General features: G+C 64.2%; 46 protein-coding genes and 3 pseudogenes (2 of these 49 only partly in view). 19 read left to right on the top strand and 30 right to left on the bottom strand.

What is annotated here, in order from left to right:
- Together hisC and ERC79_RS13120 are read left to right on the top strand one after the other, a co-directional pair.
- Positions 1-874, top strand: partial view of a histidinol-phosphate transaminase gene (gene hisC / locus ERC79_RS13125; protein ID WP_131578779.1) — the 3' portion only. It extends 212 nt beyond the left edge of the window; only the last 874 of its 1,086 coding nucleotides appear in the window; the start codon falls outside the window, past its left edge; it ends in the stop codon at positions 872-874.
- A gap of 58 nt (positions 875-932) precedes the next feature.
- Positions 933-2,657 (top strand): bifunctional UDP-sugar hydrolase/5'-nucleotidase, encoded by a 1,725-nt coding sequence (locus tag ERC79_RS13120; protein WP_207390316.1) that lies wholly within the window; start codon positions 933-935, stop codon positions 2,655-2,657.
- 34 nt (positions 2,658-2,691) lie between these two features.
- On the opposite strand, the gene ERC79_RS13115 is transcribed toward ERC79_RS13120, so the two are convergent.
- From ERC79_RS13115 to ERC79_RS13100, 4 genes are read right to left on the bottom strand one after another with little or no spacing between them, the layout of a single operon-like run.
- On the bottom strand, positions 2,692-3,465 hold the full coding sequence (locus ERC79_RS13115; protein ID WP_131578777.1) for a glycerophosphodiester phosphodiesterase family protein: 774 nt from the start codon (positions 3,463-3,465) through the stop codon (positions 2,692-2,694).
- Positions 3,465-4,835 carry an ABC transporter substrate-binding protein gene (locus ERC79_RS13110; protein WP_131578775.1) on the bottom strand — a complete coding sequence of 457 codons (1,371 nt, stop codon included), beginning with the start codon at positions 4,833-4,835 and terminating at the stop codon, positions 3,465-3,467. The genes ERC79_RS13115 and ERC79_RS13110 overlap by 1 nt, the downstream gene beginning before the upstream one ends.
- A gap of 40 nt (positions 4,836-4,875) precedes the next feature.
- Complete coding sequence (locus ERC79_RS13105; protein WP_131578773.1) at positions 4,876-5,751, bottom strand: carbohydrate ABC transporter permease; 876 nt, start codon at positions 5,749-5,751, stop codon at positions 4,876-4,878.
- On the bottom strand, positions 5,751-6,725 hold the full coding sequence (locus ERC79_RS13100) for a sugar ABC transporter permease (protein WP_131578771.1): 975 nt from the start codon (positions 6,723-6,725) through the stop codon (positions 5,751-5,753). Before ERC79_RS13100 ends, ERC79_RS13105 begins: the two co-directional genes overlap by 1 nt.
- A gap of 315 nt (positions 6,726-7,040) precedes the next feature.
- Here ERC79_RS13100 and ERC79_RS13095 point away from each other — a divergent pair, with 315 nt between their 5' ends.
- Together ERC79_RS13095 and ERC79_RS13090 are read left to right on the top strand one after the other, a co-directional pair.
- The gene (locus ERC79_RS13095; RefSeq protein ID WP_131578769.1) at positions 7,041-7,871 is read left to right on the top strand and encodes a DeoR/GlpR family DNA-binding transcription regulator; all 831 of its coding nucleotides are present in this window, start codon (positions 7,041-7,043) and stop codon (positions 7,869-7,871) included.
- Positions 7,871-8,551 carry an HAD family phosphatase gene (locus ERC79_RS13090; protein WP_131578767.1) on the top strand — a complete coding sequence of 227 codons (681 nt, stop codon included), beginning with the start codon at positions 7,871-7,873 and terminating at the stop codon, positions 8,549-8,551. The genes ERC79_RS13095 and ERC79_RS13090 overlap by 1 nt, the downstream gene beginning before the upstream one ends.
- Positions 8,552-8,596: 45 nt before the next feature.
- Here ERC79_RS13090 and ugpC read toward each other — a convergent pair whose 3' ends face one another.
- The 5 genes from ugpC to ERC79_RS13065 form a co-directional block, all read right to left on the bottom strand.
- A complete protein-coding gene (gene ugpC / locus ERC79_RS13085) occupies positions 8,597-9,679 on the bottom strand; it encodes a sn-glycerol-3-phosphate ABC transporter ATP-binding protein UgpC (RefSeq protein WP_131578765.1) in 1,083 nt (360 codons plus the stop codon).
- A gap of 221 nt (positions 9,680-9,900) precedes the next feature.
- Positions 9,901-10,845: an alpha/beta hydrolase family protein gene (locus ERC79_RS13080; protein WP_242676884.1), complete on the bottom strand. Its 945-nt coding sequence runs from the start codon at positions 10,843-10,845 to the stop codon at positions 9,901-9,903.
- A 208-nt stretch (positions 10,846-11,053) separates the two neighbouring features.
- Complete coding sequence (locus ERC79_RS13075; RefSeq protein ID WP_242676555.1) at positions 11,054-12,292, bottom strand: permease; 1,239 nt, start codon at positions 12,290-12,292, stop codon at positions 11,054-11,056.
- A gap of 467 nt (positions 12,293-12,759) precedes the next feature.
- Positions 12,760-14,730 carry a hydantoinase B/oxoprolinase family protein gene (locus ERC79_RS13070; RefSeq protein WP_131578763.1) on the bottom strand — a complete coding sequence of 657 codons (1,971 nt, stop codon included), beginning with the start codon at positions 14,728-14,730 and terminating at the stop codon, positions 12,760-12,762.
- Positions 14,727-16,799: a hydantoinase/oxoprolinase family protein gene (locus ERC79_RS13065; protein WP_131578761.1), complete on the bottom strand. Its 2,073-nt coding sequence runs from the start codon at positions 16,797-16,799 to the stop codon at positions 14,727-14,729. The genes ERC79_RS13070 and ERC79_RS13065 overlap by 4 nt, the downstream gene beginning before the upstream one ends.
- A 103-nt stretch (positions 16,800-16,902) precedes the next feature.
- Between ERC79_RS13065 and ERC79_RS13060 the strand changes: the two genes are divergently transcribed.
- A complete protein-coding gene (locus ERC79_RS13060) occupies positions 16,903-18,459 on the top strand; it encodes a PucR family transcriptional regulator (protein WP_242676554.1) in 1,557 nt (518 codons plus the stop codon).
- A gap of 105 nt (positions 18,460-18,564) precedes the next feature.
- Here the strand turns inward: ERC79_RS13060 and ERC79_RS13055 are convergent, their stop codons facing one another.
- Positions 18,565-19,179: a hypothetical protein gene (locus tag ERC79_RS13055; RefSeq protein WP_131578759.1), complete on the bottom strand. Its 615-nt coding sequence runs from the start codon at positions 19,177-19,179 to the stop codon at positions 18,565-18,567.
- Positions 19,180-19,504: 325 nt separating this feature from the next.
- Here ERC79_RS13055 and ERC79_RS13050 point away from each other — a divergent pair, with 325 nt between their 5' ends.
- A complete protein-coding gene (locus ERC79_RS13050; protein ID WP_131578757.1) occupies positions 19,505-21,058 on the top strand; it encodes a PucR family transcriptional regulator in 1,554 nt (517 codons plus the stop codon).
- A gap of 27 nt (positions 21,059-21,085) precedes the next feature.
- Here the strand turns inward: ERC79_RS13050 and ERC79_RS13045 are convergent, their stop codons facing one another.
- The 6 genes from ERC79_RS13045 to gabT form a co-directional block, all read right to left on the bottom strand.
- On the bottom strand, positions 21,086-22,567 hold the full coding sequence (locus ERC79_RS13045; protein ID WP_131581089.1) for an amino acid permease: 1,482 nt from the start codon (positions 22,565-22,567) through the stop codon (positions 21,086-21,088).
- Positions 22,568-22,911: 344 nt separating this feature from the next.
- Positions 22,912-23,112: a gamma-glutamyl-gamma-aminobutyrate hydrolase family protein gene (locus ERC79_RS13040; RefSeq protein ID WP_207390315.1), complete on the bottom strand. Its 201-nt coding sequence runs from the start codon at positions 23,110-23,112 to the stop codon at positions 22,912-22,914.
- Positions 23,113-23,420: 308 nt separating this feature from the next.
- A complete protein-coding gene (locus ERC79_RS13035) occupies positions 23,421-24,539 on the bottom strand; it encodes a CoA transferase (RefSeq protein WP_131578753.1) in 1,119 nt (372 codons plus the stop codon).
- Positions 24,536-26,002, bottom strand: a complete 1,467-nt coding sequence (locus tag ERC79_RS13030) for an aldehyde dehydrogenase family protein (RefSeq protein WP_131578751.1) — start codon at positions 26,000-26,002, stop codon at positions 24,536-24,538. Before ERC79_RS13030 ends, ERC79_RS13035 begins: the two co-directional genes overlap by 4 nt.
- A 54-nt stretch (positions 26,003-26,056) precedes the next feature.
- Positions 26,057-27,250 carry an acyl-CoA dehydrogenase family protein gene (locus ERC79_RS13025; RefSeq protein ID WP_131578749.1) on the bottom strand — a complete coding sequence of 398 codons (1,194 nt, stop codon included), beginning with the start codon at positions 27,248-27,250 and terminating at the stop codon, positions 26,057-26,059.
- Between the two features lie 33 nt (positions 27,251-27,283).
- Positions 27,284-28,642, bottom strand: a complete 1,359-nt coding sequence (gene gabT / locus ERC79_RS13020) for a 4-aminobutyrate--2-oxoglutarate transaminase (protein ID WP_131578747.1) — start codon at positions 28,640-28,642, stop codon at positions 27,284-27,286.
- Between the two features lie 163 nt (positions 28,643-28,805).
- On the opposite strand from gabT, the gene ERC79_RS13015 reads away from it, so the two are divergent.
- Complete coding sequence (locus ERC79_RS13015) at positions 28,806-31,997, top strand: NAD-glutamate dehydrogenase domain-containing protein (protein ID WP_242676553.1); 3,192 nt, start codon at positions 28,806-28,808, stop codon at positions 31,995-31,997.
- A complete protein-coding gene (locus ERC79_RS13010; RefSeq protein WP_131578745.1) occupies positions 31,994-33,094 on the top strand; it encodes an isocitrate/isopropylmalate family dehydrogenase in 1,101 nt (366 codons plus the stop codon). The genes ERC79_RS13015 and ERC79_RS13010 overlap by 4 nt, the downstream gene beginning before the upstream one ends.
- Before the next feature lie 674 nt (positions 33,095-33,768).
- On the opposite strand, the gene ERC79_RS13005 is transcribed toward ERC79_RS13010, so the two are convergent.
- The 11 genes from ERC79_RS13005 to ERC79_RS12955 form a co-directional block, all read right to left on the bottom strand.
- Entirely contained in the window at positions 33,769-34,029 is a 261-nt protein-coding gene (locus ERC79_RS13005) for a Txe/YoeB family addiction module toxin (protein ID WP_131578743.1), read from the bottom strand.
- On the bottom strand, positions 34,026-34,277 hold the full coding sequence (locus tag ERC79_RS13000; protein ID WP_131578741.1) for a type II toxin-antitoxin system prevent-host-death family antitoxin: 252 nt from the start codon (positions 34,275-34,277) through the stop codon (positions 34,026-34,028). The genes ERC79_RS13005 and ERC79_RS13000 overlap by 4 nt, the downstream gene beginning before the upstream one ends.
- A 373-nt stretch (positions 34,278-34,650) precedes the next feature.
- Positions 34,651-34,806: a hypothetical protein gene (locus ERC79_RS23485; RefSeq protein WP_242676552.1), complete on the bottom strand. Its 156-nt coding sequence runs from the start codon at positions 34,804-34,806 to the stop codon at positions 34,651-34,653.
- Between the two features lie 49 nt (positions 34,807-34,855).
- Positions 34,856-35,251, bottom strand: a complete 396-nt coding sequence (locus tag ERC79_RS23480) for a transposase (protein ID WP_242676551.1) — start codon at positions 35,249-35,251, stop codon at positions 34,856-34,858.
- A 327-nt stretch (positions 35,252-35,578) separates the two neighbouring features.
- Entirely contained in the window at positions 35,579-35,935 is a 357-nt protein-coding gene (locus ERC79_RS23275; protein ID WP_207390314.1) for a hypothetical protein, read from the bottom strand.
- Positions 35,936-35,979: 44 nt separating this feature from the next.
- The gene (locus ERC79_RS12980; protein ID WP_131578739.1) at positions 35,980-36,225 is read right to left on the bottom strand and encodes a hypothetical protein; all 246 of its coding nucleotides are present in this window, start codon (positions 36,223-36,225) and stop codon (positions 35,980-35,982) included.
- A 435-nt stretch (positions 36,226-36,660) separates the two neighbouring features.
- The gene (locus ERC79_RS23475; RefSeq protein WP_242676550.1) at positions 36,661-37,515 is read right to left on the bottom strand and encodes a YbjN domain-containing protein; all 855 of its coding nucleotides are present in this window, start codon (positions 37,513-37,515) and stop codon (positions 36,661-36,663) included.
- A 271-nt stretch (positions 37,516-37,786) separates the two neighbouring features.
- Positions 37,787-38,953, bottom strand: a complete 1,167-nt coding sequence (locus tag ERC79_RS12970; protein ID WP_242676549.1) for a phosphoserine transaminase — start codon at positions 38,951-38,953, stop codon at positions 37,787-37,789.
- Positions 38,954-39,014: 61 nt separating this feature from the next.
- The gene (locus tag ERC79_RS12965; protein ID WP_131578736.1) at positions 39,015-39,446 is read right to left on the bottom strand and encodes a GNAT family N-acetyltransferase; all 432 of its coding nucleotides are present in this window, start codon (positions 39,444-39,446) and stop codon (positions 39,015-39,017) included.
- A complete protein-coding gene (locus ERC79_RS12960) occupies positions 39,443-40,315 on the bottom strand; it encodes a PfkB family carbohydrate kinase (RefSeq protein WP_165497112.1) in 873 nt (290 codons plus the stop codon). Before ERC79_RS12960 ends, ERC79_RS12965 begins: the two co-directional genes overlap by 4 nt.
- Positions 40,312-41,103 carry a YggS family pyridoxal phosphate-dependent enzyme gene (locus ERC79_RS12955; RefSeq protein ID WP_131578733.1) on the bottom strand — a complete coding sequence of 264 codons (792 nt, stop codon included), beginning with the start codon at positions 41,101-41,103 and terminating at the stop codon, positions 40,312-40,314. The genes ERC79_RS12960 and ERC79_RS12955 overlap by 4 nt, the downstream gene beginning before the upstream one ends.
- 61 nt (positions 41,104-41,164) lie before the next feature.
- Between ERC79_RS12955 and ERC79_RS12950 the strand changes: the two genes are divergently transcribed.
- From ERC79_RS12950 to ERC79_RS12915, 9 genes and pseudogenes are all read left to right on the top strand, one after another.
- Positions 41,165-42,487 carry an aminotransferase class I/II-fold pyridoxal phosphate-dependent enzyme gene (locus ERC79_RS12950; protein WP_131578732.1) on the top strand — a complete coding sequence of 441 codons (1,323 nt, stop codon included), beginning with the start codon at positions 41,165-41,167 and terminating at the stop codon, positions 42,485-42,487.
- A 35-nt stretch (positions 42,488-42,522) separates the two neighbouring features.
- Positions 42,523-43,749 carry a pyridoxal phosphate-dependent aminotransferase gene (locus tag ERC79_RS12945; RefSeq protein WP_242676548.1) on the top strand — a complete coding sequence of 409 codons (1,227 nt, stop codon included), beginning with the start codon at positions 42,523-42,525 and terminating at the stop codon, positions 43,747-43,749.
- A 39-nt stretch (positions 43,750-43,788) separates the two neighbouring features.
- Positions 43,789-45,129 (top strand): annotated as a pseudogene (locus tag ERC79_RS12940) (aminotransferase class III-fold pyridoxal phosphate-dependent enzyme).
- A gap of 194 nt (positions 45,130-45,323) precedes the next feature.
- Positions 45,324-45,944, top strand: a pseudogene (locus ERC79_RS12935) (non-canonical purine NTP pyrophosphatase).
- Positions 45,945-46,083: 139 nt separating this feature from the next.
- A complete protein-coding gene (locus tag ERC79_RS23470) occupies positions 46,084-46,566 on the top strand; it encodes a pyridoxal-phosphate dependent enzyme (RefSeq protein WP_242676547.1) in 483 nt (160 codons plus the stop codon).
- Positions 46,567-46,586: 20 nt separating this feature from the next.
- A complete protein-coding gene (locus ERC79_RS23465; protein ID WP_242676546.1) occupies positions 46,587-47,066 on the top strand; it encodes a hypothetical protein in 480 nt (159 codons plus the stop codon).
- A gap of 202 nt (positions 47,067-47,268) precedes the next feature.
- Positions 47,269-48,570, top strand: coding sequence for a TrpB-like pyridoxal phosphate-dependent enzyme (locus tag ERC79_RS12925; protein ID WP_242676545.1), 1,302 nt, complete (start codon positions 47,269-47,271; stop codon positions 48,568-48,570).
- Positions 48,571-48,602: 32 nt separating this feature from the next.
- Positions 48,603-49,874: a serine hydroxymethyltransferase gene (glyA, locus tag ERC79_RS12920; RefSeq protein WP_131578729.1), complete on the top strand. Its 1,272-nt coding sequence runs from the start codon at positions 48,603-48,605 to the stop codon at positions 49,872-49,874.
- Positions 49,875-50,313: 439 nt separating this feature from the next.
- The gene (locus ERC79_RS12915) at positions 50,314-50,946 is read left to right on the top strand and encodes an XRE family transcriptional regulator (protein ID WP_131578727.1); all 633 of its coding nucleotides are present in this window, start codon (positions 50,314-50,316) and stop codon (positions 50,944-50,946) included.
- Positions 50,947-51,274: 328 nt separating this feature from the next.
- Here the strand turns inward: ERC79_RS12915 and ERC79_RS12910 are convergent, their stop codons facing one another.
- Positions 51,275-52,384: a histidinol-phosphate transaminase gene (locus ERC79_RS12910; RefSeq protein WP_131578726.1), complete on the bottom strand. Its 1,110-nt coding sequence runs from the start codon at positions 52,382-52,384 to the stop codon at positions 51,275-51,277.
- Between the two features lie 833 nt (positions 52,385-53,217).
- Between ERC79_RS12910 and ERC79_RS12905 the strand changes: the two genes are divergently transcribed.
- Positions 53,218-53,970, top strand: coding sequence for a GntR family transcriptional regulator (locus ERC79_RS12905; protein ID WP_131578724.1), 753 nt, complete (start codon positions 53,218-53,220; stop codon positions 53,968-53,970).
- A gap of 313 nt (positions 53,971-54,283) precedes the next feature.
- Here ERC79_RS12905 and ERC79_RS12900 read toward each other — a convergent pair whose 3' ends face one another.
- Positions 54,284-55,726, bottom strand: coding sequence for a PLP-dependent aminotransferase family protein (locus ERC79_RS12900; protein WP_131578723.1), 1,443 nt, complete (start codon positions 55,724-55,726; stop codon positions 54,284-54,286).
- Positions 55,727-56,078: 352 nt separating this feature from the next.
- Here ERC79_RS12900 and ERC79_RS12895 point away from each other — a divergent pair.
- Positions 56,079-57,252 (top strand): annotated as a pseudogene (locus tag ERC79_RS12895) (IS3 family transposase).
- A gap of 292 nt (positions 57,253-57,544) precedes the next feature.
- On the opposite strand, the gene ERC79_RS12890 reads toward ERC79_RS12895, so the two are convergent.
- A protein-coding gene (locus ERC79_RS12890) for an adenylate kinase (protein ID WP_131578721.1) crosses the window boundary here: on the bottom strand, positions 57,545-57,671 show its 3' end. Its footprint extends 473 nt past the window's final position; 127 of the gene's 600 nt are visible here — the last part of the coding sequence; its start codon lies beyond the right edge, outside the window — the gene reads right to left on this strand; it ends in the stop codon at positions 57,545-57,547.

Raw genomic sequence — 57,671 nt, 5'->3', positions numbered from 1 at the left:
AGTGCCGGCGGCACACATCGCGACCGGCTGCGGATCGGTGAGCCTGTGCCAGGAGCTGGTGCAGATCACCTGCCAGGTCGGCGACGAGGTGCTGTACGCGTGGCGCTCGTTCGAGGCCTATCCGGTGGTCACGAAGGTCGCCGGCGCGACGCCGGTCCCGGTACCCCTCAACGCCGGACAGGGCCACGACCTGGACGCGATGCTGGCCGCGATCACCGACCGCACCCGACTGATCTTCATCTGCAACCCGAACAACCCCACCGGTACCGCGCTGGGCCGCGAGGAGCTCGAACGGTTCCTCGACGCCGTGCCCGCGCACATCGTCGTCGCGCTGGACGAGGCCTACTTCGAGTACAACCGTTCCGGCGTCGACGGCATCGACCTGGCCCGGGGCCGCCGCAACGTCGTCGTCCTGCGGACGTTCTCGAAGGCGTACGGCCTGGCCGGCATCCGCGTCGGCTACGCGGTGGCGGATCCGACCATCATCACCGCGTTGGCCAAGGTCCACATCCCGTTCAGCGTCAATTCGGTGGCGCAGTCCGCCGCGATCGCATGCCTCGGCGCGCGGGACGAACTACTGCACCGCACCCACGCCGTCGTGGCCGAGCGCGGCCGGATGCGCGATGCGCTCCTCGCCGCGGGCTACGACGTCCCCGTGTCGGAGGCCAACTTCGTGTGGCTACCGCTGCTGGACCGCTCCGTCGCGTACGGCGAGGCCAGCGCCGCAGCGGGCGTCCTGATCCGCACCTACGGCGTAGACGGCGTCCGCATCACGATCGGGGATCCCCACGAGAACGACGCATTCCTAGCGTTTGCGACGTCGGAGGCTGCGGTGGAACTTGCCGGCATCCGCGCCGGCTCCCCCACGACGTAACCCAACCGTTATCGGTCGGCGCGGACATTGCGGCCGAATCGTTGGCAGACTCTGGGCGATGTGCCCACCACGAAGCGAATTGCGCGGACGCCGGTGGCGTAGCCGGGCGATGGTCCTCGTTGCCGTGCTGTCGGCCTCGCTGACCGTCGGTGTACCCGCCTCCGTGGCGCGGCCGAGTGACGCCGACGTCCTCGTGGTGCGCCTGCTCGCCATCAACGATCTGCACGGCAGCCTGCAGCCGCCGAAGGGCGCCCGCGCGCAGGTGTCGCGGGCCGACGGCCCGGCGACCGACGCCGGTGGCGCCGCCTACCTGGCCGCGTACGTCGACCAGCTGCGCGGGCAGGCCCCCAACTCCCTGCTGTATGCCGTCGGCGACAGCTGGGGCGCGTCGCCGATCGAGTCGGCGTTGTTTCACGACGAACCAACGGTGAAGCTGCTCGACGCGATGGGCGTCGATGCCGCCTCGGTGGGCACACACGAGCTGGACGAGGGGTTCGCCGAATTCCGCCGGATGCAGACCGGCGGCTGCCACGCGGTGGACGGCTGCGAGTTCCAACCGGAATTCGCCGGGGCACAGTTCCCGCTGCTCGCCGCGAATATGACCTTCCGCGACGGCACCCCCGCGGCATTGCCGTTCGCAGTGGACTACGTCGACGGTGTCCCGGTCGGCGTGATCGGGGTGATGCCCGCCGACGCAGCGTCGAAGGTGTCCACCGACGGCGTCGAGGGGCTCGAGTTCGGCGACGAGCTCGCAGCGATCGATCGGGCCGCGGCGACGCTCGACTTCCTCGGCGTGCGCGCAATCGTTGTCCTACTGCACCGCGGCGACGAGCCAGCAGCCGGCGGGCCCAACTCGTGCGATGTCGAGCAGGGTCCCGCCCGGACCATCGCGACTCGGGCGACGCCCCAGGTCGACGTCATCTTCACCGCCGACAGCCACAACCAGTACAACTGCACCGTCAGCGACCCGGCTGGCAGCCCACGGCCGATGATGCAGGCAGCCTCGCACGGTCGCATGGTGTCGGTGGTGGACGTGACGCTCGACCGCGCCACCGGCGAGGTGGATCGCGAGCGCACCCAGGCCTTCAATCAGATTGTCACTCACGACATTCCACCCGATCCGCAGGCTGCGCAGCTCACCGAGCGTGCTACCGAGCAGTCCGCCGAAGTGGCGCGGCGTCCGGTCGGCCGCATCACCGCCGACATCACTCGTGATGCAACCCGAGGAGGGGAGAGCACGCTAGGCGACATGATCGCCGACGCCCAGCTCGAGGCGGCCCGCGGGCGTGGGGCGCAGATCGCACTCACCAACCCGGGCGGAGTACGAGCCGATCTCACGTACACCGCCGACGGCACCGTCACCTTTGGTGACGCCTATCAGGTGCAACCGTTCGCCAACACCGTCGAGGTTCGCACCCTCACCGGATCACAGTTGAAGGATGTTCTCGAACAACAGTTTCAGACCCTCGCCGATGGTTCCACTACGGAGCTGATCCTGGCACCGTCGTCCACCCTCACCTACCGGATCGACCGCGCGGCTCCGCCGGCGTCCCGCGTTACCGACCTACGCATCGACGGCACCCCGGTCGCCCCCGACGGCAGGTACCGGGTTGCGGTCAACAAGTTCCTCGCCGACGGCGGCGATGGCTTCACCGCCCTGCGCGGCGGCACCGAACCCGCCTCCGCCGGAACCGATCTCGACGCCCTCACCAGGTATCTCGAGGCCCGCCCCGTCGTCACACCACCCACGCCGAATCGCATCTCGACCGCGCCTCCGAGCTGACGCGGACCGCGCCGCACTGCGGATACCCCGTGAGTTATCCCTCTGGGCTCGTCAGCACGCCCCGAGCGCCTTGTACCTCCCGCAGCCACGCGCATCCCGCGCGCGGATCGTCGACGGTCCCGCTGATCAGACCCCACTCGAGACCGCGTCGCACATCGTCGACACTGCGGACCGGCCATGCACCCACCTCGCACCCGGCGTCCTGTAGTCCGCGGACGACGTCGAGGGTGAGACCGTCCCACCCGCAGTAGAACGCGGTCGATCCGGTTTCGGCGAGCACCGCCTCGATCCCGGCAGGATGCCGCTCGGCATCGGGATAGCCGAGCGTGATCAGGCCGCGCGGTACGTCCGGGGCCAGCTGCCGCAGCCGGCGCAGCGCGTCGGGCAGGAAGCTTGTGAACCGGATCCGTCGTGCGTCCTCGGGGCGCAGCGCCACGATCCGCACCACCTCGGGAACCGCCTCGACCGCCTTGATCTCCACCTGCAGCGACACTGTGGTCGCATCGAGAACAGCCTCGAACGTCGGGACCTTCTCCCCCGCACCGATATCCACCGCCGAGATCCGCTCGTACGGCAGCTCGGCAACCGGCCCGAGGCCGCGCCCGTTCTCATCGGCGGCGGTGCGGTCCAGCGTGGCGTCATGCAGGACGACCGCGACACCGTCCGCAGAGAGCCGGATGTCGAATTCGAGTTCGTGGACGCCGATCTCTTCCGCCAGCCGGAAGGATGCGAGCGTGTTCTCGGGAGACTCGGCCATCGCGCCGCGATGGCCGACGACGGAATAGTTGGTGGGCAGTAGTGCGCTCATCAGGCCACCAAATCCTCGTACTGGGCACGGATGGCCTCGGTGTCCTTCCGGATCACCTTCGCGGCGGCGGACAGCACGGTGGCCGGGTCCGCGTTCTCGGTGTAAAGCTTCTGCATGGCGCCGCGGACCTCGATGATCGTCGACGACACGTAGCGCCGCACCGCGTCTGGCTGCCGCGCAATGTCGAGTTGCTCAACCGCGAGACCGTAACTGGGGTTCTCGGCGATCCGCTTGGTGACCGCGGCAGACGCCGTCGCCCCCGGAGTCGCGGGCAGGTAGCCGGTGTCGACCGCCCAGTCTCCCGCCTGCCGATCCTGCGCCAGGAACTCGATCAGCTTGGCGGCGGCAGCCTTCCGCTCCGGATCGGCGTTCTTGAGGATCGACAATCCGGCGCCCCCGGTCGGGACTCCGGTGTCCTTCGCGGTGGGCAGGAAACCGGCCCCCACCTCGAAATCGGCGCCCTTGGTGAGACCGGTCAGCACACCGGTCGAGTTGGTCATGGTGGCAACCAGCCCGTTGGTGAAATCGGTGACGTAATCCTGCGCCAGATAGCCGGTCTTGTCCACGTTGATCACCGCACGATCGAACTCCGCGGCCGCGATCGCCGCCGGTGCATCGAGCGTGACGTCCAGACCGTTCGACATCGCACCGCCGTAGTTCCACAGCAGACCCTGGAAGTACCAATCGTCCGCGCCGGTGTAGCCGCGCATCACGACCTTGTTGCCGCGGTAGCTGCGGCCGGTGACCTTGCGCCCCCAATCCCGGAACTCGTCCCACGTCTGCGGGGTACGGTCCGGCAAGCCGGCGTCCGCGAATATCTGCTTGTTGTAGTAGAACAGCGGTGTCGACCGCCCGAACGGCACCCAGTACGACGCTCCCCGCACGACGCCCTCCTCGAACAGACGCCGATGGTAGGTCTCGCCGTTCCAGCCGTCGGTGAAGTAGCCATCGAGCGGTTCGATCATGCTGGAGAGGAAGAACTTGTTCCACGAGACATCGGAGAACACCGCGATCTCCGGAATCTGACGGGCCTGAAGACCGGCCGAGAGCTTTTCCGTGACACCGTCATAGCCCTTGAACTGCTGGACCTCGGCGTAGATGTCGGACTGCGACTCGTTGAAGCGGGTGACCAGGCCGGTGAACGCCTCGTGGTTGGTGCCCGACCACGGACTCCAGACCACGACGTTCGTGCGGCCCTTGAACGGAGCCGGGGGTGCGACGTCGGGCTGGGAGAAGCCGCCGGAAGCTCCGCTGGGCGACCCGCAGGCCGCCAGGACAGGGACGGTGGCGGCGGCCATCCCGGCGAGAGCCAGAAACCGACGGCGGTTGAGGGCGGGCGCCGGGGCACCGGCGCGAGAGAACACAGACATGAGGGGGCTCCTCGATACGTGGAAGTGATTGCGGAATGGTCTATTTCTTGACAGCGGCGCCGGCAAGCCCGGCGATGATGTAGCGCTGAGCTAAGAGGAACAGCAGGAGCATCGGCAGTACCACCAGGACCGTGCCAGCCATGATCGGACCCCACTGATCGACGCCCTCGGTCTCCTTGAGAAACATCAATCCGATAGGGAGGGTCCGCATCTGGACCGAATTGGTGACGAGCAACGGCCAAATGAAGTCGTTCCACTCGTCGATCACCGCGATGAGGGCGACAGTGACGACGGCGGGTTTGGCCATCGGCAGCACGAAGTGCGTGAGCCGGCGCAGATGCCCGCAACCGTCGAGTTCCGCCGCCTCGAGCACTTCCTTCGGTAGCGCCAGGAAGTGCTGGCGCAGCAGGAAAGTGCCGAATGCGCTGGCCAACCCGGGCAGGAAGATGCCCGCGTACGTGTTGATCAGCCCGAGGTTGCCGATGGTGATGTAGTTGATGAGCAGTGTGACGTGCCCGGGAACCATGAGGGCACCGAGCACTGCCAAGAAGATCAGCTTCTTGAACGGGAAACGCAGGAAGGCGAACGCGTAGGCGCTGAACACCGCAAGCGTCACCTTGAACGTGGCACCGAACGCGGTGACGATCACGGAGTTGACGAAGAACTGCCCGAAGGGGACGGCGTCCCAGGCGCGACGGAAGTGATCGAGCACCAGCTCCGACGGAATCCACTGCAGCGGCCACCGGTAGATCTCTTCCTCCGGCTTGAATGCCGAACTGAACATCCAGTAGAAGGGAATCAGGAACAGCAGGCCGATCAGCAGAATCGCCAGCAGTACCGGAAGTTTCGCTATTCGGTAACGAACCCTCGTCGGGAGCGAAGCCCGGTCACGATCGGGCGGGCTCGAGGTGGACATCAGTAGTGCACCTTCTTCTCTACGTACCGCAGCTGGACGACCGTGACGACCAGCAGCAACACGAACATGATCATGGCGCCGGCGGCGGCCGTGCCGGCCTTGAACTGCATGAAGCCTTGCGAGTAGATGAACCAGCTCAGTGTCGTCGTCGCGTCCGCGGGACCACCACCGGTCATCATCGCGATCAGGTCGAAGGACTGGAACGCGCCGATGATCTGGGTGACCGCGAGAAAGAACGTGGTGGGTGACAGCAATGGGAAAGTGATGTGGCGAAACGTCTTCCATCTGCTGGCACCGTCCAGTCGAGCCGCCTCCAGGACGTCACCGGGTAAGGACTGCAATGCCGCGAGGTAGACGATCGCGACGAAACCTACGCCCTTCCACACCGCGACGATGATGAGTGCGGGCAGCGCCCAGCGACTCGACGTGGTCCAGTGCGGCGAGTCCATCCCGAAGAGCGAGAAGACCACGCGCGAGAGTCCGTAGTTGGGGTCGAACAGGAACAGCCACACCGCCGCGACCGCCGCACCCGAAAGGATGTGCGGAGAGAATGCCAACGCTGAAACAGCCTTCCGTCCAGGCACTTTAGCGGCGAACAGCAGCGCCAGCGCAAGACCGCCGACGAGGCTGACGCCGACCACGGACACCACCCACACTGCGGTGATCCGCAGCACCCGCAAGAAGGACGGATCGGTGAACAGCGTTGCATAGTTGTCGAATCCGACAAAGGTCGGACTCGGCGCGATCATGTCCCACCGGGTAAGGCTCAGATAGGCATTGCCGATCACCGGCCAGTAGGCAAAGACCGCGATCAGCGCGAGGTTGGGGAGCGCGAACAGCGCGAACAGCAGGTACTCACGGCGGCGCCGCGCACCACGCCGCTTGGCCGGGGCCACCGGACGTTGCTGCAGCGGAGGCACGGCCGCCGGCTCGGCGACCACCGGCGAGCCGGGGTGCTGGACTGTCAGGGACACGGCCACAGACCTTTCCTGGATATCACCCGGTTGTTATCACCGAGCTGGGCCACGGCTGATGTTTGCACCCGATCGGAACCCGGTCAAAAGGTGCTCTGTGTCACTTCCGCGCCTCCTGACGGGACACCAACCCTCACGAATACCCTCTTTGTTCAGCGCTTTTGACGCAGGGATCGATTTCCTGCGACGACTTACGACAGCCCGAGTTCCGCATCCGTCGGGCAAAGGTTCCCATCGAGTTCAGAATCCGTTAATCACACTCGCGTTGATATAAGCGGGAAAGAGAACGAGACCCGAACGGAAGCGAGGGGCGGCATGACCCAGCGGTCGATCAGCGACTCCAGGCAGGAGCGACTGGAGTCGATTCTCGAATGCCTACTGGCGCAACCGGATGCTTCCGCGCAGACGCTCGCCGCCCGGTTCGGGGTATCGCTCATGACCGTGCACCGGGATCTGGACGAATTGCAGAGGAGGGGCATCGTCCGCAAGTTTCGCGGCGGAGTGAGCGTCCAGCGCACCAGCACCTACGAAATCACTGCGACATTGCGCCGCCTGGTCGCGATGCCGCAGAAGCGGGCCATCGCCGCCGCCGCGGCACGCCTCGTGGAGCCGGGCCAGTCCCTCTTGCTCGACGATTCCACGACGGCGGCAACGATGCTCGAACACCTGCTCGAGATCGAGGATCTGCATCTGGCAACGAACTATCTGCCCACGCTCACCCGAGTCGCCGCCGACGGCCGCGTCTGCCTGACTGCGGTCGGCGGCACCTACGACACGGGACACGAGTCGTTCCTCGGGGTCGCGGCCGTCTCCGCCATCCGGGGGCTGCGCGTGGATACCGTGTTCTTTTCCTCGTCGAGCGCGGACACCGACGGCATCTACCACCAGGAGGAATCGATCGTCGCGGTGAAGGCGGAGATGCTCCGGTCCGCGCGACGCCGGGTCCTCCTGATGGACGCGAGCAAGCTGGGGGGAACGTCGCTGCATCTGGTACGGGATTGGTCGTCCATCGACGATGTTGTGACCGATTCTGCAGCACCACAAGAACTTGTCGATACCCTGCGCTCCCGCGGGGTATCGGTCACCGTGGTCGCGCCCGACCACGGTGACGACCACGATCCCATCGCAACGAACGAGGAGAAGTAGTGATCGAGCTCGACACCGCAGTACAGGCGGTGCTGTGGGATATGGACGGCACGCTCGTGGACACCGAACCCTATTGGTTCCGGGCTGAGACCGAACTTCTTGCCGAACACGGTGTTCCGTGGACCCCTGATCAGGCGGTCGCCCTGGTAGGCAACGCGCTGCCGGACTCCGCTGCCGTGATCCGGGCGGCAGGCGTCGATCTGAGTATCCGTGAGATCATCGACACGCTGATCGGCTCGGTGATCAACCAAGTCCGCACCGAGATGCCGTGGCGGCCGGGTGCGCGCGAACTGCTCGCCGACGTCCGGTCGGTGGGGATTCCTTGCGCGATGGTGACCATGAGCGAGCAGCCGCTGGCCGAGGAGATCGCGCGTCTACTTCCCGCCGGCACATTCGAGTTCCTGGTAACCGGTGACATGGTCACGATGGGGAAGCCGCACCCGGAGCCGTACCTGTTGGCCGTAGAGAAGCTGCGGGGCACGTGGGGCGACGTGACCCACGACCGGGTGATCGCGATCGAAGACTCCCTGCCGGGCCTGGCGTCGGCGAAGGCGTCGGGGGTGGTGACGATCGGTGTGCCCAACATCGTTCCGCTGCCATTGGATCCGGGTCACACGGTGTGGCCCACACTGGCCGGCCGGACTGCGGCGCACCTGCACGAGCTCGTCTCTGCCCGCTAGGCCCGGGAGGTGGGGCCGTCCCGGTCGGGACGGCCCCACCCCTGCTCACGCGCTCAGGCGCATCCCGCTGTCGTGGTCGAAGAGGTGCAGCGCATCGGCTTCGGGGCGGACGCGGACCGTCGAGCCGATCGGCACCGACCGAGGACCTTCCATCCGCACAGTGAGGTCGTGGCGGGTGTCGCCGACCCGGACGTGTCCGTAGACGAAGGCGTCGGCGCCGAGTTCCTCCACGACGTCCACGCGCATCTCCACACCGGTGCCGTCGGTGCACAGACGCAGCGACTCGGGTCGCACGCCGACGGTCACGGACTCCGCCGCCGTACCGCCGAGAACGCTGCGGGCGATCGGTAAGGTCAGGCCGCCGAGGTCCGCGCCGCCGTCGGTCAGCGGCAGATCGAGCAGACTCATCGCGGGTGAGCCGATGAAGCCGGCGACGAACCTGTTCGCCGGCCGCAGGTAGAGGTTGCGGGGTGAGTCCACCTGCTGCAGAACACCACCGTCGAGCACGGCCACCCGGTCGCCCATCGTCATCGCCTCGACCTGATCGTGGGTGACGTACAGCGTCGTCACCCCGAGTCGCCTGGTGAGCTGTGCGATCTGGTTGCGGGTCTGGACCCGAAGTTTCGCATCCAGGTTCGACAACGGTTCGTCCATGAGAAACACCTGTGGACTCCGTACGATGGCTCGGCCCATTGCGACACGCTGACGCTGACCGCCGGAGAGCGCCTTGGGCTTTCGCTCGAGATACGGCTCGAGGTCGAGCATCCTCGCGGCCTCGACAACCCGGCGGTTGCGCTCGTCCTTCGACACACCGGCGATCTTCAGAGCGAAGGCCATGTTGTCGGCAACGGTCATGTGCGGGTACAGGGCGTAGTTCTGGAAGACCATCGCGATGTCCCGGTCCTTCGCGTCCACGTCGGTGACGTCGCGATCGCCGATGAACAGTCGACCGTCGTCGATGTCCTCCAGTCCGGCGAGCATACGCAGCGACGTGGTCTTGCCGCAGCCGGAAGGCCCTACCAGAACGAGGAATTCGCCGTCGGCGAGGTCGAGATCGAGCGCATCGACAGCGGGGCGGTCGGCGCCGGGATAGCGGCGGGTGATGCCGTCAAAGGTGACGGTGGCCATGAGACTTCCTTTCACGGGCAGGAACGTGCCCGACGATCCGTGGTGAAGGGCTGACGCCCGCGCCTATTGGATCGCCGCCAGGTGAACGACATGCAGTCAACGCCCGACGTGAAAGCGAATTCTCACGCGATGGAAACGAGCAACCCGGATCCCCGCCTCCCTGACGCAGCGGGATTCAATCCAGATGCATCCCTGTCAGGCGATCGCGGGACTGGCTCCGGCTAGATTCCCAAGGCGAGAGCCAGCGTCGGCCACGCTGCACGCAGGTCGTCCTGCCAGTACGGCCACGAGTGGGTCCCGAATGGCCGCAACTGCACCGTTGCGGGGATGCCCAGTTCACGCAGCCGGGCGTCGAACAGTTCGGTGCACCACCGAGACGCCGCCTCGAGCGGTCCGCCCACCACCACCTTCTCCACGGTATCCGGGGCGCCGAGTTCGTACGGACCGGCCAGCCCGTTGCCCGCCGAGATGAAGATCGCCTTGCCGCGCAACTGTTCTGCCTGCAGCAGTGGGTCGTGCTCGGCCCATGTGGGATCGCCCCATGGTCCCCACATGTTGTCGGCGTCGCCGCCCCTGGAGACTACGGTGCCCCGCACCACGGCCTGTGATTCGAAGCGGCCGGTGTCCATGCAGCCGCTGAGCGCGGCGACGCCGCGGTAGAGGTCGGGGTTGCGGGTGATCAACGTCATCGCACCCTGCGCGCCCATCGACAGACCGGCGATCGCATTGACACCGTTGCCGTGGAACCGGCCGTCGACGATCGGCGGCAGTTCCTGGGTCAGGAACGTCTCCCAACGATTCTCACCGAGCACGGGATCGTTTCTCTCCCAATCAGTGTAGAAGCCGGCAGTGCCACCGACCGGCAGCACCACATTGACGTCCTTGTCGGCGAAGAACTCGACCGTATCGGTCTTCTGCGTCCAGGTGCTCTCCCGGTAGTCCGATTCGGAGCCGGCACTGACGCCGTCGAGCAGATAGAGCGAGGGCCGGGGCGCGGAACCCTTCGGGTGCAGGATCTGCACCTGCACCACCCTGTTCATCGACGGCGAGAATACGAACACCGCAGTGCGCTGGTCGGTCAACTCCACCACGCGGTCGACACGGGCCCGAGCCTCGGCAACTCCCGTCGCGGCATTCGCCACCAAGGCCGGACTGAACAACGACAGCGCTACCACCAGGCCCGCCGCCGTCCTGAATAATCGACCCACCACGTCTCCGCCTCCCCCGGTTCGTTGCCCTCCACCGTACGGATATGGGCGCGTCGCCGCTGGCGGAGCGGAGAACTACCCCGACATCACCCTCGGGGAACTGTGACAAGCGACCCGGGCGAGGCCGGACCCGAGCCGCTTGAACTCACTCGTCCACAGGTACTGATCAGATCTCGGCCGCGCAGGTCGTCTTGGTCTGGTTGAGAAGTCGCGAGGTACGCGAGAACCAGTACAAGCTCGCCGCCAGCAACACCGTGATCAGTGGTGCAAGCTGGGCAACCACCGGGTAGGTGCTTTGTACCGTTGCCGCGATCCCGACAGCGGAGGCCAGCAACCAGGCCAGCGCCCCGCCTCCCCTCGTCGAGACTGCCGCTTGCTCCTGGTCACTCTTGTCGAGTGCGATATGAACCAGTGCGATGGCCACCCATGCGGTGACCAGAACTCCTTGCCACGCGAGAGCCGTGAGCAGATACCCCAGGACGTCGGTGAGCATGAAGAGATAGGCGAGGACTCCAGCTACCAATACCCACACTGCTCGCGGAGTGGTTCTTCCGAATGCGCGGTCGGCAAGCACCTGCAGGTTGCTCGACGCAAGGTAGTAGTTGGCCGTGTTGATCCGTGTTTGCGATACGAGGATCAGCAGGACACCAGCGATCCCGAGAGAGTTGATGACGGCCTTGACGACGCCGGTTTCGGTGCCCGCGATTCCCCAACTGCTCAGCAGGTAGATGCCGATCAGGCCGTTCACGCCGAAGGTGAACAGGTAGAACACCCAGCCGAAAGTGACCGTGCCGTGGAACTTTGCGTCGGAGGGCTTACCGAGGCGGGCGTAGTCGAAGGTGTACATCATCATGACCCACACCCCCATGTAGATCAGGTACGAGGTCATCCAGCCGGGGAGGGGCCCGGTCGTCGCTACGGAATCGAGCCAGCCACTGGGGTATCCCTGTTTGATCGTCGCCCCGACGACGACCGCGACCAGACCTATGACATAGAAGGGCAAGAGGATTCCGTTGATCTTGTCCAACCAAGTCGCAACCCCACCGATGACGAGCGGAATCATGTAGACCACGCTGACCAGGTACCAGGTACGCAGGTCGCCGCCGAAGTACTCCTGGAGCGCCACGGCGACGATGGAACCTTCGAAGACGCCGAAGTAGAGGGCGGTCGCCGCGAAAACCAGAGGAGCCAGGATGGATCCGACGGCTCCGAACATCTTGCGGGAGAGCGATTCTACTGACAGGCCGGTTCGTGTTGCATGGCGTGAGAGAATTCGGTTGATGATCCCGTAGGTGACGACCGACAGGCCCATACCGATGACCGTGTCCGGTACGCCTACGGCATCAGCGGAGGCCGACGCGACATAGAGCCAGAACATGGCGCTGAACATGGCCCACCACGCCATTGTCAGCGACCATCGGGGTACGCGCCGAGATTCGGGAAGGGCTGATTCGACAGCAGTGGGGCTTTCAGCGGGAACTGGGGCAGCGATATCGTGCTTGGACATAATGGTTCTCTCTGTTCGTGAACGAGTACCAGCGAGGTAGAGCCATGTCCGCCGGTCTATGGGCAGAGAAGAGATGACGACCGGCGCACTCGGTGGGGGTGAGCGTGCGCTCTCCCCCACCGGAATCCGCATCGACGGCAATCGATGCCAAAGCGCTGATCAGCGAGGTCGGTTGCCAAGTGCGGCAACGACTGGGAGCAATCCGCCCGGCCCATACGATCGGCATGCATGACCGATCTGGGAATCACTGAACCGGTACGAGATCGAAGATGTCAGAGGTCACCCCGAGGTCGTTCACGCGATGCGGGTTCCGTCGGGGTGTGATGTCGCCTTGGCGAGGTTGCGAACCTCGCCAAGGCGACGGATCAGTTCCAGTGCTGCACTGCTCGGTTCTGGAGGAGTTCACGGAACTGTGTTGTGGTGGTCGGCAGCAGTTCTCCGGTCCCCCAGTCGACGATGACGCCGTAGCGGCGGATGAGATCGAGCATGTCGAGTTCGCCGTTGCGGTAGCGTTCGGCGATTTCGGCAGGGTCGGTGGTGAGCCAGCCACGGCGCGACTTCCGAATGCTCGTACGGAGTTGCCTGGTCTTGCTGTCGTCGACGACGTAGTGATCGATCTCCGGATCGATGGCGTCGATGACGACCCCGTAGTCGAGTGCTGCGCGCTCGATGGAGACGTACCCGTCGATGACGTCCTCGACCACGTCCGCAGGATCACGCTCGAGTGGGTCACCGTAACCGCCGCCTCCGGCGGAGGGCCTTTCGAACGAATCTCCTGACTGGACAGTGACATTGGAGAATACCGAGCCGAGGAATTGTTCGTCAGGCGTGCCGCGGTTGAGCCAGACGCCGTGTGGAATGGACGGCAGTCCGCCCTCGATTCCCCACGTCAACGATCGGGCGCGATCGCAGCAATAGGACATCACCGTGTTGTCGCAGTCGGTAAGCACACCGCCCTTGGACAACCCGCATCCTCCGCGGTGGGTTCCGGGACCACCGGAGTCGGTGATGATCGAGTGTTCACTGGTCAGGACTGGAGTGAGTCGTTCTTGACCCTCACAGGGCTGCACGGCCAAACCGACACCGAACACCGGGGCCGTGGCGGTCGAGCCGTCTTTGCTGCTGCGTCCACCCCATCCGCCGGCCATCCAGTCGTACCACATGAAGAACGGGTTCTGCGGGTCTCGGGCGTCCCGGCCGCCGATGAGGAGATACTCGAGGTTGAACGAGCACGCGATGGCCCGTTCAGGCACGATTTTCGACCACAGCTCGAAGATCGCGTTCATGATCTTCTCGTACGGCCCGGAGCAGAATCCGGTGACAGCATGCGGCCATCCAGCGTTGACCACGGTGCCCTCGGGCCCCAGTTCCGTGGTGATCGCGTTGTAGAGACCGGAGTTGAGCGGGACGTCCGGGAAGAACGTCTTCGTTCCTGCGACGATTCCGGAGAAGGCAGTGCCGTATCCGCAGTTGAGGAAGCTGGCCACCGCGGGTGCGCTTCCGCTGAGATCGTAGCTGAGCTGGTCGCCCTCGATGCTCATCGTCACCCGAATCGGCACCAGGCCTTCGGGTTTCGCCGGATCGGAGTCCAGGAAGTCCTCGGTGGTCCAAGTGCCGTCGGGCAGCGCCGCGACGCGCTGACGCACAATACGCTCGACGTAGTCCTGCACCTGCTGCATAGCTGCGGTGACGGTGTCCCGGCCGTACTTGTCCACCAGACGATGGAGCTCGCGTTCGCAGACTCCGGTGGCTTCTGCCTGAGCGTGCAGATCACCCATACTGATCTCGGGCGATCGAGTGTTCGCCACCAGGAGCTTGGCGACGTCGGCCAGGAACCGGCCCTCGTGCCACAACCGTACCGGGGTGATCCGCAGTCCCTCGGCAAAGTGCTCGGTGGCGGTTACATCGAACGATCCCGGCACACTGCCACCAACGTCGGCCCAGTGTCCCTTGTTCTGAGCGAAGGCGATCAGGGTGTCGTCGGCGAAAATCGGCCGGATGAAGCTGACATCGTTGAGGTGAGTTCCGCCGCGGTAGGGGTCGTTGATGGCGAAGACATCGCCCGGGTTGATGTCGTCACCGAATTCCTCGATGACTGCCTTGCACTGGAAGTGGAGCGTTCCGACGTGGACAGCGATGTCCTGACTGCCCTGCATGACGGTATTTCCTCGAGCATCACACAAGGCGGAGGAGAAGTCGCGCGAGTAGATGACGAACGAATAGCACGTCCGCAGGATCTGCTCGGACATCAGGTCGACGGAGGTGACGAAGGCGTTCTTGAGTACCTCGAAGGTAACGGGGTCGAGGGTGCGGTCGAGCGTCGATGAGGTACTCACTTGGACTCCTGCGAGATGTTGATACGGATGTTGGCCCACTCATCGATCACCGCGGTCGTACTCGGCGGCACCACGGTGGTCGAATCGAGCTGCGAAATGATGGCGGGGCCCTCGATCAGGGCGCCGAATCGCAGGTCGTCCCGGTCATACACCGGGGTCGCGACGCGCTCTCCGATCTCGTCGAAGAAGACCGAGCGGTGCGTACTCGGCACCGGCGCCTCCGTGGACGGCACCGTGTTCTGAGGGAACTGCGGCTTCGGTGTGGTACCGATCGCGCGCAACCCGATCTGGTAGATCTCGACGGGAGTGTCGTCGCGACGGAACGAGTAGTCCCGCTCGTGCTCCTCATGGAAGCGCTCCACAGCCTCCGCCAGGAAGTCATCGCCGCTGCCACCGGCCGTCACGGTCAAGGACCGCCACTGTCCGGCGTAACGCATGCTGATGCTGCGGTCGAGCACCATCCGATCGGCGGGAACTCCCTCGTGTTCGAGCCTTTGCAGCCCCTCACGCTCGAGCCTGACGAATTCACGCTCCAACTCCGCCGTATCGATATCGGTGACCAATCCCTGGAACATCGCGGAGAGGTCGTGTCGGATGTCGACGAGCAGGCAACCTTGCGCGGAAGTGATTCCCGGATGCGGGGGCACGACGACCGTGGGAATGTTCAGTTCCTTGGCCAATGCAGCGCCGTGCAGCGCACCGGCGCCACCGCAGACGACGAGAACGAAGTCTCGAGGGTCATAGCCGCGGCGGATCGACAGCAGCCGTACCGCATCGGCCATGTTTGCGTTGGCGACCTGAATGATGTTGCTGGCCGCGGTGTCGGTGTCGACATCGAGTCGATCCGCAATCACCCGGCCGATCGCCTTCTCGGCCGCTTCGCTGTCGAGGCTCAGCCCGCCACCGACCAAGGACGACCCCAAGCGTCCCAGCACGAGGTTGGCGTCGGTGTTGGTCGGCTCTGTTCCACCCCATCCGTAGCAGGCGGGTCCGGGAGCAGCTCCGGCCGAGGTGGGACCGTTACGCAGCGAACCTGCCTCGTCGATCCAGGCCAATGATCCGCCGCCGGCCCCGATGGTCAGCACTTCGATGCTCGGGAACGAGATCGGGAATCCGTATTCGACCTGCCACTGCTTGGTCGTGCGAATCTCGCCGTCATAGACGAGGGAGATGTCGGTGCTGGTTCCGCCCATGTCCAGGCCGATGGCGTTGGGATATCCACATCGGTTGGCGATGTCGGCGACGGCAATCGCGCCGGCGGCAATACCGGAGGCAGCCAATCGGACCGGGTATCGCTCAACCATGGCCGGCGTCATCGATCCGCCACCGGAGTGTAGAAGCAGCAGGTCACCGTCGTATCCGTCGACACGGAGCTGCGCCTCGAGCCGATTGACATAACCGCTGACGAGGGGGGCGAGCACCGCGTTGGCCACTGTTGTCGAAGCACGGTCGTATTCGAAGATCTCCGGGAGGATCTCGCTCGATGTCGACACGCTCACACCGGGCAGTTCTTCCTCGAGGATTTCCCGCATGCGCTGCTCGTGAGCGCGGTTGACATAGGAGTTCATGAAGCACACCGCAACGGTCTGGATCTGCTTCCGCCGCAGGAGCCGTGCGACCTCGCGGGCGCCCGCCTCGTCGAGCGGCGTGATGACTTCTCCCGCGTAGTCGATTCGTTCGGCAACCTCATACCGATCGCGGCGACGAATGTACGGGGTGCCGACGTCGGAATACGCGTCCCACAGCTCGTCCTTGGTGCCGTCTCGGATCTCGAGGACGTCGCGGAACCCGCGGGTCGTCACGAGCGCCGCAGCGGGAAAATTCCTGGTGATGAGCGCATTCGTGGCCACTGTCGTGCCGTGGGAGAAGAGCGCGACGTCAGCGAGGTCGACGCCAGCACTGCGAACACCCTCGACGACGGCCTCCATGGGGTCGTGCGGGGTCGAAGGCACCTTCGCCACACGCGTGGTCGAGGCACGGGAGTCGAAGATGCAGACGTCGGTGAAGGTTCCACCGACGTCGACAGCGACTCGAAGGTTTCGGTCGGAACTGGATGTGATCAAGGCCATACTCCTCGTTCGGGTGCGGCAAGTATCGGCCCAGTTCGACGGGCAATCAATTGGAGAAAACGAATCCGTATGCCGACTTGTTTGGAGTTGTTAACATCCAGGTGTGACTGGTTCCACATTGGAAGCTGATTATTTCCGCCTGGTCGACCTTCTGCTCGAGCAGGATCTCGGCTTGACTCTCGAGAGCGACTGCGACCCGAACGTGCAGCTGGTCAGCGCACATCCGATCGAGATCGAGACACCGGCGCGGTGGCTCGAACCGCACACCCTCATGCTCACCACGGGCACTCGCTTCGCCGGGCAGGAGAAGGCCGCCCTGGCGCAGCGGGAGCTGGTCCGCGAGCTGGTCGCAGCAGGTGTCTCCGCTCTGGGCTACGGCGTCGGCGTCATCACCGAGACGGTGCCGCGAGCCCTCGTCGACGAAGCGAATCGCCATCATTTCGCCGTGATCTCCATACCGGCGCACGTGCGGTTCATGGATGTGGTGGCTCTGGTCGCGGCCGCCACGAGAACGACCGATTCCACGGTTCTCAGACGCACACTGCAAATGCAGAACCACCTGCTCGAGGCGATGGCGTCCCCCGCGCCCGAAGCCGACCTCGTCGGACGATTGGCCGAACTGCTGCGCAGCAGTGTCGTGCTCTACAGCGAAGTCGGAGACGTGGTCGCCTCCGCCGGCGAAGCACCCCTGCATTTGATCCGCGCTCAGCTGCGCGGGCGAAGCGGGCAGCTTCGATTCCGCATCGGCCGATGGATGGTCAGCGCCCACTCCATCTCGCCCGGCGGACACAATTACTGGTTGGCGACGGCCTCCAGACGACACGAACTTCCGGACCCTCTTGCGGCTCCAGCGGTGGAAGTGGCGCTGCGGCTGCTCAACACCATCGAGCGGGCGCGCCATCGGGCCACGACCGAGAACCGGGCCGTTCGAGCTGCCCTGGTTCGGGCTCTGGTTTCCGGCGAGGTCCCCGATCCCGAATCGGTCATCGACAGATTGGAAATGCTGCGGTTCGGTCGGCGAGCGAAGCTCCGCGTGGTTTCCCTCACCGCGCCGAGAACCTACGACGGCGGTCGATGGACCTTCCGCTCGGATCGATTGCTGGACGCGATCGAACAGGACGTCGTCGACCTTGCTCACGATTCGCGACTGCCCCTGCTGCTTGCACAGGGCGATCAGGAACTACTCGGCATCGTTCCGGCCGACAGCAACTCCGTCGATTCGTGGATCCAGAATCTGCGCGAGGGGGTGGTCTGCGGTTTCAGCGAGCCGTTCGACGATATCCACGCCGGACCGGAGCGACTACGTGATGCGCAGTGTGCACGACGGGCAGCAATACGCGCCAAGTCCACCGCCATGCGATTCGAGGATGTCGGGATCAGCGATTGGCTCCTGGCAGGTCGCGATCAGTCGACTACCGCCCGTAAGGCAGCCGACCACCTGACGCCCCTCATCGCTGACCATCCCGAACTCCTGGAGTTCCTGCGCGAGTACTTCGCGAACGACCTCGATGTCACCGCAACCGCCAAGAAGTGCGCCTTGCACCCGAACACGGTGCGCTATCGGATCAAACGAATCGAAGAGGCCTTGCACGCGTCACTGCGGTCACCTGCGGTGATCGCGGAGATTCATCTGAGCCTGGAGAACCTGGCAGTGTCATAGCATTTGCAGCGAACCGCGCGGGATTCGGATCTCAAAGGGTTACCGGAATCGACTCTCTGGTCGGTTCGTGTCGTCAAGGTGTGCCGATTGGTCACGGGTCTGGATCTACGTATCATGATCTCGGCGGTTACGGCAGTTATGGAGCGCGAACTGCACCGCCACGCCACCGAGGATCCCGGCCGCGATCCCCAACACCATCAGCGCCGGTGTCTGCGGCACCGAAGCAAATCGGGGCGGGTCGCCAGCTACGAGCGGCCCCGTTGCGGACTCGATCTCCGCGGGATCGACCACGTGACTCGATTCGGTGATCGCAGCCACCTCGATCACAGGTGGCGACGACCGGGTCATCTGAGCAGTCGTGGCACCGACGAGGAGCCCCGTACCGATGATCGCGATCCATAGGCCCGCCAATAAGGCACGCCGCGACATCCGGCCGAGCCTCCGGGCGGCGACGAGCAGAACGGCAGCCAGCAGGCCGATGCCGAGGCCGATCAGTGGATAGACGAGTACGGCGGGCCACCAGGGCGGGCCGCTGCGGTACTCGAGATAGTCGAAGACGACCATGTACCCGGGCTTGTCCGAGCCGTGCGGTGGTGGCGGTGACACCAGATTCAGGCTTCTCTGTGCGATGTATCGCCAGCCGAGGAGCATCGCCAAACCGGCGAGGAAACCAGAGAACACCACGGTGCTCGTGAGGTGCGCTGGCGTCGGGCGGAGCATGCGACGTTCCTCCCCCGACGACACTGGATGATGCCGTCGATGAATCGGAAAGGTCAGGCCAATTGATCGTGCGCGTATCGACCAGAGGCCGAGACGAGAACTGGGACTTGATCGTTGACGATCCAACGGCAAGAGTACTTCCTCGACGTCAGGTCGCGCATCCCGGTGCAGACCGACAAGGAGATCACTGGCGCGGGCGAGGGTCCCGATGTCATCCGAATGCGGTCTCCGGCGACTGCGCGAAATACACTGACCTGTGTACGGATAGTGCCACCGGTGCCGTGGCGGCACCATCTCTCGCGGCCGTTCCGACAGGAGGGCGAAATTGGCGATTACTGTTCGCCGGCTGACTCAGATCGGCGACCTCGGCTTGTCACTGGTGGCGGGGCTCGAAGGCGCTGATCGGGTCATCGATTGGGCCCATGCCATCGAGCTTGTGGATCCAACCCCGTGGCTGTCCGGGGGAGAACTGGTGATGACCACCGGACTGAAGATCGGTACCAGTGCGGGCGAACAGTACAACTACGTGTCCTCCCTTGTGCAGGCAGGCGCCGCAGCCCTCGCATTCGACACCGGCACAACCTTCGAAAGAGTCCCTGACGGCATTCGCACCGCCGGCGACGCACTCGGGCTGTCGATCCTCTCGGTACCTGCGTCCACTCCGTTCATCGCCATCACCCGCGCCGTGATCGACGAACTGACCACCGACCAGATCCGGGCAGTCCAAAGAGTCGTCGACCAGCAAGAGACCTTTGCCCGGGCAACGTTGCGTGGTGGCATCCCAGCAGTGATCTCGGCACTCGGGCGCGCCCTGTCGTCGTCGGTGGCCGTGATCGATACCGACCAGCGCACCCTCGCGGCATACGGTGCAGACTCCCCTCGCGCCGTCACCCTCGCCCGCTCGGTGGCAGAAGCCGCAGGATCCGGGTCCAGCCGACGTCGCCAAACCAGCAAGGTCATCGCTGGTGATCACGGATACTGCACGATTCAAAGCGTTTCCGCCGCACAGGACTTACATGGATATCTTGCGGTCACCTCACGTGGACCATTGGCGCCGCCAGATCGATTGCTCGTGGCCCATGCGGTGTCACTGATCTCCATCGAGCTGAGCAAGCCCGCCAAGGTGGTGGACGCCGAACATCGACTGCGTGCGGCCGTCACCCAGGCGCTACTCGCGTTCGGAGAGCATGTCGACGTCAGTCTGCTGCGGTTCTTCGGCTTCGAGCCCGAAACACCGGTAGCGGCCGTCATTCTGACCGGTGTCGGCCCACTTCTCGCTGCCGAACGTCACACCACGAACGTGCTCGGTACCGACGCCACCCCGTATCTCATGACACCGACGGAGTCGGAGATTGTGGTCATCGTTCCGGCAGAGAGGTCGGCGGAGATCGCTACACGTCTGCATCAGCAGGTGGGAGCTCAACTTCAGCGATCCATCGGTGGTGGCCTCGGTCTTCCCGCGACGGTGTTTGCCGCCGCACGCAGTGTGAAGCAGGCCGCAGTGGCCGCACGCGCAGGCCGGCTGCAGGACAAGAAGTTCGTCGATTTCGCGGACCTGGGAACGTTCGCTCTCCTTCTCGGTTCCCAGAGCGCCGAAGAACTGCACGCCATGTCACATTCCATGCTCGGCGCGCTCGACGACTACGACAACGCACACGCCGGCAGCCTAGTTGCGACCGTTGCCGCCTTTCTCGAACACAACGGGCACACCGAGATCGCAGCGGCAGCACTCGGCATTCACCGCCACACGATGCGGAACCGATTGAACAAGGTGGTCGAGCTGACCGGCCGGGATCTCGACTCTGCCCACGTGCGCGCAGAATTGTGGATCGCTGTCACTGCCCGGGAGCTGCTCACAACGCTGGAAGATCGGCGTTGAACTACGCCACCCCCGAAAGGGCGGAGACTACGCGGTGGGCCCCGCTGACAGTGTCGTGGGCTCAGCCGGGAGTGCCGTGGGCTCAGTCGGCAGTGTCGTGGGCTCAGTCGGCAGTGTCTCGGAATTGACATGCGGCGCTTGGGTTCGCACCCGGGTGGACCGATGTTTCACCGCGTAGGCAAGGAGAATCAGGCCCAGGGCGATCAGACTCTGCACGAGTTCGGCACGGGTTCCGGCATTCAGTCCCATCCCTACCAATATCGCCAAGATGACTGCGGTGACCGCAATCGGCAACCAGGGAAAGAGCCACACCCTGAACTTCAGGATCTCCGGGCTCTCCTTCTCCCAACGCCGGCGAAGTCGCAACTCGGACAGACAGATCAGCACGTACACGAACAGGCAGATCGCCCCGGAGGAGTTGACGAGATACAGGAAGATCGTGTCCGGCCACACATAGGCGGCAGCAATGCAGCAGTAGCCGACGAACGTGCAGGACAATACCCCCTTGATCGGAACGCCTCTGCTGTTGACCCGGGTCATCCATCGCGGTGCGTCCCGGTGAGCGGACAACGCGAACAGCATGCGAGATGCGGTGTACAGGCCCGAGTTCAGGCATGACAGCACGGCAACCAACACAACCAGATTCAAGATGTCCGCAGCCGCAGGGATTCGGAGCAGATCCAGAGCGGCGATGAACGGCGATTCGCCGGGCACCAGCGAATCCCACGGCATCATCGTCACCAGCAAGAACGTGGACAGGACGAAGAAGGCCAGGATTCGGAACACCACGGTGCTCGTGGCCCGCCGGATGGCGTGGGCCGGTTCGGTCGACTCTGCCGCCGCGATCGTGACCAGTTCAGCACCCGTCATCGAAAAGATGACCGTGACAACGCCAATGATCACCGCACCGAATCCGTTTGGGAGAAAGCCACCGTGAGCAGTGAGGTTGTGGAAGTCGATGGTGCTACCGGGCCACACTCCGAACACGAACAGGGAGGCAATCACGATGAAGGCGATGATCACGGCCACCTTGATACCCGCGAACCAGTACTCGGCCTCACCGAAATTGCTGACCGAGAGGAGATTGACCACGGTCATGACCATCAGCAGGCCGGCGGACATCAGCCACAACGGAGCATCTGGAAACCACCGGGCCAGCAAAGTCGCGCCGACGACCGCCTCGATGCCCACAACGACAACCCAGAAATACCAGTACAGCCAGCCGGTGGTGAAGCCCGCCCAGCCACCGAGTGCCATCCGCGAGTACTCGGTGAACGACCCGGTACAGGGCTTCGCCACAGCCATCTCGCCAAGCATGCGCATCACCAGAAAAACAACGAACCCGCAGATCGCGCAGGTGAGAATCGCGCCGGGACCGGCCTGATCGATAACCCCGCTCAGTCCCACAAAGAACCCGGCACCGATCACTCCGCCCATGGACAGCATGGTCAGGTGGCGCTTCTTCAATCCTGCTCGGAGAGTGGTGTGGTCGGTCGAAAGCTCAGGCATGCCGCTCCTGTTCGTCGGGTACGGCTCGACGCTAAATTCCCCCTGTGACCCACGCCATAGACGAGATGTACCATGTAGTTCGCGCATGTGTACATGGCGGCCACCCGGTCCAGATTCCGAACTTTGGTTCGCGGTGTGGGATCCCTGACGACCCTCGTGCAATGAGTCTCATCGCTCCTGGGGTTTCATTCGCGCGCCCTCGAGAGTTGTGTACCTGTCCAGCGCATGCAGCGACTTGTCGTGGGCACCGAATCCCGATTACTTGTGTCCGCCAAAGGGAATGGCAATGTCGCTGTCGTCCGCGGGAGTGTGGGCCTCGATTCATCCAGTTGTACTGGACTGCCTCACTTCTCGGACGAGGTCTGAGATGAGTGCTTCAAGGCGGCGTGCACCGCTGCACGCCCGACGAATGCGCTGAACAAAGCCCTGCGATCCTCGACTGAATCGTCGGTGTCTTCAGGGTGCCACTGCACACCCACGACCCATTTGCTCTCGTGCTCGATCGCTTCGACGACGCCGTCGAGTCCGCGGGCGGAGACGCGCAAACTGATCCCACATCCTTGACTGCCTGGTGATGCACGCGAGGTTGATCATCTGCGACCCTCGGCAAATCCCCAACATCGGCGCCTCGAGCCCGAACCCTGTGTTGATAGCAGCAAGAGTGCTGCGTTCGTCGGTGCCACGATCCACGCCGTAGAGATTGTCGACGAACTCGGTGTGCCCGTCAGCTCACGCGTCTCGGTATCCATTCCGGGAAAGTTCAGCGGAACCACGACGGCGATCAGCGGACCAGCCACCGCATCGAAACCCGAAGGAAGAACCTCCTGCAATTCGATGGCTTCGACGCTCACTCTTAGTTCTCCTCGGCATCTCCGAGTTGCGGCGGGGCACTGCGATACTGAACTGGGGTAGCTGACATGGATATCGGATTCGCGACCTGCGGCGTGCTGCTGCCAGGAACATCGACCACGGCGTCGAGGCCCAACTGCTCGGCGAAGTCGAATGCTTCGGCAATGTCGTTGATCGGGCCGGCGGGCACGCCGGCAGCGGTCAGCGTCGTGAACCAATGGTCGGCGCCCTCCGCGGCAAGTCCAGCACTGACGACATCGCAGAGTGCAGCGCGGTTGACCACTCGCGAGGTGTTCGTGCGGAATCGCTCGTCCACGGCGAGCTCTGGAAGACCGAGGGCGTCGGAGAGTTGCGCAAACTGCTTGTCGTTACCGACCGCCAGGGCGATGGGGCGATCTGCGGTCGGGAAGACCTCGTACGGGGCGATGCTGGGGTGCCGATTACCCATGATTGCGGGAACAGCTTGGGCACCAAGGTATCCAGAGGCCTGATTGACCAGCGACGAGAGCAGCACCGACAGAAGATTGGTGTCGACCCGCTGGCCTTGGCCGGTGGAGTTGCGATGGTTGAGGGCTGCCAGTATGCCCGCAAGAGCATGCAGGCCGGTCAGCACGTCGACCAGTGCGACACCGATCTTCGTCGGCGAGCCGGGCTCGGGGCCGGTCATACTCATGAGGCCACCGACTGCCTGCACAAGCAGGTCATAGCCCGGCATGTCGGCACCTCCCCCGTGCCCGAATCCGGTGATCGAACAGTAGATCAGATCAGGTTTGATCGTCCGGAGGTCGTCGTAGCCCAATCCGAGGCGCTCCATCGTCCCCGCGCGAAAGTTCTCGACGACGATATCGGCGCGGCTGACCAGATCCCGGGCGCGCGCACGCCCGTCCTCGGTGCCCAAGTCGAGCACCAAGGAGGTCTTGTTGCGATTGACCGAGTTGAAGTAGGTGGCGTTGCCTTCGTTGTCGAAGGGCGGTCCCCAGGCCCGCGTGTCGTCCCCGACTCCCGGCCGTTCGATCTTGACGATCTCCGCACCGAGATCACCGAGCAGCATCGTCGCGTACGGTCCGGCGAGGACCCGGCTGAAATCGGCGACAACGATGCCCTCGAGAGCGCCGCGACTCATACCCGAGCCTCCCCGCCCCGCAGATACACCGTGGTGGTGTGAGTGAAGAACTCCCGGGTCGATCGGCCCTGCTCCTTTGGCCCGTACCCACTCTTCTTCGCACCGCCGAACGGCACATGCGGGTCCGCCCCAGCAGATTCCGAGTTGATGTGCAAGATTCCGACGTCGATGTCGTCGATGGCGTCGAGGGTTCGGGTCAGGTCCTGGGTGAAGATCGCGGCGGAAAGCCCGAACTCGCTGTCGTTCGAAAGGGCGAATGCCTCTGCCACAGTCTCAGCACGCCGGACCGCCAGGACTGGGCCGAACAGTTCCTCTCGCCAGATGTCCGGGACCTGCGACGGTAGCTCGACGATGGTCGGAGGAACGAAGAAGCCCGCGGCCAGGGCCCCATCGACGTACGGCTGCCCTCCTGCGATGTGCCGTGCACCCTGATCGAATGCGCGATCGATACCGGCCTGGATCGATGTGCGGGCGGCGGCGTTGACCACGGGGCCCATCTCGACGCCATCGTGCAAGGGGTTCCCCACGTTGAGTGCGCTGGCGCGCTTCCCCAGTTCGGCAAGAAAATCGTCGGCGATGTCGCCGGTGACGATCAGCCGGGAGGTGGCGGTGCACTTCTGCCCGGTGGAACGGAAGGCTCCCAACATCACCTGCTCGGCGGCAAGCTCGAGGTCGGCGTCGCCCAGGACGACGGCGGCGTTCTTCCCACCCATCTCGGCCTGAACCGGCACGCCCCGCGCGGCGCCGGCCGCCGCGATCTTGCGACCCACTCCGGTCGATCCGGTGAAGGTGACCGCGTCAACGCCGGGATGTTCGACGAGATGGTTGCCGACGGCGCCGCCACCAATCACCAGATTCAGTACACCGTCAGGCAAACCGGCGTCGGCGAGGGCCTGGGCCAGGCGCATCGCGAGCAGAGGGACGGTGCTGGCCGGCTTCCACACCACAGTGTTGCCGTAGGTCAAGGCCGGGGCGATCTTCCACGCCGGGATCGCAATGGGGAAATTGAACGGGGTGATGACACCCACCACGCCGAGGGGTTTGCGGGTGACGAGAATACGTTCGCCCCGTCGGGGTGAGGAGAAGACCTCACCCGAATCCCGGTCGCCCTCATTGCCGTAGTACCGCAGGATCTGTGCCGCGCGCAGCACCTCCCCGACACCTTCGGGCTTGGTCTTGCCTTCTTCCAGAGCGAGTTCGGCGCCCCAGTCCTGAGCCGCATTCTCCACCAGCCCCGCCGCACGAACGAGAATCGCACCTCGCTCGTGCGCAGGGGTACGCGCCCACTCCCGCTTCACCCGCTGGGCGGCGGCGACTGCTCTGTCGAGCTCCGCGGTTCCTGCCATTCGTCCCTCGGCAACAACAAGTTCCGGCTCTGCCGGACTACTGCTGACGACGGTGTCGGCAACGCCGTCGAGCCACTGCCCGTCGACGAAGTTGTGCAGCTGCACGGGTGCGGTCATGTCAGTTCACCTCTGGGTGCGGGGATTGATGGTGAGAGTGGGCGCGGAACCGGATCAGCGGAAGGCGGCCTGCCCGGTCAGCGCCTTGCCGATCGACAGCAGGTGCATCTCGCTCGTGCCCTCGTAGGTGAGTACCGACTCGAGATTGTTGGCATGTCGCAACGGCGGGTATTCGAGGGTGATGCCACTTCCGCCGAGGATCGTCCTGCATTCTCGGGCGATGGCGATAGCTTCCCGGACGTTGTTGAGCTTGCCGAGGCTGATCTGCTCGGGCGACACTCCCCCATCGTCCTTCATCCGCCCGAGGTGCAGTGCCAGCAGCATGCCCTTGCCGAGCTCGAGCGTCATGTTGGCGAACTTCTCCTGGGTGAGCTGAAAGCTCGACAGCGGCTTGTCGAACACCTCACGGGAGCCGGCATAGGCGATCGCCGATTCGAGGCTGTCCCGGGCCGCACCGAGGGCGCCGAACACGATGCCGAAGCGGGCCTCGTTCAGGCACGACAACGGTGCGCTGAGGCTGAGCGCCTCGGGTAGCTGCGCAGACTCGGGAAGACGCACATTGTCCAAAACCAGTTCGGAGGTGACGGAGGCCCGAAGTGACAGCTTCTTGTGGATGTTGTTGGCGGTGAAACCCTTGGTGTCCGTCGGCACGAGAAATCCGCGGACCCCGTCTTCAGTCTGGGCCCAGATCGTGGCGACGTCGGCCAGGCCTCCGTTGGTGATCCACATCTTGGTGCCGTTGAGCACCCAGTCGCTCCCTTCGCGACGCGCGCGGGTACGCATGCCAGCGGGGTTGGAGCCGAAGTCGGGCTCGGTCAAGCCGAAACACCCGATCGCATCACCGGCGGCGAGACGCGGCAACCACTCTTGCTTCTGTTCTTCCGAACCGTAGCGGTAGATCGAGAACATCGACAGCGAGCCTTGCACGGACACGAAGCTGCGGAATCCGCTGTCACCGGCTTCGAGTTCGAGGCAGGCGAGACCGTAACTCACAGCACTGGTTCCAGCACAACCGTATCCATCGAGGTGCATGCCGAGGACGCCGAGCTTCCCGAACTCCTTGGCCAATTCCTTAGGAAGTGTGGCGGATTCGAACCAGTCTTCGACGTTCGGCTTCAACCTGGTTTCAACGAACTTGCGGACGGTACCGGCGATGTCGCGTTCATCCTCGTCGAGAAGGACATCAGTACCGAACAGCTCGAGTGGACGCAGCGGGCCTGTCTTCCGGGGCGCAGTCAGCGTGGTCATGAGGGGTGGTGCTCCTTAGCGGATATGAGGTTCTTACAGGGCGGCGATCGCTTCTCGAACTACCGAGAAGCCTTCCACGAGTAGCTCGTCCGAGATCGTCAGAGGCGGCAGGAAGCGCAGGACGTTCCCAAAGGTGCCCGCGGTCAAGGTGAGCAGCCCGTGCGACAGGCAGTAGCGGTTGATCTCGGCGACCGCTTCCCGGTTCGGAGCCTTTGACCTCGGCTGGACGAGTTCGATCGCAACCATCGCACCTCGGCCACGGACGTCACCGATGATGTCGGTCTCGGCGGCAATATCGCGCAGCTCGCGGAACATGATGTCTCCGATAGCCTGAGCGCGTTCGAGGAGATTCTCGGCTTCAATGGTCTCGAAGACGCCCAGCGCGGCCTCGCAAGCGGCCGGATTGCCGCTGTACGTACCGCCGATCCCGCCGGCGTGTGCGATATCCATGATGTCGGCGCGGCCGGTGACTGCCGCCAACGGCATCCCGCCGGCCAGCCCCTTCGCGGTCGTGATGAGGTCGGGCACGATGCCCTCGTGCTCGGAGGCGAACCAGGCACCGGTTCGCGCGATGCCCGACTGGACCTCGTCTGCGATCAGGAGAATGCCGCGGTCACGGCAGAAGTCTGCAATCCGGCGCAGGAACCCGTCGGCGGGGACGATGAATCCACCCTCGCCCTGGATGGGTTCGACCACAACGCAAGCGACCGCGTCGGCACCGATCTGCGAATCCACCAACATTTCGAACTGCGCGAACGCTTCGTCAGCAGCGTGCTCGGCGCCACTGGGCCACCGGTAGGGGTAGGCCATGGGCGCACGATGAACCTCGGGCGCGAACGGGCCGAATGTGCTCTTGTACGGCTGATTCTTCGCCGTCATTGTCATGGTCATCAGCGTGCGGCCGTGGAAGGCGTGATCGAAGGTGATGACCGCCGGCCGGCCAGTGGCCGCCCGCGCATACTTCACCGCGTTCTCCACGGCTTCGCTGCCCGTGTTGAACAGCGCAGTCCGCTTCTCGTGATTACCAGGGGTCAGCCGGTTGAGCACCTCGGCCACCTCGATGTACGGCTCGTACGGCGTCGCGAGAAAACAGGTGTGCGTGAACTTCTCCAGCTGGCGAGAGGCCCGCTCGACGACCCGCGGCGCGGCATTGCCGACCGTGGTCACCGCGATACCGCTGCCGAAATCGATGAACGAGTTGCCGTCGACATCGACGAGGACTCCACCACCGGCCGCCGCAGCGTAGATGTTCGCTCCGCTGGTCAACCCAGCTGGAAGGGCGGAACTACGGCGGGTGGCCAATTCCTGCGAGCGAGGTCCGGGTACATCGGTGACGATTCGGCGGACCTGCTCGAGCTGCGGTCCGCCGACGATTGTGTGCACAGCAGTCATGTCGTGTCCTCCAGTCGGGTTACCCGAAACACTAGGAGCCACGTCATCACCAGAACATCGCCACATGGGCCACTTTGAATCACCCTATTGTCCGGCTTGGCCAACACGATCACTGGGCGTGAGCACGCACACTTGCAGCACTGGACCACGGAAGGAAGCTGCAATGGGCAACGGCGCCACAATGGCAGAACATCTCGCGTCACCACTGGCTGTGGACGTAAGCGAGGCAGTCGAACGATTGTTGCTCTCTGGCAGCGACCGCTCGGCCAACCCGCGCATGACCTTCCTCACCGGCACGTCCGAGAACGGTTCCGTGGAGGCCGTGATCCTCTGGCCAGAGGGAACACCCCTGCTCTCGGACGTTGCCAACATGTTCGAACACTTCGGGCTGCGCGTCGCCGATCGAGAGACCTTGCCGCTGCAATCCGGCATGCCAGCCGAGGCTGTGCTCCACAAATTCTTCTTTCGGACACCGCAGATGTGGCGAAGCGAGTCACTCAGCCGAGTCTCTGAGGCCTTCGAAGCCTGTGCGTTGCACGGCTTCGAGATCGACGACTACGCAAAGCTGATCGCCGCCGTCGGTCTGACCTGGCGGGAGGTCATTCTCATCCGCTCGGCAAGCCGATTCGTCCGGCAGGCGGGCCTCGGCCTGTCGGAGACCTATGTCATCGACACTCTGCTGAACCACCCACAGTTCACCGAGACCCTCGTCCGATACTTCGACGCACGGTTCGACCCCGATCTCCATGATCGAGAGCAAACCCTCGCGAACACCGGGGCGAGACTACGCACACATCTGGACGCGGCCACCACCCTGGATGAGGACCGAATCCTGCGATCCCTGGAATCATTCGTCACCGCGTGTGTTCGGACGAATTGGTATCAGCTCGACAATACGGGCACACCGAAGCCGTATGCCTCGTTCAAGCTCGACTCGAGCAAACTGGCGCTCACCGGACCCGTGGTTCCCTACCGGGAAATCTATGTCTGCGCCAACGAGGTCGAAGGCATCCACCTGCGCAGCGGCGCCGTCGCACGCGGTGGACTGCGGTTCTCCGAGCGGCCAGAGGACTACCGCACCGAAGTCCTGGGCCTGATGAAGACACAAACGGTCAAGAACTCACCGATCGTGCCGGTCGGAGCGAAGGGCGCGTTCGTCCGAAGGAAACCGAACATCACAGCGGCGGAGGCATACTCGATCTTCATCAGAGGTCTGCTCGACGTCACCGACAACATCGTCGACGGCGACGTCGTTGCCCCCGAACGAACCGTCACCTACGACGGCCCCGATACCTATCTCGTGGTCGCCGCCGACAAGGGAACAGCCTCGTTCTCGGATCTCGCGAACGGCATAGCTCTCGAGGCCGGGTACTGGCTAGGTGATGCCTTCGCCTCCGGAGGCTCGAGTGGGTACGACCACAAGGCCATGGGAATCACTGCCCGTGGCGCCTGGGTATCGGTGCGCCGCCACTTCGACGAACTTGGGGTGGACATCGACAGCGATACGTTCACCGTTGCGGGTATCGGCGACATGTCCGGCGATGTATTCGGAAACGGCATGCTGCTGTCGAAGGCGATCAAACTCGTCGCCGCCTTCGACCACAGGCACATCTTCATCGATCCTGACCCCGATCCCCTGCTCTCGTTCGCGGAGCGCGAGCGCCTGTTCGCGCTCCCCGGCAGCAGCTGGGACCATTACGATCGCAGCATCTTGTCGACCGGAGCCGGTGTCTGGCCACGCACCGCCAAGCAGATCTCACTGTCGCCCGAAGCTCAGGCACGGCTCGGGTTGCAGCGGGGATTGCTGACACCGAACGAGCTGATCAAGGCGATCCTGACACTGCGGGTCGACCTCCTGTGGAACGGAGGAATCGGAACCTACGTCAAAGCGTCATCCGAAACATCTGCAGACGCAGCCGACCCCGTCAACGATTCGGTCCGCGTGGATGCGGCCCAGTTGCGCTGCTCGATCATCGGTGAGGGCGGCAACCTCGGGCTGACGCAGCGTGCCCGCATCGAGTACGCCCTCGGCGGTGGCCGGATCAATGCCGACTTCATCGACAACGCCGCCGGCGTGGCCACCTCCGACCTGGAAGTCAACCTCAAGATCGCACTCGACGTCGCCGTTCGCACCGGAGGCATCACTGCCGACCAACGCAACACCCTGCTCGCCGAATCCCGCCCCGATGTCGCCGATGCGGTCCTCCGGAACAACGAGAGCCAGGCGCTGGCGATCAGTCTCGCCGAATCCCAAGCCCCACAACTACTGAACCGTCACGAACGGCTCATCGACAACCTCGAGCACAACAACGGAATCAACCGCGCAACGGAAGTGCTCCCCACAAAGAAGGAACTCGCCTCGCGGGCCCAGGCCGGCCTGGGCCTGACGCGACCTGAGATCGCGGTCCTGCTCGCACAGTCGAAGAACGTGGTGCAGCAGGATCTACTCAACTCGTCGGTGCCCGAGGAGCAGGTTTTTGCGTCAGCCTTGTCGACCTACTTCCCGCAACGGATCCGCGAGCAACTCGCCGACGAAGTCGGCAACCATCACCTCGCCCGCGAGATCATCGCAACCAAGGTCGCGGACGACCTGATCAACCACGTCGGCCCCGGCTTGATCTACCAGCTCGAGGAGCGCCTCGGGGTCAAGACATCTGCGGTCGCGCGCGCGTACGCCGTCGTCCGTGCAGTTTTCGACATCGATCAACTGTGGGCAGAGGCCCGGCAGCGGACCGATGTCGGAAGTGCCGAACGCTGGAGCCTGCTGCGCCATGTTCAGCACTTCATCGAGCACACCGCGTCCTGGATCCTGCGGCGACGGCCCGCGCCCTTGGATGTCGCCGCGGAGATCGAGCGGTACCGCCCCAGCGTCCGCAAGCTCGTGGCGAATCGGCCTCGCCCGATCACCATCGACGACACCATGGACGAACTCCGTTTTCTGGGAGAAGTATTCGACCTGATCGAAACAGCCCAGCACCGCGGTTGCTCGGTCGCCATCGCCGCGGAGGTTCACGCACAAACGGACGCCGCGCTCGGCCTTGCCTGGTTGACCGGCCAGCTCGAGAACCGCATCATGGCGAACTGGTGGGACTCGATGGCAGCGGCGTCCGTGCGCGACGATCTCGCGGAAGGACACCACTGTCTGGTTGCGGCAATCATCGACTGCCACAGGACATCTGACCCGGTGCCCACTTGGCAAGAGCGTACAGTCGACGCAATCGACCGCTTCTCGCGCATGACGACGGAACTAAGGCGCGACGGCTTCGTCGATGTCTCCCGCGCGTGCACTGCCAGTGCCGAGCTGAAGCTCCTGGTGCGCAGCACCGCATCGGGAGGAAGGGAGAGCATCGGATGACACCCCGACTGCAACTTCGCATCGGCGTACTTCCCGGAGACGGTATCGGGCCCGAAATTGTGCCCGCCGCCGAGATCATCATCGACGCCGCGCTCGCTGCACGGTCCGACGTGGAGATCACCTGGCAACGACTGTCGATCGGCCACGACGCAATCTCCAAGTACGGGACACCGATACCCTCGGCAACGTTGGAGGTCCTCGACGAGCTCGACGCATGGATCCTCGGCCCCCATGACAGCGCCTCCTACCCGGACCCGTGGCGCACACAGTTGACACCGGGCGGAACTATCCGAAAACGGTTCGGGCTGTTCGCCAATATCCGTCCTGCTCGTGCCCTTCCAGGCACGACGCCGGTATCACCGAAGATGGATCTGGTCGTGGTGCGGGAGAACACCGAAGGGTTCTACGCGGATCGGAACATGCACGCCGGTTCCGGAGAGTTCATGCCCACCCCCGACGTTGCGATGGCGGTCGGGGTGGTGACTCGTCAGGCGTGTGAGCGAATCGCCCACGAAGCGTTCCGGCTGGCACGAACTCGCCGACGGCGGGTCACCATCGCGCACAAAGCCAACGTGCTGCCCATGACCATGGGATTGTTCCTGGACACCTGCCTCGAAGTCGCCGAACAGTACCCCGACGTCACCGTCGATCATCAGCACATCGATGCGCTTGCCGCGCTGCTCGTCCGTCACGGAGACGCATTCGACGTCATCGTCACCGAGAACATGTTCGGCGACATCTTGTCCGATCTGACCGGCGAACTAGCCGGCTCCATCGGAAACGCTCCGTCGTTGAACACATCAGAGACAAAGGCCATGGCCCAGGCAGCCCATGGCGCCGCCCCGGACATCGCCGGCCTCGGTATCGCCAATCCCACCGCCGTGATCCTCTCCTCCGCCATGCTGCTGCGTTGCCTCGGTGCCCGGCACGACCATGCAGTTCTGAGCCATACCGCGAACAAGATCGAGACTGCCGTCGAAACCGTAATGGGACAGGGCATTTGCACCGCCGACCTCGGTGGAACCGCATCCACTGCTCGATTCGTCGACGCCGTGGTCGAATCGGTTACCTGTTCATCCGACAGGGTCCAGTCCTAGGTTGTCAAACCGCCGTTCGGAGGGCGCTGGGTGCGGGCACAGGACGAGCGCCACGTGACAGCGAAACACCCCGGAATGAGACCATCGAGTATGAACATGCAGTTTGGGGAGGTATCGGCACTCCTACGGAACCTGCGGTACTACCTCGTGAATGCCCGTCGATTTTTCACAGGGTGGAGTGTCACCGAGATTCCGCCCACAGAACTCCCGCGCCCCGAAGACCGCTGATCCGACCCGATACCAGAGCAGTTCGGTGGCACACTCGGACGAAATGGGGAGGTGGGTACGAGTGAGCTCCACGAAACATGGCACGCGGTACCCCGGCGGAGCGTTGTAGCTGCCTTCACACTGACAATGGTGTTGACCGTCACCACCGCGGCGCAGCAGTCGTGGCCCTTGGCCGCTTTCGTGTTCGTCACGTCGGCGGTGTGAGGTGGTGCGGCGCTGGTACTCATCGCGCGATCGAGAATCCAGCACCGGCGCAGCAACTAGGGCGACTCCGACTGGGCGCTCGACATCATCCGGACGCACTCTGCCGCATCGAGGGCGGACCCGGCTGACGACAACGAGCTGAACGAAAGACAGAACCCGCACCTGCCGGCGGGGCAGTGTGCGGGTTCTGTGGTCGGTGTTGCGACCGACCGGCGCTTCTCGACTGTTCGGGCGTTCCCTGGTCAGCTCCCGTAGTGGTATCGGCAGGCCGCGATGCGGATCTCGTCCTCGCTGATCTTGTACACGAGTCGGTGTTCGTCGGTGATCCGACGCGACCAGTAGCCGTGGAAGCCGTGCTTGAGGGGTTCGGGTTTGCCGATGCCCTCGTTCCCGTTCCGTTCGATGTCCTTGATCAGGGTGTTGATCCGCCTCATGACCTTGCGGTCCTGGGTCTGCCACCAGAGGTAGTCCTCCCAGGCGCTCTCGTCCCAGACCAGTTTCATTCGATCAGGTCGCGGGCGGCCCCGGTGCCGTGCTCGAGCCGATCGATCGAGGCCAGCAGCCGGCGGGCATTCTCCGGGCTCCGGAGCAGGTACGCCGTCTCCTTCAACGATTCGTAGTCGTCGAGAGCCACCATCACCACCGGCTCATGGCCGGCCCGGGTGATCACCACTTCCTCACGGTCGTCGGTAACGGCGTTCAAGGTCTCGGCATACTTCGCCCGCGACTCCGAATAGGTCATCGTCTTCACGGCCAGCTCCTCTCCTGTACGTACAGGAAATTGTACGCGCTACACCGAGCTGATGGGGCGGCCGCGTCGATCGGGCCGTCGAGCGAAGGCGGATGCGCGATGATTGCGCCGTGGCGCGAGCAAGAGGGAACGGGCGATGAAAGCCCGGACGGAGCAGGACGCGGCCTACCGCAAAGCCCTCGGCATTGAGCAGGAAGAGGCACACTCCCGACGCAGCTCGGGGCGGCCTCCGGCGCGGGGGCGGTGCGCGGCAGTCGCGGTCCGTCCAGCAGCACGACGGCGCGGCATCGCCGACGGCGGAGCCAGGCAACGTAGCGCTTCGCTGAGCAGATCCAGGGAGCTCCCATCGAAGGTGCTCTGCCGGCCGACCGCTCTACGCCGATTCCCAGGTTGCGGCAGCGATGACATCGGCGGCCTGCTCGATCTCCTGCGCGGTTCCCGCGCTGCCGGTCAGCCACGCCACGTTCGACACTGGCTGTCCGCCGTCGACGGTCAGGGACGGCTGCGGCCGGGTGAGCAGCGCCTGCACCGTCTGCGGGGTGCAGGTCCTTATCCAGCAGCGGCAGGATCTTCTCGAGCTACGGGACCGCGCCGTCGGCGGTGAACTGGGCGGGCGGCAGCAGTCGGCCCTGACCCGAGTCGAACGCCCACAGGGTGCCGCCGGCCAGGCGCTGACGGATACGGGCGGTGGTGACACCGATGATCTCGCAGGCCACCGGATGGTGCTGGTGGCTGCATCGGGCAGCGCACTCGACCGGGGTCAGGTACTCCAGGCCTGAATGACGATGCCGTGTGTCGTACTCGCCCTTGAAGTCGCCGATGACGACGCGGGCCTCGAGCAGGTTCGTCCAGTGGTTGCGGTTAAGGCACTCCCATCGCAGGCGGTTGTTGAACGACTCGATGTAGCCGTTGTTCCACGGCGTACCCGGAGGGATGTACGACAGCCCGACCCGCCCGGCTCGACTGTCGGGCACGAGGACAGGCCGGCCCGTTTGCGGGCGCTGTGGACCCGCCGCTGCAGGCCCTCCTCCTTCCACAGGCGGTGCACCTTTTTCTTGTTCACGCCCTGGTGCTCGTCGAACCGCAGCGCCGCCCAGGCCCGCCGGAACCCGTGGCACGGGTTCGTCTTCGAGTACGTCCTCAACCATTCCCGCAGGTCGGCGTCCGGGTCGGCGGGAATCTGGGCGAGCGCGACACGACGGTAGGTGGAACGAGCAGCCCGACCGCCTTGCACGCGAGCCGCTCCGACATACTCAACACGTCCTCGAGCATGTCTACGCCGCGGCGCTTGGCGTCCGGGCTCAGAACTTTCCCTTCGCCACCTCTCGCAGAGCGTCCTTCTCGGAGTTCGGCATCGGCGAGCAGTTGAACGCGCCCACACGGCCCCGAACGACCGGGCCAGCATCTGCTGCTGACCCGACGGTGAACGACCGAGCTTGCGGGCGGGTGAGAAGTTCGCCCGCCTGGGCCTCATCGTCGAGGTTGCGCACGCCTTCCGGCTCGCGGGCAGAGTGCAACGCGCAGCCGGAGAAACCGACGCCGCGCTCTGGGCGCTGGAATCGGCCTTCGAGGGCTTCACCCGCCTTCGAACTCGACGAATACGTCTGCCGCCTCAGGCAACGGTGACGAACGCGCCGAGGCTGCCCCGGAGAACTCATCGAGCTCCTCCGCACCCGCGATCAGTCCGACCGATCCGACCAGATCACCGCACAGACCTAGACATGGCTTTGACTGCGGGGTTCGTGGCTTCAAGTTCAGCGGGGATCTGCCAAGCCGGGGCGTCCCCGCGTATACGGGCGAGCGCGTCGCGTACCGTCGCGACGGTGCGCCCCTGTTCTGCACGGCGTCGCTCGGCGAGGTCCTCGGTGAGGGCGGAGGTATCGAGCGGCTGTTCGACCCTCGCAAGCAGCTCGGCCATCGACGTGAGCAGTTCGCCGATGGCGTCCATTCGGGCGGCCAGCGGCGCCCATGCGGTGAGGACGGCCGCGGTGACTTCCTCCGTACTCCGCCGGCGACGAGACGGGAATCGCCGTGCTGAAGATCTCGTGCGAGACCTCTTCGTCACCGGTCTCGGTCGTGCACTGGGCGGCTTCGGTGAACGCGAGTCCGGCGTGGTCGAGAAGCCCCATCGCTTCGAATTCGGTGACGGCGCCCAGATATTCCGCGCGTGCAGCTCTGCAGTCCCGTCGCATGGCGAGGGCTTCGGCGCGGCCGTACCGTTCATCGCCCGAGGCGGGGGCGCCCGCGTCGACTGCGGTCGAGGGGGCACCCGCCGTGTAGCGGAGTGTGGTGTCGGCCTTGGAGACTGGCCGCGGCGTGGCGTCGTGAGTCCTCATCCATGCGCTCTGACCGGTTTATCGCTGCCGTGCATCCCCACCCGTTGCTATTGAGGCCGAGCCCTTTCCCATAGCTCCGGGAATCTCTTGTTCACACGCTCGAAGAACGTCATGCTTGTATCGATGGCGCAGGCGAGATGCTGCAGGAGTTGGTCGTCGCTCAACCCGTGCTCGTAATCGACACTGAGTTCGGCGTGAAGGCGGAGTACGCCCTCGTCGTCGCGCTCAACGTAGGCCTTCGGCCACAGCTTCTCGAAGTTCCACGCGTTGCAGACCTTGAGAGCCCGGAGGTATTCGGATTCCTCGACCTTGCCGTGCCAGAAACCGCGCACGCACAACAACTCTCCACTGTCGCCGTTGATCAAGAAGTGGAAGGATCCGTACACCCAAGTAACGCCGATGTCACCGTCGGCGTCGACGCAGTACGACCACCCAGCCCGCTTCAGCGCGGCTTTGATTCGTTCCTGCGAGAGCGGGGCAAGACCGCTCTCAACGCCCGGTACCGTTTCCTTCGTGAACAACCTCATGGTGTGCCCTTCTGAGTGGTGATCAGTGCGATGAAGCCGACGGTGGATACCTGCCGCCGTCTCCTGCAGGATGGCGACTGCTACTTCGCGGTACTGGATGAACCCGCATTCTCGATGCGAAAACTCTTGTACCGAAGCCGGATCGGCGCATGCTATGGCGGAGCGTTCTGCTGGGGCGAACACGTCGACACCCAATGCGCGACCAAGTTCTTTCGACGTCGGAACCTTCCCTAATCTCATGACTCGCCCCGGCGGGCCACGCGAGCTCGCTGATTCTCGGTCCACCCGCTCGTGGAGCTGGAGAAACGCCTTGGCGGGCTCGGGCAACGGCGGCAGTAATCGTCCAAGATTCTCGGTCTCGTCGTCGAGCCGCACGACCCATTCACGCGTTGCTGCAACCAATCGTCCCCGGCCGGAAACATCAGGTGGGGTTGGCGGCGCCTGAGTCGTCGAGAATCGATGCGAACAGGCCACCCAGCGCCGTCTCGGTCTCGGCACCCGTGACCTGGGCACCGCTCTCGATGTGGCGATCGAGCTTGTCCTCGGACCGGATCGGGGCCTCCAGCCCCCAGGCGGGGGCCTCGTCGTCCTGAATGACCCGTTCGAGTTCGATTGCCGCCGAGGTTCACTGCGCATCCACCGGGCTTCAGCTCTGGCTCGATAGCGGTAGCGGTTGGCGCTGTGACTGAAGTTCAACGTATTTCGTACTATCCATGAACTGAGACTTGACTTCAGCGAACGCCCAGTCCAGCCAGTCGGTCAGCACAGCGAGATCGCGCGTTTCCACGGTTGCGCCGCACCAGATACGCAGTCCCGGGGGTGCGTCACGATGGGAGCCGATGTCATACGCCACGCCCTGCGTTTCGAGCAGGGCGACGATACCCCTGGCGCATGCGGCGGCGGCCTCGTCCCCACCCGCGGCTACTTCGGGGTCAACGATTGTCAGGCACACGCTGGTGTTGGAGCGGGTTTCCGGCCTGACGGCGAGATGCGTGACCCAGTCCCTGCTGTCTACCCAGTCGGTCAGAACTTTAGCGTTGGCATCAGCACGGGCGACGAGGCCTATCAATCCATCGTTTTCGCCGGCCCAATGTAGCGCGTCGATGTAGTCCTCGACGCAGAGCATCGAGGGGGTGTTGATGGTCTCGCCTCGGAAGATGCCTTCGTTGATCCTGCCGTTACTAGTGAGCCGGAACAGTTTCGGGAGTGGCCATCTCGGTGTGTAGGTCTCGAGCCTGTCGACCGCGCGTGGTGACAGTATGAGCATTCCGTGGGCGCCCTCGCCGCCAAGGGCCTTCTGCCAGGAGAAGGTAACTACATCGAGCCTCTCGAAGTCCAGCGGTTGGGCGAAGGCGGCCGAGGTTGCGTCACAGATCGTCAATCCATTGCGGCCCAGTGGAATCCATTCGGCATTGGGAACTCGTACACCAGAGGTAGTGCCGTTCCACGTGAAGACCACATCGCGGTCAGTCGAGTCGACTCGGGTGAGATCGGGAAGCTCTCCGTAGGGCGCGGTGATGACACGGGTATCCAGGCCCAGTTGGTCGACGATGTCGGCGCCCCAGCCGTGGCCGAAGCTTTCCCAGGCCAGAACGTCGACGGGCCGAGGACCGAGCAACGACCAGAGTGCCATCTCGACAGCGCCAGTGTCGGAGGCGGGGACGATCCCAATGCGATGGTCGGCGGGGACGCGTAGTACGTCACGAGTCAACTCGATAGCGAGTTTCAGCCGGTCCTTACCCGCCTCGGCACGGTGTGATCGCCCCAGAAGCGCGCCGGCGAGCTGCTCGAGGTTCCATCCGGGACGCTTCACCGTTGGACCGGAGGAGAATTGGGGACGGTTGGGCCGTGTGGAGGGTGGGTGCGTCATGATCCTAGGTCAATTCGAGAGTGAAGTGGTGGGCTCTGATATCCATGCGTTCGCGGAGATAGAAGCGGTGGGCATCGTGCCGTTGGAGCCCGGAGTCCAGGTCGGAAATCCGGCACCCCAGGTCGCGGGCACGTTGCGCGAGAGACCTCAACAGAGTGGCCCCGTGACCTCGGGAGCGTGCGCTCGCCGTCGTAGAGAGATCGTCAACGTAGAGCTTGCGAATTGCGGATGTGCCGAAGATGATTCGCCAACCCGCCACCGCGACGCAGCGTCCGTCCTCGACGACTGCGGTAAATCGCAGGCCCTGCGGGGCACCCTCGTGGAGGATCTGCGCCAAGAGATTCCGAGTGAGATGGGGACGCAGCTCCTGCAGGACAGGCAGGGCACTCCCCCACAGCACGTCGTCCGGTGCCAGATCGACGAGTCCTGTGGTCATGCGAGACGGTCCTCTCGGTACATCTGGAGTGCTGTGTAGCCGGCGGCGCCGTCGACGGCCAGTAGAAGATCGTCACCCGCGAGTAGTCGTGAGACCAATGACGCGGTGAAGGTGTCGCCAACGCCCGCCGGAGTAGCTGGAGCGACAGCGTGCGAGAGGATTTGCGTAGTGTCGCGGGTGAGAACGAGTTCGCCGATCCGGCCGAGCCGGTGACCGCCGTCGCTCGAGATCATGCTGCGCAGTCCCGTGACGACGACCCATTGCGTCCGGAATGTCATGAGGCTTTGCGCCGCGGCCGTTATGTCCTCGAGTCGTGTCAACGAGGAGAGCGGGCGTTCGGTGAGGAGCGCGAGCTCGAAGAGGTTAGGGGTGAGCCCTGTGGCCATCGGCAGCAGCCATCGTCGTAGCGCTGCAGCCACATTCGGATCGTTGTAGAAGCCGAGGCCGATGTCGCCGAGTGTCGGGTCGAGCACGAACGGAACGTCGACCGCCGATCCGGTGCGCGCACTGCTCCATTCGGCAACAACCGCGGCGTGGTCCGGCGAGGCGAGGTAGCCGACGCTGATGGCGCGCAGCTGGTCGAGTGCGCCACTGCGGTCCAAGTCGCACAGGACCTCCCGCAACCAGTCCGCGGACAGGTCCGCCCGGTGCGTGGACGGGTAGTGGGGCAGTACGCTCAGAATGGTGGTGGGCACCGCGGCACATCGCAGACCGGAGGCCTCGTACACGGGTACTGCCGCGTTGAGGCCGACCGAGCCGTATGCCAGTTGCGAGCCGATGGCCAAGACATCCGCGGGACGGGGATCGAGTTCGAGGTGCCGGGCGTCCACGCTGCCGACGCCAACGTGGGTCGCCTGATCAGTAATCACAATCGTTCTTTCGTGGGCGTGGGCCAGTAGAGGTCGTTCGCGGTGGTCCGAGCGCCGAAGATGGCCTGGCCCAAGCGAACACAATCCGCGCCTTCCTCGATGGCAACCTCGTGGTCGCCAGACATGCCCATCGACAGCTCCCCCGGACCGATGAGGTCGGGATCGCTGTCACGCGCGCGGTCACGGACGGCGCGCAGTAGGCGAAAACACTCGCGGAGTCGGGGCGTGTCGGCGGTGAACAGGGCCAGTGTCATGAATCCTCGAACCCTGAGCGCCGTGTACCGCGGCAGTGCGGAGAGGAAGCTCGGCACGTCGACCGGCCCCAGACCGTACTTGGACTCTTCGGCCGAGGTATTGACCTGTACGTATACGTCGAGGGGCCGACCCACCATCTGAAGGCGGCGGTCGAGTGCCTCTGCGACGCGCAGGCTGTCCAGCGCTTGAAATTCGGCCGCGAAGGCGGCGGCATCGCGCGCTTTGTTGGTCTGTAGATGTCCGATGACCGACCATCGAACATCGAGATCGGTGAGGTTCCCATGTTTGCGTTTGGCTTCCTGCACTTTATTCTCACCGAGTTCGCGGCAGCCCGCCTGCACCGCCAGGCGAACTCTGTCCTCGGCGACGGTCTTGCTCACCGGCAGTAGTCGGATCTCGGACGCGTCGCGGCCCGATCGCTCGGCGGACGCGGCGATACGAGCCCGTACGGAAGCAAGGTTGCGCACAAAGTCGTCGATGGTTGCTGCCGGCGGGTACTCCGGACCACTCGATGCATCGGATACTCTTGGCATAGGCCAAATTGTACATGGTCTAGTCTAAGTCGACGAGCGGTGTGACGGAAGGACATTCGAATTGACGCGAATCGAGGGCAGAACAGCAGCCGAGATCGCCGGCAGTGTGCGCCTGCTGGTGGACACCGGCTCACTGCACGCCGGCGACGGGCTGCCCCCGGTGCGCGAGCTGGCGAAGTCGCTCGGCGTGAATCGCAACACCGTGGTCGCCGCCTATCGTCAACTGGCCCTGGCGGGCGTCGCGATAACCAATCGCGGCGCTGGCACGTCGATCGCCCCACCCCCTAAGTTCGTCGAGGAGGGTTTTGCCCCGGACACGGTCCTCCGCGATGTCAGCCACGGGAACCCGGACCGGGATCTTCTGCCCGACCCCACGACGGTGCAACTGCCACCGTCCCCACCGGTGCTGTACGGCGAGTCGACAATCGACCCAGGGCTAGGAGAATGGGCGACATCGCAGTTCGTCGCCGATCAGCCACGCGAGCTCCGCCTGACAGTCACCAGCGGCGCTGTCGATGCGATCGAGAAGCTGCTCTCCCAGGCGCTCAGCCATGGTGATGCGGTCGCCCTGGAGGACCCCTGCTTCCTCACCAGCATCAACGCCGTCCGGCGCGCCGGCTACCGACCTGCCCCCGTCCCGGTCGACAACGAGGGGATGACGGCCGACGGATTGCGGTCCGCCCTGGAGGCCGGCGCCCGCGCCGTCGTGTGCACTCCCCGCGCCCACAACCCCACCGGAGTGAGCCTTACACCGTCACGGGCTGCGGAACTACAGGACGCGCTCGCCGACCATCCGCACGTGCTGGTCATCGAGGACGACCACTTCTCCCTCCTCTGCCAAGCCCGCTACCACAGCATCATCTCGCGCACCCATCAGCGATGGGCACTGGTGCGGTCCGTGTCGAAATTCCTCGGCCCTGATCTGCGGGTCGCCGTAGTGGCGAGCGACCCGGGCACCGCGGAGCGCTTCGCCACACAGATCAGTGGCGGAACGACGTGGGTGAGCCACTTCCTCCAGCGCACCGTGCACGCGCTCCTCACCGACGAGACGATGCAGGACCAAATCCGGGCCGCCGCCCTGCACTATCACCGGCAAAACACCCAGTTCGTCGAGCTCCTGCGAGATCGCGGAATCACCGCCACCAGCGGCGACGGCGTCAACATCTGGGTGCGCACCGGCGCCGACGCGCATGCCGTCGCCGGGCAGCTGATGCGTCGCGGCTGGATCGTCCGCACCGGAGACAGCTTCGCCCTCGGCACCGAGTCGGGTGCCGAACGTATTCGACTGACCGTCCACGAACTCGACACGGATGTCGCCGAGACGCTCGCCGACGCTCTCGCCACGGCCACGGCAGCCGCACTCACGATAGGAGCAGGACTGTGACAACACACGTGACGCCGACCGAAAATCCTGTGATCGTGAGCTCGTCGTCGAGGCTGAACGGAGTCCTCTACGACCTGCGGGGACCAGTGCACGAACGCGCCGCCGAACTCGAGCGCCGCGGACAGGAGATCCTGCGCCTGAACATCGGAAACCCGGCCCCGTTCGGGTTCGAGGCGCCCGAGGTCGTGGTCGACGCGCTCCGAGACATGCTTCCGCATGCGCACGGCTACTCCGAGTCGCAAGGGCTCGAATCCTCCCGAGAAGCGATCCGGGACCACTACGCTTCCCGGCCCGGGTTCCCGGCCGCGGGTATTGACGACATCCTGATCGGCAACGGCGTCTCCGAATTGGTAACCCTCACCCTGCAGGCTCTCCTCGAACCCGGTGACGAAGTCCTCATCCCATCTCCGGACTACCCCTTGTGGACGGCCTCTACCGTGCTCGCCGGCGGAGTACCCCGGCACTACCGGTGCGACGAAGACGCCGGATGGGCTCCCGACACCGAGGAATTGGGACGCTTGGTAACCCCACGTACCCGGGCGATCGTCGTCATCAACCCCAACAACCCGACAGGCGCGGTGTATTCACGGCGCACGCTCGAAGCCATCGCCGCTGTCGCGGATCGGCACGGGCTCCTCCTGCTCTCCGACGAGATCTACGACCGGATCGTCTACCCCGGGCACGTCCACGTCAGCACCGCGCAGGTGGCGCCCACACATCCCTGCATCACCTTCTCAGGACTGTCGAAGACCTCACGTGTCGCCGGCTACCGAGCAGGGTGGGTTGTCGCTACCGGGTTCAGTCCCGACGACGGGTACCTCGCAGGACTTCGCCTGCTCGCCTCGATGCGCATGTGCGCCTCCGTTCCCGCGCAACACGCGATCACCGCGGCATTGCGGCACGACGACACGATCGCCGCACTCCGGATGCCGGGAGGTCGACTCTTCGAACAGCGCGCGCTGACTGTCCGACTACTACGGGACATCCCAGGAGTGACCTGCCACGAACCCGGCGGCGGCCTTTACGTCTTCCCTCGCATCGACCCCGACGTCCACGCGATCGTCGACGACGAACAGCTCGTCCTCGATTTCCTCGACGCGGAACACGTCCTCCTCGTCCACGGGCGCGCATTCAATTGGGCACGCCCAGACCACCTGCGCATCGCCTTCCTTCCCCACGCTCCGGTACTCGCCGACGCCATGAGCCGTTTCGCCCGGTTCCTCACCAACTACCGGCAACACCCACACCGCCGCGCGGTGTGAGGACTCCGAGAAGCCGAACCGCGACAAGAAAGAACGAAGATGACCGAAACATTTCCAACCGCATCCAGCTCAACAGGACCTGCACTGGTCACTGAGATTCCGGGGCCGAAAAGTCGCGAACTCCACAGCCGCAAGACGGCCGCAGTGCCCCGCGGAATCGGGAGCGCGCTGCCAATCTATATAGATCACGCCGAAGGTCCGTGGCTCATCGACGTCGATGGCAACAGGTTTCTGGACTTGGGTTGTGGCGCCGGCGTCAACATGGTCGGCCACCACCAGCAGAGCATCATCGATGCGGCGTCTGCGCAACTGAACCGGGTCACCCACACGCTGTTCGGCATCACGCCCTACGAAGGATACGTGCGCCTGGCCTAACGCCTGGCCGAGAAGACCCCCGGGTCGCACGCGAAGAAGACCATGTTCGTCAACTCGGGCGCCGAAGCGGTCGAGAACGCCGTGAAGGTCGCCCGGGCGTACACCGGTCGGCGGGCAGTCGCGTCTCTGGACCACGGGTTCCACGGCCGCACCAACCTGACTCTCGCAATGAACCACCGGGCGGTCCCGTACGCGACCGGCTTCGGGCCCTTTGCATCCGATATCCACCGGGTGCCGAACTCCTATCCGTTCCGGGACGGGCTCACGGGTCGGCAGGCCGCCGATCGGACGATCGCGTACCTGGAAGAACGCGTCGGCGCCGCCGACCTCGCCGCTCTCGTCGTCGAACCCATCCAGGGTGAGGGCGGATTCATCGTGCCCGCCGAAGGGTACCTACCGATCCTGCAGGAATGGGCCAACAGAAACGGCGTCGTTCTCGTCGCCGACGAGATCCAATGCGGGCTCGGACGGACCGGAACCTGGTTCGCCAGCGTCCTGTTCGGCCTCATCCCCGATGTGGTGCTCACCGCCAAGCAGATCGCCGCCGGTCTCCCCCTGGCCGGGGTCACCGGACGAGCAGAGATCATGGATGCCGCGGCGCCCGGCGGCCTCGGCGGTACCTTCGGCGGAAACCCGGTGTCGATCGCCGCCGCGCACGCCGTCCTCGATCTCCTTGAAAGTGAGGAACAGTTCGCCGCCGCTCGCCGGATCGGCAACACCCTCACCGACGGTCTGCGCCGAATCGCCGAACACCACCCGATCATCGGTGATGTCCGCGGACATGGTGCGATGATCGCCTTCGAGCTGACCCGGGCGGGAACGACCCAACCGCTGCCGGGCAGCGCTGCTGCGATCAGCGAGCATGCGGCCCGACGCGGCGTAGTCCTGATCACCGCAGGCAGCGACGGCAACGTCATCAGGTTCCTGCCGACCCTCGACGTCACCGACGATCTCCTCGAGTACGCACTCACCGTGATCGAAGATGCACTGAACCGACACGACTGAGCCAGCGCTGCACCAGCCGAGAGGTCGGCACAGCGCGGTGGGGTGACCGAACGGCCAGATAGCGGCGCGCGACGCCGCGCATGCAGGTTCGAATCCTGCCCCACCTCGACAGGCCACCATGCCGCGGGCCCAGGTCGCACCCTAGAGCAACCCGAGCCATCTTCAGATCCGTTGCCGGCCAAGGGAGGCCGTAGATGACCGAACACAGAACATTCGTTCTTGCGACGCACAACGCAACCAAAATCGCCGAGTATCGTTACATCACCGGATTGGTCCTGCCGAGTTGGACACCGGCTTCCTACGACGGTCCCGAGCCGGTCGAGGACGGGCTCAGTTTCCGTGACAACGCCCTGATCAAGGCACGCGTTGCCGCCGCGCACTCCGGCCTTCCAGCTGGCGCCGACGATTCCGGACTATGTGTGGACGTACTCGGCAGCGCCCCCGGGGTGTTCTCCGCCTACTGGGCCGGACACCGGAAAGACCTCATCGCCAACCGGAACCTGCTACTCGACCAGCTCTCCGACGTCGCCGACCCCCACCGCACGGCACGCTTCACTTCAGCGCTCGCACTGGTCAGCCCTAACGAATACGTATCCGAGGAGCACTGGCCAGGCCGGTAGGCGCTGACGCCGGCGGGTGACGACGGGTTCCCGTACGACTCGATCTTCATCCCGGACGGTCAAAGGCCAGATCACGAGTGCACCGTCGCCGAGTGGGACGCCGAGGGCAGGTACCGGAATTCGCACCGTACCCGCGCACGCGAAGCACTGGTTCCTGCATTCGAAGCGCTGACCGAGGTCCACGCTCACCGATGAGTCATCCTCATCATCCAACTACGACGGTGCCTCCCGGCCGCCCTGAACTCCCTACGTGAAAGGCGATCCAGGACAAGGTCCGCGGTGTCGGGGTGGTCTGCGCCAGCGCAGGCAATCATGCTCAAGGCGTCGCCTGGGCATGCAATGTCTCGACTTGCCCGGCCGAATCTACTTGCCGCGCAACACGCCACGCCAAAAACATGAACGCATCAGGAGCCTCGGAGGTGACGCTGTCGAGATCATGGTGACCGGCGAAACATACGACCGGGCGTATCAGGCGGCGCGCACACATGCCGACGAAACCGGCGCAATGCTGGTGCTCGCATTCGATGCGCCGGCCACCATCGCAGGGCAAGGCACCGTCGGTCGCGAGATCGCCGAACAGCTCGGCGAGGTCCCCCACAGGGTCATCGTTCCAATCGGCGGAGGCGGGCTTTTGGCAGGGATAGCGGCATGGTTTGCGGGAAACGCTCCCGAGACGCAGTTGATCGGCGTAGAGGCGGCAGGGGCCGCGTCGATGACAGCGGCGTTGCGCGCAGGCCGCCCAGTTGCGCTCGAATCCGTCGACACCTTCGTCGACGGTGCGGCCGTGCAGACCGCGGGTTCCATACCTTTCCGCTAATCCGCGACCACGTTACGCGAGTGACGACGGTCGCCGAAGGCCGTGTTTGTTCCGAGATGCCGGCCATGTATCAGCATGACGGAATCGTCGCCGAACCCGCCGGGGCTCGCGCCACCGCCACCCTTGGGGATTCGGTCGCACCAGAACCTGGAGAGCTGACAGTCTGTGTCGTGTCCGGGGGAAACAACGACGTCAGCCGCTACAGCGAGAGCGTCGAACGTTCCCTCGCACACGAGGGCCGCAAGCACTACTTTCTCGTCGATTTCCCTCAGCAACCGGGAGCCCTGCGCCGCTTCCTCGACGACGTGCTTGGACCCGATGACGACATCACCATGTTCGAATACGTCAAACGCAGCAATCGCGAAACCGGCCCAGCGTTGGTTGGTATCCAGCTGAGCGGCCGGGGCCACCTCGACGAACTGCTCTCGCAAATGGTGCGCTCGCGCTGCGCGATTCGGCGCATCGAGCCAGACGATCCACTATTCCGCTTCGTCCAATAGTGCGTTCCCAGGCATACGCTGGCTTGCCCGGGTGCGCAAGCAGCGGCGGCGGACATGAGCGACAACTCCACCGGAGGACACATTCTATCGCCCGAACCTCGTCGAGCGACCTTCTCCACCCAACCTGTTACGATCAGATATGGAGCGCGTAGATAACGTTACTCACGACTCGTCAGTATTGTTACTGCACCCGGGTGGCGGGGTGAACCGCACCGGAAACAGCCACGCTCAACCAGGCGCCGCACACGTGCCGACACATTGGTACAACATCGCCGCCGACCTTCCCGAACCGATTCCACCACACCTGAATCCATCGACCGGCGAGCCCGTTACCGCCGCGGAACTCGAGAGCCTCTTTCCGGAGGCCTTGGCGGCGCAGGAACTCGGCAAGGACAGGTTCGTCCTGATCCCCGAGCCGGTGCGCGATGTCTACAAGTCATGGAGGGTCACCCCCCTGCTTCGCGCTGCGCGTCTGGAACGGGCACTGAACACTCGCGCGCGCATCTATCTGAAGTTTGAGGGCGCGAGTCCTGTCGGGAGCCACAAGCCCAACTCCGCCGTGGCGCAAGCGTATTACAACCAAAGGGAAGGCGTAGCCAAGCTCACGACCGAGACCGGCGCAGGCCAGTGGGGCAGCGCTCTCGCGTTCGCGGGGGCGATGTTCGGCCTGGACGTCGAGGTGTGGCAGGTGCGAGCCTCGTACGAGTCGAAGCCCTACCGGCGATACCTGATGGAGCTGTACGGCGGGCAGGTGCACTCCAGTCCGTCCTCACGGACCGCAACCGGCAGAGCGATTTTGAACAGCGAATCGGACACACCGGGCAGCCTCGGCATGGCGGTCAGCGAAGCGGTCGAGGTGGCGCTCGCCGATCCGCGGGCGCGGTATGCGTTGGGTAGCGTGCTCAATCACGTTGTTCTGCACCAGACGGTGATCGGGCAGGAGGCTATCGCCCAACTCTGCCAGTATGGGGAAGCGACCGCCGATGTCGTGATCGGATGCGCCGGAGGCGGGTCTAACCTCGCCGGACTCTCTTTCCCATTTCTCCGGGAGGTGCTGACCGCCGATGCGTCGACACGGGTGATCGCAGCGGAGCCTGCCGCCTGCCCCTCGCTGACCCAAGGGGAGTACCGGTACGACCACGGGGACTTCTCCGGTCTGACTCCGCTGATGAAGATGCACACCCTCGGCCACGACTTCGTACCCGACCCGATCCATGCAGGCGGGCTTCGCTATCACGGCATGGCACCTGCGCTGAGTCATGTCGTGAACCTGGGTCTGGTCGAACCCGTTGCGATCGCTCAGGATGCGGCGTTCCATGCCGGAGTTCTTCTGGCCCGCAGCGAAGGCTTGGTGGCGGCGCCGGAGTCCACCCATGCCCTGGCCGCCGCCTTTGCCTATCTGGACAGTACCCGCCGAGAGGAGACCGTCGTCATTGGCCTCTCCGGGCACGGGCAACTCGACCTGCCCGCCTACCTGGACATTCTGTCCAGCCACTCACGGTGAACCACTTATGCAACAACAGAAGAAGGCCTCACATGAATGACCATCTCAACGCCTCGTTGGCTCACATCGACCCCGCAATCAAAGCGGTTCTCGACGACGAGCTCGATCGCGAACGCTCGTATTTGGAGATGATCGCCTCGGAGAACATCGCTCCCCTATCGGTGCTGGAATCGGCGGGAAGCGTGCTGACCAACAAGTACGCCGAGGGCTATCCAGGCCGCCGCTATTACGCCGGCTGCGAGCCGGTGGACGTGGCCGAAGAACTCGCGATCGAACGCGCAAAGGCGCTCTTTGGAGCGGAGTATGCAAACGTCCAACCCCACTCGGGTGCGACCGCAAACGCCGCGGTACTGTCCGCCATTGCCCAGCCCGGGGACACGATCCTCGGGCTGCGGCTCGATCATGGCGGGCATCTCACCCACGGGATGACACTGAACTTCTCCGGCAAGCTCTACAACGTCGCCGCGTACGGTCTTGATCGAAAGTCGTCCCGCATCGAGATGGATCAGGTGCGCGACCTCGCTCGCGCACACCGGCCGAAGGTAATTATCGCCGGATGGTCCGCTTACCCAAGGCATCTCGACTTCGCCACCTTCCGCAAGATCGCGGATGAGGTCGGAGCCCTCCTGTGGGTTGACATGGCACACTTCGCGGGGCTGGTGGCCGCCGGACTCCACCCGAACCCCGTGCCCGTGGCCGATATTGTCTCCTCCACCAGCCACAAAACTCTCGGCGGACCACGCGGCGGATTCATCCTGAGCCGGGACGACACCTATGCCAAGAGCCTGAACCAGAATGTCTTCCCTGGCCAGCAGGGTGGGCCACTCATGCATATCATCGCAGCGAAGGCGACCGCGTTCCTACTCGCCGGCACGGAACCCTTCGTAGATAGACAGCGTCGAACCTTGGAAGGTGCTCGTATCGTGGCGGACCGACTCCTTGCCCCGGACGCCCGCGCCAGCGGTATCGACGTACTCACGGGAGGGACAGACGTCCATCTCGTCCTTGCGGACCTTCGTTCTTCCGAAATCGATGGCATCACCGCAGAGCGAGTCCTCCACGAAGTCGGTATTACCGCCAACCGGAACAGCATTCCCTTCGATTCACGGCCACCTCTGGTCACATCAGGTGTTCGGCTCGGTACCCCGGCTCTCGCGACCCGAGGTTTCCGAGCCGCCGACTTCATCGAAGCAGCCGATATCGTCGCCCACGCCCTTCAACCGAACCCGGACATTCCCGCGCTACGAGTTCGCACAAAGGCACTTGCGGAGAAGTACCCGCTCTATCCGGGACTGCCGCAGTAGCGGTCTAGTGGCCTTCCTGTTCCTGATGGATCCGGGCAGGAAGGCCACAGATAGCCCCCGCTCCGACAATTGGCGATGAGTTGCTCCGCCTGTGACACGCGGTTATGCCACGGCTGCGCGCCACGAGCTACGAGCTACGAGCTACGAGCTACGAGCTACGAGCTACGAAAGTCGTACCGGCGACAGCGTTGCAGACGGCGCGCCAGAACAGAGTGCACGCCGCCCCTCATTTGCGTCTTCGGGAACTTGGTAAACCCGTCTTCGCAACTCGGCCCATCGACTTCGTCTCGCCGACATTCATCGGGATTGCCCTCAGCCTTCCTTCCCAACGTCTGCGACTCAGACAGACATCGCAACACCGAATGTCCCTATGCAACACAACTGCAGATCCTTCTGCAGGTTGGTGCTCACGACGAGGCACAGAAGGAGCAACAGATCAATGGCCACGTTTCTCAGATCACATCGACGCAGAGCCGGTCTTACCCTTGAGTCGGTGGCCGCGAGCGCAGGCCTTACGAAAAGCTACCTATCAAAGGTGGAGCGAGGACTCAGCACACCTTCGATCGATGTCGCTTTGAGGATCGCGCGAGCGCTGGACACCGATGTCAGCCAGCTATTCTCAGACGGACTCGACGGCACCGCAACTACCGTGGAACGAGGCGACGAGCGCGCGAGAGTCCCAGAGGGCGCCTCACGAGCAGCAGTGCACGACGCGATTGCCACTCGAAGGATCAGAAAATCGATGCAGCCCTTCGTTGTTCATCCGACGACCGAACCTGGGTCCGACTACATAGAGCACCCCGGCGAGGAGTTCGTATTCGTGCAGTCAGGAACTGTCGAGTTTGAAATCACCAACAAGGTGATTGTCCTCGAGCAGGGTGACAGCATGTACTTCGACGCGAACACGCCCCACCGCATGCGTTCAATCTCCGCGAACCGCGCGGTTCTAATCACCGTCGTTCACGATCACTGCAGTGACCAAACAGCCGACACGACACCCCCCGCACCCGACAGCAGTTCGGCACAACCTCCTCAACCTGATCGGCCTCGCGGTAAGACGACGGTGAGCTAGAAGGTGGCGCGGCGACCGAGAAGTTCGATCATCATCGCGGCAACGAGGTGAACATCCTCGCCCAGCAGTCGAGCGAGGCCCGAAACTACCGCAATCGAGCTGGTTCGTTCTGGTCCGGAGTTCGACGCCGCCGCTAGACCCGATCGAGGCGCGGTCCCTAGTCTCCGCGCGCCCCTGAGCCGCAGCTCCTCGGCCACGATGCATAGGCGCAGAGAACCTCTGCCTGTGCGTGGTTCTTGACGTGGAATCGTCAAGAACCACCTATTACTCAGCTAGAGAAGACAGAGACAGTTCGTCACCCCCCGGGATGACTGCCAGCATCCGTGCATCACGCGAGCGCTCTGCTGACGCGTAGCAGTTCGTCGTTCTCGGAGGCCAGGCCGATCGTGGCTCGCAGGTGACCGGGGATACCGACGTCGCGGATGAGCACACCCTCGTCGAGGTAATGCTGCCACGTCCGGGCGGCATCCTCGAAGAGCCCGAACAGGATGAAGTTGGCATCGCTCGGGACCACGGTATAGCCCATCGCCGACAGCTCCGTACTCACCCGGTCACGCTCGGACGCCAGCTCCGCGACACTGCCCAACGTCTCATCGGCGTGCCGCAGCGCCGCCCGCGCGGCCGCCTGCGTGACGACCGACAGGTGATACGGCAACCGCACCAACAGCATTGCGTCGATGAACGCCGGAGCCGCAACGAGGTAGCCGAGCCGGCCACCGGCGAACGCGAACGCCTTGCTCATCGTCCGACTCACCACCAGCTTGGTCGGGAACTCGTCGATCAGGCTCACCGCACTCGGGATCGAGGAGAACTCGGCGTACGCCTCGTCCACGATCACGATCCCCGGCGCCGCCGTGAGGATCTGCTTCAGATCTTCGAGACCGATGCTGTGCCCGGTCGGGTTGTTGGGGCTGGTGACGAAGACGATGTCGGGCCGGCGCTCCACGATCACCTGCACCGCGGTGTCCACGTCGAGCGAGAAGTCCTCGCGCCGCGGCGCAGGGACCCACTCGGTCTGCGTGCCGGTGACCAGCAGCGGGTGCATCGCGTAGGACGGGACGAAACCGATCGCCGTACGTCCCGGCCCGCCGAAGGCCTGCAACAGCTGCTGCAGCACCTCGTTGGAGCCGTTGGCCGCCCACACGTTGGAGACGTCGAGTGCGACACCGGTCTGCCGGCTCATGTACTCAGCCAGGTCGGTGCGCAACGCGACCGCGTCCCGGTCCGGGTACCGGTGCAGGTCCGCGGCCGCGGCGCGCACCGCCTCGGCGACGTCGTCGACGAGCGACTTCGACGGTGGGTGCGGGTTCTCGTTGGTGTTGAGCTGCACGGGAACCGTCAACTGCGGCGCTCCGTACGGGGACTGACCGCGCAGGTTCTCCCGGACGGGCAGATCGTCGATACCGACGGCCGATCCAGGGACGACCCCGGCGCTCATCTCCGTACCTCAACAGCGGTGCAGCCCTGTAGGCTCACGAAATCCAGCCGAACTGCCTCCCCGTGCGCCGGGAGATTCTCAACGCTCGCGAACGTTCCACGCTGTTGGTAATAGCACCCGTCGAGCGCACATTCGATCTCAGCCCGCGGAACTCGGACCGACCGTGAGCGACCGTCGCACTTCTCTCGACGCGCCCACCACGCCGCCCCGTACGGCCCCTGCGCGGGGGTCACACGCGGGCCGTATTCGCTGAAATCGTCTACCACGAGGTGGAACTGATGCAGCATTGCGTCCAGTCCTACTTCGCCGCGGGGCAACGTGTCCGGGAGTTCTGCAGCGGAAGGAGGACGACCGCGAAGGCGGGCGGAGGCGGACATGAGTGGTCCTCTCTGGATAGCGGGGCACACGTTGATTATCCGCTAGAGGTGCAGATCGCTTTCACTGGGACCATTCCCGTTGCTAGTCCGTGTTATTGAAGCAGCAGTACTCGGCGGCTATTGCCGACGGCTAGGCACGCGTTGGGGTGGACGCCAATTCGAAACCGGGCAGCGTCAAGGTTCATCTGACCACCACAACGTGAGCGGAGCCTGGGTCGGAGCCAGAAAGCGAGTCGATTGTTCTAGAACGCTAGATAGCTAGCATGATTGCGGGGTGGATACAGAGATCGGCGTCGGAATTGACTCTCCGGAACGAGCTGGTCGTGCCGCGCAGAGATCCGATGGCGTCGTGGTTGCCTCTGTACTCATGGATTGTGCCCTCGAAGGAGCAAGTCCGACGTCCATCATGAAAACCGTTGCGACATTCCGCAAACAGCTCGACGAAGCAGGACACCGGTGACCCGACACGCCCGACTACCCAAGTACTTGGCCATCCACGATGATCTGCGCGGCAGACTCGAGTCCGGAGAATGGGGAACGAACGACGCACTGCCCCCGCAGCGCGAACTAGCCGCATCTTACGGCGTCACGATCATGACCCTTCGTCAAGCACTCCGGCTACTCGAGAACGATGGCCTGGTCGAATCACGCACCGGTGCCGGCACTTTCCCCGCACACAAGAGGTACTCCTACGACCTCCTCCACCTCGCCGGATTCGCCGACGATCTCACGGCGCAGGGCGCAAAGATCGACACCCACATCCTCGGATCTTCCCGGGAGGTGCCACCCGCCGACGTCGCCCGCATTCTCGACCTGGCAGGAGCCAAGCAGGTACTGATGGTCACACGTCACAGAATCATCGACTCGCGTCCCTCAGTGCTGCAGCACTCGTACATACCCTGGCACATCGGCATCTCACCTGACGAACTGATCGACCAGTCTCTTTATCGGACACTCGCACAGCACGGATACCCGGTTGCCTCCGCGAGCGAAGCGATCACCCTCAAGACGCTCGAAGCAGATGAAGCCGAGATTCTCGGTCGCCCGCTCGGAAGCCCCGCAATGTGCAGTCATCGCACCAACTTCACCGAAGACGGTATGGCGGTCCTGCACGACACCGCCATCATCCCTGCAGACATCGCGGAACTCCACATCGATCGCGGTCCTCAACAGATCCACGTGAGATACCGCATCAACGAACATGTTTGATGCCGGAACGCGCCTGCAGGGCGAGTAGGCGAACGCAGAGACGCACGGTGGTGAAGCTGGCCCACGCCCGACCTAGAGCCGGTCAGATACCTGGTGCACGACATGTGTGGCGTGGTGGGCGTCGTCGTCCCGTTTCATCGAGACCAGCTCAGCGACAGAACGTGCGCACAGCGACACCCGTCGTTGCTAGCGCCCCTTGTGTGACATCGAGAGCGTTGTTCGAGGCATCACGGTTGACCTCACCCGTTTCAATCTTGTGGGCCAGAGCCGGCGTTGGCCTGACCTGAAGGAGCGGAATTCGCGGCGATCTCATTCACAGCATGTGGCAGCTCAGGACCTCAGCGATCATCCTGGCGACCTGGCCACTATTCCGTTCGGGTAGTCGAGCGTATCCACAGACGAGTCCGCGCGGCCCGGTCTCCGACAGGCGATGCTCCGCGAGGCTCGGTACAGAAACCCCTCGTTCGCCGAGGTCTTCAGCTACCTTCACGTCGTCGACGCTATCCGGCAGACGAAGGACGACGTGTAACCCTGCCTCGATCCCCACCACAGCCGCTCGCATGTCGCCAAGGTCGGACAAGTGCGCTTGTAGTGACTCGACGAAGGCAGTTCTGCGCGCACGGTAGCGCCTCGTCGAGCGGCTAATGTGGCGTCCCATCGCACCCGAATCGAAGAGATTCGATAGCGCCAACGCGGCGACACCACAAGCCATCTCGCTGCTTGATCGAACCACCTTGTCGATTGCGGTCCGTAGTGCACGCGGCGCGAGGAGCCACGCCAGCGGAACAGAGGGCGTCAGAATCTTCGACGCTGAGCCGATGTAGGCCACTCGATCGTCGCCCCCCACAAGACCTCGCAGTGCTGGGACGGGAGCGGCATCAAAACGCAGCTCACTGTCGTAGTCATCCTCAATGATCAGATTGTCCGACGCCGTAGCCCATTCCACTAGCGCTGCCCGACGAGTAACCGGCATGTGCGACCCCAGCGGAAACTGATGTGCTGGAGTACAGTAGACAGCCCGGTCAGTAGCTGCCAAGCGCTGCGGATCGAGCCCGTCGTCGTCGACCACTATCGCGCGAACGCGGACACCGTTTTGTTGCAACGCCATACGGGCTCGGTGAGAACCCGGCTCTTCGAAAGCGACATTGCGTCCTGATAGCTCCGCAACATCGACAATGGTGCGTAGAACCGCGTCAACGCTTGGAAAGATCACGACGTCATCGGGCCGCGCCGCAATGCCACGAACTCGCCGAACATGCTCAGCAACTGAGCGGCGGAGTTCTGGGTGCGCTTCGACGCCAGCGATTCCTTCGCAGATCGAGGCAGCAGCGGCAGCACGCCACGACCGGCGCCAGTCCTCCGACGAAATCAAAGATGTGTCAGGGATCTCCGGGTGAAGATCCCATTGAGGATCCTTGATCCGCGGCCCTTGTCGCGGGAGAGGCCCTTCTAGCGCGGGATCCGACACTGCACACGCCGCCGCCGCTTGTTCCGCACCGATCGCCACCCGCGTTCCGGAACCTGGGCGACTGATGATGAAGCCGGCCGCTGCAAGTTGCTCGTAGGCCTCGACCACTGGAGCTCGCGACACCTCCAGAGCAGTAGCCAGGGCCCGACTTGAAGGCAGAATGTCGTTGGATTGCAGTCTTCCTGCGGCTATTTCGCCGACAATAGCTTCTGCGATCCGCTGACGGAGGGGTGTGCTTGTTGACGGAAGATGGAGCGAAAGTTGCGTGTCTCGGGCGACGCGTGACATCGCATCAGAATACCCATCCGAGATAGCCTGGGCAACAGAACATGTGGGTCGCCTTTCGGACCTCATGCGACCAGCGAGTGAAGTCCACTCTCTCTCTGACGCGTACGAACTCGGTGTGTGACCAGTCGACATGTGCCGAGAAGACCTTCCTCTCACCATTCCCGGCACCTTGCACGGCGAGATAGCCGCGTCGGATCATCCTCCGAGGGATGGAAGACTATTTGCGTGGTGTTGTTGAACCGACCCATCTTTGGCTCGGCACTGTCCGTGGCATGTCCCCGGCGGATGAGTCCATCCTGATTTAGATTCCTGTGGCCCGAAATTGGGCCGGAAGGGACGATGAAGCACATGGCTGGCCGGAAGGGAGCATTCCGCGGAGGACGTCGTGCGCAAGCTGCGGCGTGCGGACGAACTCGCTGCCGCGGACAAGACCAACGACGAGATCGCCGCCGACCTCGAGGTGTCGACCGCGACGCTCTACAACTGGCGTTGCTCCTACGGCGGCATGGACGTCGACGCCGCGAAGGAACTGCGTGAGCTGTGGGAGCAGAACGGCCGGCTCAAGCGACTGCTCGCCGATGCCGAACTCCGAGAGGGACGCTCTGCGAGAGGTGGCGAAGGGAGGTTCTGAGCCCGGACGCCAAGCGCCGCGGCGTAGACATGCTCGAGGACGTGTTGAGTATGTCGGAGCGGCTCGCGTGCAAGGCGGTCGGGCTGCTCGTTCCACCTACCGTCGTGTCGCGCTCGCCCAGATTCCCGCCGACCCGGACGCCGACCTGCGGGAATGGTTGAGGACGTACTCGAAGACGGACCCGTGCCACGGGTTCCGGCGGGCCTGGGCGGCGCTGCGGTTCGACGAGCACCAGGGCGTGAACAGAAAAAGGTGCACCGTCTGTGGAAGGAGGAGGGCCTGCAGCGGCGGGTCCACAGCGCCCGCAAACGGGCCGGCCTGTCCTCGTGCCCGACAGTCGAGCCCAACGCGCCGAAGGTGTTGTGGGCGCTGGACTTTTAGTTCGACTCCATCGTCGACGGCAAGTCGGTGAAGATCGCGTCGATGATCGACCAACCTCTCCCAAGCACTTCGTGCAGGGCGGTACCCCCCCACCCGGCAGTCACTGCTGAACATTGTCGAGCGTTCGATCACCGCCGAGCGGCTCACCCGCGAACTCGAAGCCTGCTTCACCGCGGCGGGAAGTCCGCCGACGGTGCTGCGGATGGACAACGGGCCGGAGTTCATTTCCCAAGCGCTACAATCATTTTGCGCCGGGCGGGTCGGGCTGTCGTACATCCCTCCGGGTACGCCGTGGAACAACGGCTACATCGAGTCGTTCAACAACCGCCTGCGACGGGAGTGCCTGAACCGCAACCACTGGACGAACCTGCTCGAGGCCCGCGTCGTCATCGGCGACTTCAAGGGCGAGTACGACACACGGCATCGTCATTCAGGCCTGGAGTACCTGCCCCCGGTCGAGTGCGCTGCCCGATGCAGCCACCAGCACCATCCGGTGGCCTGCGAGATCAACTGAGATCGGTATCAATCACAACCTGGCTCCGAATCCGGGTGGACCGACTATCGGGGACCTGCCATCCGGTCGACGGATGATCGGCGGGTTGTGCGTTGTCAGTGCTTCCTCGACAGTGATGCGTGACTTCTCGACGGTAGACATAGTCCTTCTCACAGATGCCGCTTGGAATAGTGGCCCGGGCACGACTCACCGCCGCCCACCCACTGTTGTGGAGCGAGTTCTCCAACCCAAGTGAACGAACAGTGGCGGGGTAGTTCAGTGAGATATCAGTGGCCGGAGAGGTCGACCAGCCCTAGACCATTGCCTGGCCCGAACGCGCGCCGTGGACTCCCATCGCCTGGAGGACCTGTGCCCCCAGAGTGCTGAGTAGCCGTTCAGCAATCTCCCCGACCGATCCGGACGCATCCAGCTCAGTGACG

This window comes from Rhodococcus sp. ABRD24 (genome assembly GCF_004328705.1).
Lineage (GTDB): Bacteria > Actinomycetota > Actinomycetes > Mycobacteriales > Mycobacteriaceae > Prescottella.
The sequence above is the reverse complement of the archived record's forward strand: the minus strand, read 5'-3'. Positions and strand labels throughout refer to the sequence as shown.

Coding starts and splice junctions, on each gene's coding strand:
- ERC79_RS12915 (WP_131578727.1), top strand. CDS start 50,314: ATGGCCACGTTTCTCAGATCACATCGACGCAGAGCCGGTCTTACCCTT.
- ERC79_RS12910 (WP_131578726.1), bottom strand. CDS start 52,384: ATGAGCGCCGGGGTCGTCCCTGGATCGGCCGTCGGTATCGACGATCTG.
- ERC79_RS13035 (WP_131578753.1), bottom strand. CDS start 24,539: ATGAGTCGCGGCGCTCTCGAGGGCATCGTTGTCGCCGATTTCAGCCGG.
- ERC79_RS13030 (WP_131578751.1), bottom strand. CDS start 26,002: ATGACCGCACCCGTGCAGCTGCACAACTTCGTCGACGGGCAGTGGCTC.
- ERC79_RS13120 (WP_207390316.1), top strand. CDS start 933: ATGTGCCCACCACGAAGCGAATTGCGCGGACGCCGGTGGCGTAGCCGG.
- ERC79_RS13005 (WP_131578743.1), bottom strand. CDS start 34,029: ATGAAACTGGTCTGGGACGAGAGCGCCTGGGAGGACTACCTCTGGTGG.
- ERC79_RS13105 (WP_131578773.1), bottom strand. CDS start 5,751: ATGTCCACCTCGAGCCCGCCCGATCGTGACCGGGCTTCGCTCCCGACG.
- ERC79_RS12980 (WP_131578739.1), bottom strand. CDS start 36,225: ATGGACGCCATCGGCGAACTGCTCACGTCGATGGCCGAGCTGCTTGCG.
- ERC79_RS13065 (WP_131578761.1), bottom strand. CDS start 16,799: ATGGCCTTGATCACATCCAGTTCCGACCGAAACCTTCGAGTCGCTGTC.
- ugpC (WP_131578765.1), bottom strand. CDS start 9,679: ATGGCCACCGTCACCTTTGACGGCATCACCCGCCGCTATCCCGGCGCC.
- ERC79_RS12900 (WP_131578723.1), bottom strand. CDS start 55,726: ATGTCACGCGTCGCCCGAGACACGCAACTTTCGCTCCATCTTCCGTCA.
- ERC79_RS12955 (WP_131578733.1), bottom strand. CDS start 41,103: ATGCCAAGAGTATCCGATGCATCGAGTGGTCCGGAGTACCCGCCGGCA.
- ERC79_RS13055 (WP_131578759.1), bottom strand. CDS start 19,179: ATGCTCCGCCCGACGCCAGCGCACCTCACGAGCACCGTGGTGTTCTCT.
- ERC79_RS13045 (WP_131581089.1), bottom strand. CDS start 22,567: ATGCCTGAGCTTTCGACCGACCACACCACTCTCCGAGCAGGATTGAAG.
- ERC79_RS13015 (WP_242676553.1), top strand. CDS start 28,806: ATGGGCAACGGCGCCACAATGGCAGAACATCTCGCGTCACCACTGGCT.
- gabT (WP_131578747.1), bottom strand. CDS start 28,642: ATGACTGCTGTGCACACAATCGTCGGCGGACCGCAGCTCGAGCAGGTC.
- glyA (WP_131578729.1), top strand. CDS start 48,603: ATGAATGACCATCTCAACGCCTCGTTGGCTCACATCGACCCCGCAATC.
- ERC79_RS23470 (WP_242676547.1), top strand. CDS start 46,084: ATGCAATGTCTCGACTTGCCCGGCCGAATCTACTTGCCGCGCAACACG.
- ERC79_RS13110 (WP_131578775.1), bottom strand. CDS start 4,835: ATGTCTGTGTTCTCTCGCGCCGGTGCCCCGGCGCCCGCCCTCAACCGC.
- ERC79_RS13075 (WP_242676555.1), bottom strand. CDS start 12,292: ATGGCGTGGTGGGCCATGTTCAGCGCCATGTTCTGGCTCTATGTCGCG.
- ERC79_RS12965 (WP_131578736.1), bottom strand. CDS start 39,446: ATGACCACAGGACTCGTCGATCTGGCACCGGACGACGTGCTGTGGGGG.
- ERC79_RS13010 (WP_131578745.1), top strand. CDS start 31,994: ATGACACCCCGACTGCAACTTCGCATCGGCGTACTTCCCGGAGACGGT.
- ERC79_RS23275 (WP_207390314.1), bottom strand. CDS start 35,935: ATGAGTTCTCCGGGGCAGCCTCGGCGCGTTCGTCACCGTTGCCTGAGG.
- ERC79_RS13115 (WP_131578777.1), bottom strand. CDS start 3,465: ATGAGCGCACTACTGCCCACCAACTATTCCGTCGTCGGCCATCGCGGC.
- ERC79_RS13025 (WP_131578749.1), bottom strand. CDS start 27,250: ATGACCACGCTGACTGCGCCCCGGAAGACAGGCCCGCTGCGTCCACTC.
- ERC79_RS13095 (WP_131578769.1), top strand. CDS start 7,041: ATGACCCAGCGGTCGATCAGCGACTCCAGGCAGGAGCGACTGGAGTCG.